The following is a 57,671-nucleotide window of genomic DNA, read 5'->3' as shown; positions in this document are numbered from 1 at the left end:
GGCGTCGTCACGTTCCCCGGAACGCTGGACGATCAGGACGCGCTGCGCGCCGCCCGCCTCGCGGGCGCCGAGCCCGTCTCGCTGTGGCACCGCGACAAGGACCTCAAGCAGGTCGACGCCGTGGTCCTCGCGGGCGGCTTCTCCTACGGCGACTACCTGCGGGCCGGAGCCATCTCCCGCTTCTCGCCGGTGATGGAGACGATCATCGAGCAGGCGAAGGCGGGCATGCCCGTCCTCGGCATCTGCAACGGCTTCCAGATCCTCACCGAAGCCCACCTGCTGCCGGGCGCCATGCTGCGCAACAACCACCTCCACTTCATCTGCCGCGACCAGAAGCTGCGGGTGGAGAACGCGGAGACCGCCTGGACCTCGGACTACACCGTGGGCCAGGAGATCGAGGTCCCGCTCAAGAACATGGACGGCCGGTACGTCGCCGACGAGCGCACGCTCGACGAGCTGGAGGCCGAGGGGCGGGTGGCCTTCCGCTACCTGGACATGAACCCCAACGGCTCGCTGCGCGACATCGCGGGCATCACCAACGCCGCGGGCAACGTCGTCGGCCTCATGCCGCACCCCGAGCACGCCGTGGAGCCGCTGGTCGGCACCGGCAAGACCGACGGGCTCGGATTCTTCACCTCGATCCTCAAGAAGCTGGTCAACGCCTGATGACTCTGGACACGGTCAAGCACGCGACCGAGACGCCCGACGTCGAGCAGCCCTGGAAGGAACTCGGCCTCAAGCAGGACGAGTACGAGCGCATCCGCGAGATCCTCGACCGCCGGCCCACCGGCGCCGAGCTCGCCATGTACTCCGTCATGTGGTCCGAGCACTGCTCCTACAAGAGCAGCAAGGTCCACCTGAAGCAGTTCGGCGAGAAGACCCCCGAGAACGACGCCATGCTCGTCGGCATCGGCGAGAACGCGGGTGTCGTCGACGTCGGCCAGGGCTACGCGGTCACCTTCAAGGTCGAGTCGCACAACCACCCCAGCTACATCGAGCCCTACCAGGGCGCGGCCACCGGCGTCGGCGGCATCGTCCGCGACATCCTCGCCATGGGTGCCCGCCCGGTCGCCGTGGTCGACCCGCTGCGCTTCGGCGCCGCCGACCACCCCGACACCAAGCGCGTGCTGCCCGGCGTCGTCGCCGGCATCGGCGGCTACGGCAACTGCCTCGGCCTGCCGAACATCGGCGGCGAGGTCGTCTTCGACTCCTGCTACCAGGGCAACCCGCTCGTCAACGCCGGCTGCATCGGCGTGATGAAGCACGAGGACATCCACCTCGCCAAGGCCTCCGGCCCCGGCAACAAGGTCATCCTCTACGGCGCCCGCACCGGTGGCGACGGCATCGGCGGCGTCTCGGTCCTCGCGTCCGAGACCTTCGACGACACCAAGCCCACCAAGCGCCCCGCCGTCCAGGTCGGCGACCCGTTCCAGGAGAAGCTTCTCATCGAGTGCACCCTGGAGATCTTCAAGGAGAAGCTGGTCGCGGGCATCCAGGACCTCGGTGGCGCCGGCCTGTCCTGCGCCACCTCGGAGCTGGCCTCCGCCGGCACCGGCGGCATGCGGGTCGACCTGGAGAAGGTGCACCTGCGCGACGCGACGCTCTCGCCCGAGGAGATCCTCATGAGCGAGTCGCAGGAGCGCATGTGCGCGATCGTCGAGCCCCAGCACGTCGACCGCTTCCTGGAGATCTGCGAGAAGTGGGACGTCATCGCGGTCGTCATCGGTGAGGTGACGGACGGCGAGCGCCTGGAGATCTTCTGGCACGGCGAGCAGATCGTCGACGTCCCGCCGCGCACGGTGGCGCACGAGGGTCCGGTCTACCACCGGCCGTACGCGCGCCCCGAGTGGCAGGACGCCCTGCAGGCCGACGACGCCGGCAAGCTGGCCCGCCCGCAGTCCGGCGCCGAGCTGAAGGACCAGGTCCTCAAGCTGGTCGGCTCGCCGAACCAGGCCTCGAAGTCCTGGATCACCGACCAGTACGACCGCTTCGTGCAGGGCAACACCGTGCTCGCCCAGCCCGAGGACGCCGGCATGGTCCGCATCGACGAGGAGACCAACCTCGGCGTGGCCATGGCGACCGACGGCAACGGCCGGTACGCCAAGCTCGACCCGTACACCGGTGCCCAGCTCGCGCTGGCGGAGGCGTACCGCAACGTCGCCGCCTCCGGCGCCAAGCCGCTGGCGATCTCGGACTGCCTGAACTTCGGTTCGCCCGAGGACCCGGCCGTGATGTGGCAGTTCGCCGAGGCCACCCGTGGTCTCGCGGACGGCTGCCTCGCGCTCGGCACCCCGGTCACCGGCGGCAACGTGTCGCTGTACAACCAGACCGGTGACGTGGCCATCCACCCGACGCCCGTCGTGGCCGTGCTCGGCGTGATCGACGACGTCAACCGCCGCACCCCGATCGCCTTCGCGGAAGAGGGCCAGCTCCTCTACCTGCTCGGCGACACCAAGGAGGAGTTCGGCGGCTCGGCCTGGTCCGAGGTGATCCACCAGCACCTCGGCGGCATGCCGCCGGCCGTGGACCTCGACCGGGAGAAGCTGCTCGGCGAGATCCTGATCTCGGCCTCCCGCGACGGCATGATCGACGCGGCCCACGACCTGTCCGACGGCGGTCTGGTCCAGGCGGTCGTCGAGTCCTGCCTGCGCGGCGGCAACGGCGCGCGCCTGGTCGTGCCCGAGGGCCTGGACGCCTTCACCTTCCTCTTCAGCGAGTCGGCCGGCCGTGCGGTCGTGTCCGTCCCGCGCAGCGAGGAGCTCCGCTTCACCGACATGTGCGGTGCGCGGGGTCTGCCGGCGACCCGGATCGGTGTCGTCGACGGTGACGCCGTGGACGTGCAGGGCGAGTTCAGCGCCTCCCTGGAGGAGCTGCGCGCCGCGCACGAGGCGACGATCCCGGGCCTGCTGGCCTGATCGGTCCCCGTATCCGTACGGAGTGGAGCCCCCGTCCCGGCAAGGGCGGGGGCTCCGCCGTGTCCGTCAGTCGTCCAGCGAGTAGAAGGCGTCGAGTTCGGTGATGTCCTCGACGCACTCGTCGACGTCGGAGACCTTGTCGCCGATGATCGTGAAGAACATGGCGCCACGCATCTCGATCCCGCGGTCGCCGTGCTCGGCGAACCACTTGTGGGTCGAGATCACATGGCCGCGCCCGTCGGGGTAGACGCCCTGCAGCTCGACCCGCATCGTGCCGCCGGTGTACTCGAACATCTCGCCGAACATGGCCAGGACGTTGTCCCGGCCCTTGAAGTGGCCGCCGAACCGGGTCGTGCCTGGTGCGTGGTGGGTGCAGTCGCTCGTCATGGTGGCCGCCAGCGCCTCCATGTCACCCTTGCTGAACGCTACGTAGCCCCGGCGGATCAGGGCGGCATCGGGGTGCTCGTGATGGGTCATGGTCCCGTCGCCTGCTTTCGCTGCGAATGGCTCCGTTCCTTCCAGTCTCGGGGCTAGCCTCGGGCCATGCCACCCGCCAAGAAGCGCACCCCGCGCACCCGCAGCTACGACCCCGCCAGGACCCGGGCCGCCGTGTCCGCCCAGTTCGGGCACGTACGGGACGCGGTGCTCGCGCTTCCGCCGCAGGAGCTGGACGCGCCGACCCGGCTCGGTGACTGGACGGTACGGGAGCTGGCCGGGCACATCGCGGCGGCGGTCGGCGCGGTGCCCGCGCTGCTCGCCCGGCCCGAGCCCCCGAAGCAGGAACTGGCGCTGCTCGACTGGCCGTTCGCGACCGCCGCGGCCGCCGAACGGATCGACGAGCAGACCCGTGCGCTCGACACGGCCGACCTGGCCGCGCTGTACGAGCGGACGCGGGAGGCGTACGAGACGGCGCTCGCCCAGGCCGCGGACACCCGGCTGGTCCCGGTGAGCTTCGGGGCCATGACACTCGCCGACGTCCTGGTGACCCGGATCGTCGAACTCGTCGTCCACACCGACGACCTGAGCGCCGCGACCGGTGTCACCATCCCGTACGACCGGCAGGCGCTCGCCGCCTGCACCCGGGTGCTGGCCGACGCGCTCGCCGTGAAGGCGCCCGGCGGCGCGGTGGAGGTGCGCGTCCCGCCGTACGCGGTGGTGCAGTGCGTCGAGGGCCCCCGGCACACCCGCGGCACCCCGCCCAACGTCGTCGAGACCGACCCGCTGACCTGGATCCGCCTCGCGACCGGCCGCGCCGACTGGGCGGCGGAGCTGGACGCGGCCCGGGTGAGCGCGAGCGGGGAGCGGGCGGACCTGTCGGGGCTGCTGCCGCTGATGGGCTGAGCGTGCGGGGCGCCGGCCCGGAACCGTACGGCCGCGGTGTCCGTCCCACCGCCATGAAGAAGCCGCGCGCACTCGCAGGAACGACCCTGATGCTCCTCCTCCCGGCCCTCGCGGCGTGCGGTACGGGGCCGGGCGCGGGCTCACCCGACGTGCCCGTCGCGGGCACCCACTGGACGATCGGCGCGGTCACGGTGGACGGCGTCCGGTCGGTGGCTCCGTCCGGTGCCCTGATGGACTTCACCAAGGACGGCCGGGTCCAGGGCGTCAGCGGCTGCAACGGCTTCGACGCCGCCGTCGCCGTGCACGGGGAGACGCTCACCGTCTCCGATCCGACTGTCACCGCGATGGGCTGCCCCGACGACCGGCTGCGCTTCGAGGACGCTCTGCTCAACGCCCTCAAGGGCGAGATCACCGCCAACCTGAAGGGCGGCGCGCTCACCCTCACCTCGGCCGACGGGCGGCACCGCGTCGAGCTGACCACCGAGCCCGCCACCCCGCTCCTCGGCACGGCCTGGACGGTGGACGCCCTGATCAGCGGTGACACCTCCACCTCCCTCCCGGCCGGTTCCGAGGGCAAGGCGCGGCTGGTCTTCGGCAAGGACGGCCGGCTCACCGGCAGCCTGGGCTGCAACCGGGTCTCCGCGCCCGCGAGGACCAGCGGCGCCACGATCACCCTGGGCGCGTTCGAGACGACCCGGATGATCTGCACCCCGGCGCAGATGGACCTGGAGACCAAGCTGTACGACGCCCTCGACAACCCGCTGACCTACCGGATCGAGCACCGCACCCTGACCGTCACCGACGCCGACGGCCAGGGCTTCACGGCGAAGGCCGGCTAGCTCACGGAGGGCGCGGACGGCCCGTACGGGAGGAGCCCGGCGTCCGTCCGCTCCCAGGCGGCCCTCAGCTCGGCGAGCCGCGCCTGCTCGTCCGGGGCGCGGTCCGCCTGCTCACGGGCGTCGGCGGCGAGGTGGAAGAGCTGGTCGCGCCCGTTCTTGCCCCGGTAGTACTTCCAGTCGCCGCGACGCAGCGCGCGCTCCCCGCGCACCCTCCAGAACAGGTCCCGTTCGCCGACCTCCGCGCCGCGCAGCAGGTACGGGGCGAGGCTGGTGCCGTCGAGCGGGTAGGCCGGGTGGGGGCGGGCGCCGCCGATGTCGAGGAGGGTGGCGGTCCAGTCGGGCGAGTAGACGGGGACGTCGCTGACCTGGCCGCCGTCGAGCCGGGCGGGCCAGCGCAGGATCGACGGCACGCGGATGCCGCCCTCCAGGAGGGAGCCCTTGTTGCCGGCGAGGGGCCAGTTGTACGAGAAGCGCTCGCCGCCGTTGTCGCTGCCGAAGAAGACGAGGGTGTCGCGCTCGCGGCCGGCCCGCCGGAGCGCGGCGAGGACCTGGCCGACGGAGCGGTCGAGGTCCTCGACCATCTCCTTGTACTTCTCGATCGAGCCGCCGTCCTGGTGCCAGAGCGCGGAGCGGTCGCCGGCCTTGATCCGGCGGACGATCTCGGCGCTCTCCGCCTCGTCGCCGTCGGCGATCCAGGGCCAGTGGGGGGTGGTGAAGTTGAGGTTGAGGAGGAAGGGCCGGTCGTGGTCGCGGCTCACGTACTCGCTCGCCCGCTCGGTGAGGATGCGGGTGTAGTAGCGCAGGTCCTGGTACTCGGCGTCGCCCTCGTACAGGTCGTACTCGCCGCCCAGGCCGAGCTTGGAGTAGTACTCCAGGGCGCCGCCGAAGTTGCCGAAGAACTCGTCCCAGCCGGAGCGGGTGGGGGAGTAGTCGGGCAGGTAGCCGCAGTGCCACTTGCCGATGAGCGCGGTGGTGTAGCCGGCGTCGCGGAGCAGGGAGGCGAGCGTGGGGTGGGTGGGCTCCAGGCCGGCGGACCTGTCCGCGATGGGTTCGGCGAGGCCGCCCTTCGTGCGGCCGGGGAAGCGGCCGGTGTAGAGGCTGAAGCGGGTCGGGGAGCAGGTCGCGGAGCCGGAGTAGGCGTCGGTGAAGCGGACGCCCTGGCGGGCGAGCCGGTCGAGGTGCGGGGTGCGGATGTGCGGGGAGCCGTAGGAGGAGAGGTCGGCCCAGCCGAGGTCGTCGCCCAGGATGAAAAGGATGTTCGGGCGGGCGGAGTGGCGGCCGGGTGCGGCGCGGAACGGGCGCTCCTCGGTGGAGACGGAGGCGGAAGCGGCGGCGGCCGCGGGCTGTGCGGCGGCGGTGCCGAGCGTGGCGGCGGCGGTGCCGACGGCGGCCCCGCCGAGGGCACGACGGGATATGGACCAGGACATACGGGTCTCCTGGAGGAATGCAGGACTGCCTGAGGAAGGGGAGAGGGAGGGAGCTCAGGCGCGGCGACAGATCGCGCTCGCGACACGGGCCAGGTCCACGTGCCGGCGCGCGACGAGGATGACCGAGGGGTCGGGGTCGCTGACGGGCTGCATGATCGGGAAGCCTGGCGGAGGGCACGAAGGGGTGTCAACGACCGTCCCGCACCGTGGACTCCGTCACATCCCGACCGTTCGGCCCGTCCCGTACGAGCGTCCGCTCTGGCCGGTTCCGATCATGGTGAACGGCCCTCAGCCCTTGTGCGCCTTGCTTTGTGGGCTCCGACAAGGATCGAACGATCAGTTCGTAGGAAACGACGACGAGATCAGGAGCAGTTCAGAGGGCGTTTCGGGCCCGTTCGCCAATTCGGACCAGTGGTCGATCTCGCCTACACTCGGTGGCGTGCCACGCGGAGACGGTCGACTCAATCACGACTTGCTCCCTGGAGAGAAAGGCCCCCAGGACGCTTGTGGCGTCTTCGGTGTCTGGGCTCCGGGTGAAGAGGTCGCAAAGCTCACGTACTTCGGGCTCTACGCCCTCCAGCATCGGGGCCAGGAATCCGCGGGAATCGCGGTAAGCAACGGCTCCCAGATCCTCGTCTTCAAGGACATGGGACTTGTCTCCCAGGTCTTCGACGAGACTTCTCTCGGTTCCCTCCAGGGTCATATCGCGGTCGGTCACGCCCGCTACTCGACCACTGGTGCCTCCGTGTGGGAGAACGCGCAGCCGACGTTCCGGGCGACCGCCCACGGCTCGCTCGCGCTCGGACACAACGGCAACCTGGTGAACACGGCGCAGCTGGCCGAGATGGTCGCCGACCTCCCCAAGAAGGAGGGCCGGGCCACCCAGGTCGCCGCCACCAACGACACCGACCTGGTCACCGCGCTGCTCGCGGGCCAGGTGGCCGAGGACGGCACGCCGCTCACCACCGAGCAGGCGGCCGCGAAGGTCCTCCCCGACGTCCGGGGCGCCTTCTCCCTCGTCTTCATGAACGAGCACACGCTCTACGCGGCCCGTGACCCGCAGGGCATCCGCCCGCTGGTGCTCGGCCGCCTGGAGCGCGGCTGGGTCGTGGCGTCCGAGACCGCCGCCCTCGACATCTGCGGTGCGACCTTCGTCCGCGAGGTCGAGCCGGGCGAGCTCATCGCGATCGACGAGAACGGCATGCGCACCTCGCGATTCGCGGAAGCGAAGCCCAAGGGCTGTGTCTTCGAGTACGTGTACCTGGCCCGCCCGGACACCGACATCGCCGGCCGGAACGTGTACCTCTCCCGTGTGGAGATGGGCCGCCGGCTCGCCGCGGAGGCCCCGGTCGAGGCCGACCTGGTCATCGCCACGCCGGAGTCCGGCACCCCCGCCGCCATCGGCTACGCGGAGGCGTCCGGCATCCCGTTCGGCGCCGGCCTGGTCAAGAACGCCTACGTCGGCCGGACCTTCATCCAGCCCTCGCAGACCATCCGCCAGCTGGGCATCCGGCTGAAGCTGAACCCCCTCAAGGAAGTCATCAAGGGCAAGCGCCTGGTGGTCGTCGACGACTCGATCGTCCGCGGCAACACCCAGCGCGCGCTCGTCCGGATGCTCCGCGAGGCCGGCGCCGCCGAGGTCCACATCCGGATCTCCTCGCCGCCGGTGAAGTGGCCCTGCTTCTTCGGCATCGACTTCGCCACCCGCGCGGAGCTGATCGCCAACGGCATGTCGGTCGAGGAGATCGGCAAGTCGCTCGGTGCGGACTCGCTCTCGTACATCTCGCTCGACGGGATGATCGAGGCGACCACCATCCAGAAGCCCAACCTGTGCCGCGCCTGCTTCGACGGCGAGTACCCGATGGAGCTTCCGGACCCCGAGCTGCTCGGCAAGCAGCTCCTGGAGACCGAGCTGGCCGCAGGCCCCGCCGCCACCGCGGCCGCCGACGCCCTGCGCCGCCCGTAAGACCCCCCACTGCCCGCGCCACCACCACGGCGCGGGCAGACCGGCTGTACGAGCAGCACGAGCTGTACGACGACACGAAAGTTCTCATCCATGTCTGAGACCACCGGTGCCTCCTACGCGAGCGCGGGCGTCGACATCGAAGCGGGCGACCGCGCCGTCGAGCTCATGAAGGAGTGGGTGAAGAAGACGCAGCGCCCCGAGGTCCTCGGCGGCCTCGGCGGCTTCGCCGGCTACTTCGACGCCTCCGCCCTCAAGCGCTACGAGCGTCCGCTGCTCGCCTCGGCCACCGACGGCGTCGGCACGAAGGTCGACATCGCCCGCCAGCTGGGCGTGTACGACACGATCGGCCGCGACCTGGTCGCCATGGTCATGGACGACATCGTCGTCTGCGGCGCCGAGCCGCTCTTCATGACCGACTACATCTGCGTCGGCAAGGTCCACCCCGAGCGGGTCGCCGCGATCGTCAAGGGCATCGCCGAGGGCTGCGTCCTGGCCGGCTGCGCGCTGGTCGGCGGCGAGACCGCCGAGCACCCGGGCCTGCTCGGCCCGGACGACTTCGACGTCGCCGGCGCGGGCACGGGCGTCGTGGAGTACGACCGGCTGCTCGGCTCGGATCGCATCCGTACGGGTGACGCCGTCATCGCGATGGCGTCCTCCGGTCTTCACTCCAACGGGTACTCGCTCGTCCGCCACGTGGTCTTCGACCGCGCGGGCATGAGCCTCGACCAGCAGGTCGAGGAGTTCGGCCGGACCCTCGGCGAGGAGCTCCTGGAGCCCACCAGGATCTACTCGCTCGACTGCCTGGCGCTCACCCGGACCACCGAGGTGCACGCCTTCAGCCACATCACCGGCGGCGGCCTGGCCGCCAACCTGGCCCGGGTGATCCCGGACGGCCTGCACGCCGTCGTGGACCGCGGCACGTGGACCCCGGGCGCCGTCTTCGACCTGGTCGGCAAGGCGGGTCAGGTCGAGCGCCTGGAGCTGGAGAAGACCCTGAACATGGGCGTCGGCATGATGGCCGTGGTCCCCGCCCAGTCGGTGGACGCGGCCCTGACGACCCTGGCCGACCGCGGCGTCGACGCCTGGGTCGCCGGTGAGATCACCGAGCGCGGCGAGAAGACGACCGGCGCGGAGCTGGTCGGCGACTACGCGAAGTAGGCGAAGAGACACGACTGAGGGGCACCCCCGCCGGGGGTGCCCCTCAGTCGTCGCCTGTGCGGTCGTGCGTGTCCTGCCGGGGACATGCGCGGGGCCGCGGGGACATGCGCGGGGCCGGCGGACAGCGCAGAAACCCGGTCCGGGTGCCCGGACCGGGTTTCAGTGTTCAGAAGGTCAAGCGCGACGCTGAGTGGACGCCGGACCGGACTCGTCGTCCTCGTCCTCGTCATCCGTGTTGTAGAGATCCGCGTACTGAGCGTACGGGTCGTCTTCCTCGTCGTCGTCCTCGAACGGCTCGCCATTCGGCGGCTGGCTCGAAGTCGATGCGCCCAGCTCGCTGGCCAGACGCGACAGGTCAGTCCCGCCGCTGCTGTACTTCAGCTGGCGGGCGACCTTGGTCTGCTTGGCCTTTGCCCGGCCGCGCCCCATGGCTCGACCCCCTCGGTGACGGGGCTCGTCGGCCCCAGAGTCTTGACACGCGTTCATGTTTCGGAACGGGCTCTCGACAGAGAGACCGGTCCGTAGGGTTTCAACGGTACCTGTTTCCGCGGGCCTACGGTACGCCGCGCGCATCACATTCCCCGGTACAGAACCGCTGAGGCGTCCCTTCCTTGCTGGTCAATCGCGATTTTAACCTCTTCTTGAGGTCCGACCCGCCGATCGGCGTGAGCGAAGTCTCGCGAATCCATCGCAAAGCCTGATCGATCAGCGGGCCGGACTGTCAAGACTCAGGCGCGGCGCGCCTCGGCCATGCGCTGCTCGGCGATCCGGTCGGCCGCGGCGGCCGGCGGGATGCCATCGGACTTCGCACGTGCGAAGATTTCGAGCGTGGTGTCGAAGATCTTCGTGGCCTTGGCCTTGCAGCGGTCGAAGTCGAAGCCGTGCAGCTCGTCGGCCACCTGGATCACGCCACCCGCGTTCACGACGTAGTCGGGGGCGTAGAGGATGCCGCGCGCCTCCAGGTCCTTCTCGACACCGGGGTGCGCGAGCTGGTTGTTGGCGGCGCCGCAGACGATCCGCGCGGTGAGCACCGGCACGGTGTCGTCGTTGAGCGCGCCCCCGAGCGCACAGGGGGCGTAGACGTCCAGGCCCTCGGTGCGGATCAGCGCGTCGGTGTCGGCGGCGACGGTGACCTGCGGGAACTTCTCGGTGATCCGGCGCACCGACTCCTCGCGGACGTCGGTGATGACGACCTCGGCCCCGTCGGCGATCAGGTGCTCGACCAGGTAGTGGCCGACCTTGCCGACGCCCGCGACGCCGACCTTGCGGCCGCGCAGCGTCGGGTCGCCCCACAGGGTCTGCGCGGAGGCGCGCATGCCCTGGAAGACGCCGAAGGCGGTGAGCACGGAGGAGTCGCCGGCGCCGCCGTTCTCGGGGGAGCGGCCGGTGGTCCACTGGTTGGCCCGGTGGACGACGTCCATGTCGGCGACGTAGGTGCCGACGTCGCAGGCCGTGACGTAGCGGCCGCCGAGGGAGGCCACGAAGCGGCCGTAGGCGAGGAGGAGCTCCTCGGTCTTGATCTGCTCCGGGTCGCCGATGATCACGGCCTTGCCGCCGCCGTGGTCGAGCCCGGCCATGGCGTTCTTGTACGACATGCCGCGGGAGAGGTTGAGCGCGTCGGCGATCGCCTCGGCCTCGGTGGCGTACGGGTAGAAGCGGGTGCCGCCGAGGGCCGGGCCCAGGGCGGTGTTGTGGAGGGCGATGACGGCCTTGAGGCCGGTGGCGCGGTCCTGGCACAGCACGACTTGCTCGTGGCCACCCTGTTCCGAGTGGAAGAGGGTGTGCAGTACGTCAGGAACGCCGGTCACATCGGTCACGGTGGTGACTCCCAAATACAAGCGGCGGAAGGTCCCCCCTGCGGGTGGGGGTGGGACCAGGTCGGGACGAGGGTAAGTCCTACCTGGCCGTAGCAGGGACGCAGTGCCGAGGATCACCCTCTCCAGGAGTACCCGCGTGGAAGGATTTGCGACATGTCGGTCCCCTCGTCGGTGCTCGTGCCCTATGCCTCGTACCTGAGGGTGTACGAGCCACTGGCCGCCTTCCCGGAGCCGGAGCGGGGCCACTGGGCCCGCTACGCCAGGCGTACGGACATCCCGGGCGTCCAGGACGAACTGCGGCGCTCGCTCGCCGACTTGGTGCCGGTGCCGCCGGTCCCGGTGCCGGTGCACGAGAGCGGGGACGCGTTCGTGGCGACGGTGGACGGGACGGTCCTGGTCTGCCCGTGGCGGACCCGGCTGCGCGGCTGGCTGGCACTGGAGGAGCTGACGGGCGGGACGCTGCCGGCGCAGGTCCTGGACGCGATGCTGCCGCCGGTCGTACGGGAGCAGCTGGCGGCGGATCACGAGCGCTGGCTGGCGCGGAACCCGGACGCGCGGCCGTGGATCCGCAGCGCGGTGTGGCGGGTGCCGCTGCGCTGGTTCGTGCTGTTCTCGGACGAGGAGCGGGAGTACGTGCCGAAGGAGCCCGTGCCGGGGGAGGCGGCATCGGGCGGGGAGCCCGTACTGCGCTACCGGACGCCGATGGTGCAGGCGCGGCGGCGGCTCGCGCGGGCGCTGAAGGCGCTGCGGGAGACGATCGACGAGGGCCCGATGACGGAGGGTCTGGTCGAGGTGGGGCGCTGGCTGGAGGAGTTCCATCCGCGGGCGCTCGTGGAGCTGGACTACGGCGGGCTGGTGCACGCGCTGGACGCGGAGGCGCTGGCGGGCGACCGGTCGGCGGCGGACGTGGCGGAGGGGATCGAGGCGCTGCGGGCGGGGGACGGCGAGCGGGCGAGTGAGGCTTATGGGCGTTTCGCCGACCGCTGGCGGGCGGTTCGCAACCTCCAGTTCGCCAACTGACCATCGACAGGTCATGTCCACCTGATGTAAATGATCTTCATCGCTGGACACCTGTTCGGGTCTTTGGTGTGCTCTTGTGGGGACGTTGGGGCGTACGTGGCAGGACGTAGGTCCCGATCCGGGCCTTTGACTCAAGCGTGACGGATTGCACTTAACGCACCCTTGCGCCCATCGCCCACCCTCGTGCCAAAATAGGACAAGGAGTCCGGGGAGGGTTCCTTCCGCCCAAGTACGGGCGGAATGCTCGACATTGCACTCTATGGGGGGTCTGAGGACTCCTGATCGCTCTGTGACTGATCGTCACAGTGGCGTGACTGTCCGTTATGGCATGGTCAGTCGACTTCCGCCGCTGATGAACACCTGCGAGGGCAATTCCATCGGTTTGGCCGACGCGGCTGGACGGATGGTGTAGTTGTAGTGCCGAGGACAAGCCGTTCGTCCTATAACCGACTCGACCCGCTTCTGCCATTTCGGGCATGGCGGGTCAAGGTGCAGAATTTAGAGGAAAGAACCGAGATGGTTCGGTTCTCCCGAGGAGGCCGCTCATGACCGCTCGCACCCCTGATGCCGAGCCGCTGCTGACCCCTGCCGAGGTTGCCACGATGTTCCGCGTGGACCCGAAGACGGTGACTCGCTGGGCCAAGGCCGGCAAGCTCACGTCCATCCGCACGCTGGGTGGGCACCGCCGGTACCGCGAGGCCGAGGTCCGCGCCCTGCTGGCGGGCATTCCGCAGCAGCGCAGCGAAGCCTGAGGCGCTTGCGACACACGCCACACCCCGTAACACCCCGCAGCACCGGGCGCATTCCGGGTCCCCCAACCCGGCAGCCCACCCCATAGCTCTGCCGACAGGTACCTGCCCCAACAGGCTCCATGTCATCGATCGCGCTGGACTCCGCCGGGTCCAGCGCGATCTTTTTATGCGCGCGTAGAACGTCCGTGGACCACTCGCGGGCCCCTCGCCAACCCGTGCAATTGCACATATTAAATTGGGGCGATGTAGGGAGGGGGTAAGTGTGGCACTTCCTGAAAGAGGTTCAGTGACTCCCGTCACATCGTCAAACTCTTGCCACGGAACAGCCTTCCACTCCCGGTGGGGACGGGGAACGCGCCGTTGGTCACTCGTTGGTGGGACCTTGGTCCCTCGCCGCGGAGAACGCAAGAAGGCCCGCACCAAACGGTGCGGGCCTTCTTCACTTGCGATCCTGACGGGACTTGAACCCGCGACCTCCACCTTGACAGGGTGGCGAGCTAACCAACTGCTCCACAGGACCTTCGCGGCCACTCAGTAGTGGCTGCGAGGAAAAGAGTACAGCAGGTCAGGGGGTGCGGTCGAACCGGAGGGCGAGGACTACGGAACAGCCGCGTCGATCGCCTTCACGATCCGCTTGTCCGACACCGGGTGGGCCGTCCCGAGGGCGTGCGCGAAGTAGCTCACCCGCAGCTCCTCGATCATCCAGCGGATGTCCGTGACGCTCGTCGGCACGGGCCGGCCCTTGGGGAGCTGTTCGAGCAGCCAGGCGTACTCGTCCAGCATCTCGTGGACCTTCTCCATCCGGGTGGTGTCCCGCTGCGCGCCCGTCGGCATCTGCTGCAGCCGCCGGTCCACCGCCACCAGGTAGCGCATGAGGTCCGGCAGCCGCTTCAGACCCGTACGGGTCACGAAGCCGGCCGGCATCAGCCAGGAGAGCTGCTCGCGCACGTCCTGGAGGTTGCGGAGCAGGGCGGGGCTGTTCGTGGCCTTCAGGCGCCGCTCGCAGGCCTGCCAGGCGGCGAGGACCTGCTGCACCTGGCTCACCGTCCGGACGGTCAGCTCGACGAGGTCGGCGCGGACCTTGTCGTACAGCTTCCGGAAGGACTCCTCGTCCCAGGCCGGCCCGCCGTGGTCGGCGATCAGCCGGTCGGCGGCGGCGGTGGCGCAGTCGTCGAAGAGGGCCTGGATCGAGCCGTGCGGGTTCGCGGACAGGGCCAGCTTCTGCTGGTTGGTGAGCCTGTCGGAGGCGAACTTCGCCGGGTTCACCGGGATGTTCAGCATGATCAGCTTCCGGGTGCCCCGCCACATCGCGAGCGCCTGCTCCTCCTCGGTGTCGAAGAGGCGCACGGCCACGCTGTCGCCCTCGTCCACGAGCGCCGGGTACGCCTTGACCGGCTGGCCGGCCCGCCGGGTCTCGAAGACCTTGGTGAGGGTCCCGATCGACCAGTCCTTGAGCCCCGTGCGCTCCAGGGACGGCCCGGAGCCGTCAGGGCCCGCCGTGGCCGCCTTGGCGGCCTGGGAGAGCGCCTGGCGGGCCTTGGGGCGCAGCCGGAGCTTCAGCGCCTCCAGGTCCTTGTCCTCGGCCAGCTTGCGGCGCCGCTCGTCGACGATCCGGAAGGTGATCTTCAGGTGCTCGGGGACCTTCGCCCAGTCGAAGTCGTCCGCGGTGACCGGCACGCCGACCATCCGCTGCAGCTCACGCGCGAGCGCCGTCGTCAGCGGCTCCTGCACGGGCACCACCACGTCCAGGAAGCGGGCGGCGAAGTTCGGCGCCGGCACGTAGTTGCGGCGGATCGGCTTCGGGAGCGAGCGGATCAGCTCCGTCACCACCTCCTCGCGCAGGCCCGGGATCTGCCACTCGAAGCCCTCGTCCGTGACCTGGTTGAGCACCTGGAGCGGGATGTGGACGGTGACGCCGTCCGCGTCCGCGCCCGGCTCGAACTGGTACGTCACGCGGAACTTCAGCGCGCCCTGCCGCCACGAGTCCGGGTAGTCGTCCTTGGTGACCGCCCCCGCCTTCTCGTTGATGAGCATCTCGCGCTCGAAGTCGAGGAACTCCGGCTCCTCGCGCCGCTTGTGCTTCCACCACGAGTCGAAGTGGGCGCCGGACACGACGTGTTCGGGGACCCGCTTGTCGTAGAAGTCGAAGAGCGTCTCGTCGTCGACCAGGATGTCCCGGCGCCGGGCCCGGTGCTCCAGCTCCTCGACCTCGGTGAGCAGCTTGCGGTTGTCGGCGAAGAACTTGTGGTGGGTGCGCCAGTCGCCCTCGACGAGCGCGTTGCGGATGAACAGGTCGCGGGAGACCTCGGGGTCGATCCGGCCGTAGTTCACCTTGCGGTCGGCGACGATCGGCACGCCGTACAGCGTCACCTTCTCGTACGCCATGACCGCCGCCAGGTCCTTCTCCCAGTGCGGCTCGCTGTACGTCCTCTTCACCAGGTGCTCGGCCAGCGGCTCGACCCACTCGGGCTCGATCCGGGCGTTCACCCGGGCCCACAGGCGCGAGGTCTCCACCAGCTCGGCGGACATCAGCATGCGCGGGGGCTTCTTGAAGAGGGCGGAGCCCGGGAAGATCGCGAACTTGGCGTTGCGGGCACCCAGGTACTCGTTCCGAGTGCCCTCCCGCCTGCCGTCCTTGGCGCCGTCCTTGGACTCCTTCACGTCCTTCAGGCCGATGTGGCTGAGGAGGCCGGAGAGCAGGGACACGTGGACGGACTGCTCGGGGGCGTCCTCCTCGTTGAGGTGGATGCCCATCTGCTTGGCGACCGTGCGCAGCTGCGAGTAGATGTCCTGCCACTCGCGGATGCGCAGGAAGTTCAGGTACTCCTGCTTGCACATCCGGCGGAAGGAGCTGGAGCCCCGTTCCTTCTGCTGTTCGCGGACGTAGCGCCAGAGGTTGAGGTAGGCGAGGAAGTCGCTCGTCTCGTCCTTGAAGCGGGCGTGCTGCTGGTCGGCCTGCGCCTGCTTCTCGGCCGGCCGCTCGCGCGGGTCCTGGATCGACAGCGCCGCCGCGATCACCATGACCTCGCGGACACAGCCGTTCTTGTCGGCCTCCAGGACCATCCGGGCCAGTCGCGGGTCGACCGGCAGCTGCGACAGCTTGCGGCCGGTCTCCGTGAGCCGCTTGCGCGGGTCCTTCTGCGCCGGGTCGAGCGCGTGCAGCTCCTGGAGGAGCTGCACGCCGTCCCGGATGTTGCGGTGGTCCGGCGCGTCGATGAACGGGAACTTCTCGATGTCGCCGAGGCCGGCCGCGGTCATCTGGAGGATGACGGAGGCCAGGTTCGTACGGAGGATCTCCGCGTCCGTGAACTCGGGCCGGGTGAGGAAGTCGTCCTCGGAGTAGAGCCGGATGCAGATGCCGTCCGAGGTACGGCCGCAGCGGCCCTTGCGCTGGTTGGCGCTGGCCTGGCTGATCGGCTCGATCGGCAGCCGCTGCACCTTGGTGCGGTGCGAGTAGCGCGAGATGCGGGCGGTTCCCGGGTCGATCACGTACTTGATGCCGGGGACGGTGAGGGAGGTCTCGGCGACGTTCGTGGCCAGGACGATCCGGCGGCCGGAGTGCGCCTGGAAGACGCGGTGCTGCTCGGCGTGCGACAACCGGGCGTACAGCGGCAGGATCTCGGTGTTGAAGAGCTTCTTCTTGATCAGCGCGTCCGCCGTGTCGCGGATCTCGCGCTCGCCGGAGAGGAAGACCAGGATGTCGCCCGGGCCCTCCTTCTGCAGCTCGTCGACGGCGTCGCAGATCGCGGTGATCTGGTCCCGGTCGGCCTCGTCGCTGTCCTCCTCCAGGAGGGGCCGGTAGCGGACCTCCACGGGGTAGGTGCGGCCGCTGACCTCGACGATCGGGGCGTCGCCGAAGTGGCGGGAGAAGCGCTCCGGGTCGATGGTCGCCGAGGTGATGACGACCTTGAGGTCGGGGCGCTTCGGCAGCAGCTGGGCCAGATAGCCGAGCAGGAAGTCGATGTTGAGGGACCGCTCGTGGGCCTCGTCGATGATGATCGTGTCGTACGCGCGCAGCTCGCGGTCCGTCTGGATCTCGGCGAGCAGGATGCCGTCCGTCATCAGCTTGACGAAGGTCGCGTCCTGGTTCACCTGGTCGGTGAAACGGACCTTCCAGCCGACCGCCTCGCCCAGCGGGGTCCTCAGCTCCTCCGCAACGCGCTCGGCGACCGTGCGGGCGGCGATCCGGCGGGGCTGGGTGTGCCCGATCATGCCCCGGACGCCGCGGCCGAGCTCCAGGCAGATCTTCGGGATCTGCGTCGTCTTTCCGGAACCCGTCTCACCGGCGACGATCACGACCTGGTGGTCGCGTATCGCCTCGGCGATCTCGGCCTTCTTCTGGGAGACGGGCAGCTGCTCGGGGTACGTGACGGGCGGCACGAGGGCCGCGCGGGCCTCGACGCGCTCCTTGGCCTTGCCGGCCTCGGCGGCGATCTCGTCCAGTACGGCCGCGCGGGCCTCGGGCTTGCGGATGCGGCGGGCGCCTTCGAGACGGCGGCCGAGCCGGTGGGAGTCCCGCAGCGAGACCTCGGCCAGGACGGACTGGAGGGCGGCGAAGGAAGTAGACATACGGGATCCAGGATCGCACCTGCGGCCGAGAAGCGGCGAACCGATTTACGAGGGCTGCGCCACGCCTCTGCGTAGTATTCCGGACACACCGCCCAGCACCGTCCCGAAAGGTTCCGCCGTGTCCCGCACCCCGGCCCTGCGCGCCCCGGCGGCGTTCGCGGCCCCGGCTCTGCGCGCCCTGGCGGCGTTCGCCGCGCTGGCGGGTCTGGTGCTCGGGCTCGTGGTCTGCGGTGCGGCGGCGGCCTCCGAGCCGGTACGGGAGACGAGCGCCGCCACGGCGGGCCCCGCCTCGCCCGGCTGCGGCCAGAGCCACGGCGGCGACGAGGGGGCCCGGGCCCCCGCCGTACCGCCGCGCGCACACGGCTTCGGCGAGCTGCTGCCCGTACTCGTGACGGAGCGGACGCCGTGCGGGGGCTGGGGCGCGGACCAGGACGCGGTGGACGTACGGGCGGGGCGGGCGCCTCCGGAGCTCGTGGCGCCGTCACCGGTGGAGCTGTCGATCCTGAGGGTCTAGACGGGCGCTCCTGCACGCCGTCCGTCCCATTCCTCCCTTTTCAGGAGCGCTTCGCCATGCCCAAGTCCACGTCCAATACGTCCACGTCCAAGTCGACGTCCAAGTCGACGTCCAAGTCCAAGCCCGTCGTGATCATCAGCGGTGTCGTGCTCGCCGCCACGCTGCTCGGCCTCGCCTCGTACGCCGCCACCTCGCCGTCTTCGCCGTCGGCGTCCTCCGGCCCGGGCGCCGTCGCCGAGGTCTCCGCCGACCCGTCCGCCGGCGTCTACCCCGAGCTGGAGGCGTACGCCCGCCGGGACGCCGCCGACGGACTCGCCCTCGGCCGGGCCGACGCGCCCGTCGTCCTCATCGAGTACGCCGACTTCAAGTGCGGCTACTGCGGCAAGTTCGCCCGGGACACCGAGCCCGAGCTGGTGAAGAAGTACGTGGACACCGGCGTCCTGCGCATCGAGTGGCGGAACTTCCCCATCTTCGGCGAGGAGTCGGAGGCCGCCGCCCGCGCCTCCTGGGCGGCCGGGCGACAGGGCCGCTTCTGGGAGTTCCACAAGGCGGCCTACGCCCACGGTTCCAAGGAGAAGGGCTTCGGCAGGGAGCGGCTGACCGCCCTCGCGAAGGAGGCCGGCGTCACCGACCTGGCCGCCTTCACGAAGGACGCGGACAGCGCGGCGGCCCGGGAGGCGGTGAGCAAGGACCAGGAGCAGGGCTACTCGCTCGGCGCCACCTCGACCCCGTCCTTCCTCGTCAACGGCCGCCCGATCGCGGGCGCCCAGCCGACGGAGACCTTCACGGAGGCGATCGAGGCAGCCGCGAAGACGGCGAAGACCGCTCAGAAGGGCAAGCGGTGACCTCCGGCATCGGCTACTTCGCGGCCTTCCTGGGCGGCCTGCTCGCCCTCCTCAGCCCGTGCAGCGCCCTGCTGCTCCCGGCCTTCTTCGCCTACTCGATCGACACCCGCGCCAGGCTGGTGGCCCGCACCGGGATCTTCTACGCGGGCCTCGCCACCACCCTGGTCCCGCTCGGCGCCGCCGGTTCCTTCGCCGGCCGGCTCTTCTACGGCCACCGGGACCTCCTGGTGACGGCCGGCGGCTGGCTGATCGTGGTCCTCGGCGTGCTGCAGCTCCTCGGCCTCGGCTTCGCGTCCCGCCGGATCGCCGAGGCGAGCGGCCGGATCCGGCCCACCACCGCGCTGTCCGTCTACGCACTCGGCCTCGTCTACGGCCTCGCCGGCTTCTGCGCCGGCCCGATCCTGGGCAGCGTCCTGACGGTCGCCGCCCTCAGCGGCAGCCCGGTCTACGGCGGCCTGCTCCTCGCCGTGTACGCGCTCGGCATGGCGGTCCCGCTGTTCCTGCTCGCGCTGCTCTGGGAGCGTTACGACCTGGGCCGGCGCCGCTGGCTGCGCGGCCGCCCGATCCGTGTCGGCCGCGCGTCCGGGCGGTCCGTCGAGGTCCATTCCACCTCGCTGCTCTCGGGCCTCTTCTTCATCGCCCTGGGCACGCTCTTCCTCGTCTTCGACGGCACCACGGCCCTGCCCGGCCTGCTCTCCGTCGACGACTCCTTCGCGGTGGAGGAGCGCGTCGACGCCCTCGGCCGCGCCGTCCCGGACTGGGCGCTGCTCGGCGCCGTCGTCGCGGTGGTGGCGGTCGCGCTGGCGTGGCGCGGCCGGCGCGGCAGCAGGCGGGAGGAAGGGTAGGGAACGACGAAGGCCCCGTTCTCTCGAACGGGGCCTTCGGCTTTGTGGCTGGGGCCGGGGTCGAACCGGCGACCTATCGCTTTTCAGGCGATCGCTCGTACCAACTGAGCTACCCAGCCACGAGACCGTTTCCGGCCTCAGCGATCCTGACGGGACTTGAACCCGCGACCTCCACCTTGACAGGGTGGCGAGCTAACCAACTGCTCCACAGGACCATCTGTTGTGCGAGAACCAGTCTCGCACAGGGTTGTGCGTGCCCCCAACGGGATTCGAACCCGTGCTACCGCCTTGAAAGGGCGGCGTCCTGGGCCACTAGACGATGAGGGCTAACGGCCCCACCTGGGCGCTTCTCAGCGCGTCGGGGACGTGAGAAGCATATGGGATGCGGGGCGGTATCGCCAAAACGGTTTCCGGGGAGGGGTGAACGGGAGGGGCCCGGAGGGGGCCGGGAGGGAGAATGGGCCCGTGCTGGAGATGACGCGCGAGGAGTTCGAGGAGCTCGTCGCCGAAGCCCTGGACCGCATCCCGCCGGAGCTGACGCGGCTGATGGACAACGTCGCCGTGTTCGTCGAGGACGAGCCGGCGCCCGAGACCGGTGACCCGGAACTGCTCGGGCTCTACGAGGGGACGCCGCTGACCGAGCGCGGCGAGTGGTACGCCGGGGTGCTGCCGGACCGGATCACCGTCTACCGGGGGCCGACGCTTCGGATGTGCGAGTCGCGCGAGGACGTGGTCGCGGAGACCGAGGTCACCGTCGTCCACGAGATCGCCCACCACTTCGGCATCGACGACGAGCGGCTGCACGCACTCGGCTACGGGTGACGGGCGCGGGGGACGGCTGGGGGGTGACGGCGGCGAGGGACGGCCGGGGGTGAGGCCGTGGGGTGACGGCCGAGGGGGACGGTCGGGGCCGAGGGTCGCGGGGGCGACCGAGGGTGGCTGCCACGGTGACGGTGACGGTCGCGGTCACGGTCGAGCCGGGCCGGGGCGTGTCCCCCGGTGCGCCAAGGGAGTTGGGCAGGGTGACGCAATCCTTCCCTGCCTGAAACGCCCCGAGTGTCCTGGAGGTGCCCTCCGTGCGCCATTTGCCCACCCCTGTGAGATGGGCCGCCACCGCGTTGGCGGTCGCCGCCTGCGCGGGTCTGAGCGGCTGTATGAGTGTCGGCGAGGACGGCGCGAAGCCGGCGCCCAGCACCTCCGCGGGGAAGCGGGGCGAGGCCGCGGCCGGTTCGGGGGCGGACAGCGGCTACGCCGGGGCCCACGGCGGTGGCGGCTTCGACCGTACGGGCCGGAGCGGGCCGGGCCCGGACGGCGAGGGCAAGGACAAGCCCGTACCGAGCGGGTCGCCGTCCGCCTCGGTCGAGCCGGACGCCAGTGGCGGCCCGGCCGGTCCCGGCGGGGTGCCGAAGCCGCAGCCCTCGGCCGAGCCCGGCGGCGCCGCGGGCGGCACCGGCGGTGCGCCGGGCGGGCAGACCACGCCGCCGCCGGTGGACCCGGAGCCGTCGCCGACGCAGGAGTCGCCGACCCCGACGCAGGATCCGACGCCGGAGCCGACGGTGACCGACACGCCGACGACATCGCCGGGCGCCGACACTCACATGGGTGCCATGCGGGCGGCCGACGGGCCCGGAGGGGCGCGGGAGCCGGAGGCGTCGCCGCAGGCCGGGCCGATGTGACGCAGCTCTCGCCGCTCGGTTTGCCTTGGGTGGGGGAGAGTGCGTATGGTGGTAGATCGTTTGATCCCATTTGCCCGGCGCCACGACCGAAGAGCGCCGTGACTGGCGCGTACTCTCCCTTGCCGTGGCTGACCGCATCGAGGCGGTCTTGTGCGAAACACGGAGTTGACGGGCGCGTGCCGAGACTCCGGAAGGTTTCGCATTTCGCATGTCCATTTTCAGTTCTGATCACGCCGTCCTGCCCGAGAACGACGAGACCGACGTGGTCGTCGAGACCGCCGAGGCCGTAGCGGCCATCGAGGCCGACGAAGCCGTCGAGACCGACGCCGTCGAGACCGACGAGTTCGAGGCCGACCTCGACGCCGACGACGCCGAGGTGGAGGACGAGACCCCGTCCATCACCTTCGGTGACCTGGGCCTCCCCGAGGGCGTCGTGCGCAAGCTCGCCCAGAACGGTGTGACCACCCCCTTCCCGATCCAGGCCGCGACCATCCCGGACGCCCTGGCCGGCAAGGACATCCTCGGCCGCGGCCGTACCGGCTCCGGCAAGACCCTCTCCTTCGGCCTCCCGCTTCTCGCCACCCTGGCCGGCGGCGAGACCGAGAAGAAGAAGCCGCGCGGTGTCATCCTCACCCCGACCCGCGAGCTCGCGATGCAGGTCGCGGACGCCCTCCAGCCGTACGGCGACGTGCTCGGCCTCCGTATGAAGGTGGTCTGCGGCGGTACGTCCATGGGCAACCAGATCTACGCCCTGGAGCGCGGCGTCGACATCCTCGTCGCCACCCCGGGCCGACTGCGCGACATCATCAACCGCGGCGCCTGCTCCCTGGAGCAGGTCCAGGTCGCCGTCCTCGACGAGGCCGACCAGATGGCCGACCTGGGCTTCCTGCCCGAGGTCACCGAGCTGCTCGACCAGGTCCCGGTCGGCGGCCAGCGGCTGCTCTTCTCCGCCACGCTGGAGAACGAGATCGACAGCCTGGTCAAGCGCTACCTGGTGAACCCGGTCACCCACGAGGTCGACCCGTCCGCCGGCGCCGTCACCACCATGACCCACCACGTCCTGGTCGTGAAGCCGAAGGACAAGGCGCCGGTCACCGCCGCCATCGCCGCCCGCAAGGGCCGCACCATCATCTTCGTCCGCACCCAGCTGGGCGCCGACCGTGTCGCCGAGCAGCTGCGCGAGTCCGGCGTGAAGGCCGACGCGCTGCACGGCGGCATGACCCAGGGCGCGCGCACCCGCACCCTGGCCGACTTCAAGGACGGTTACGTCAACGTCCTCGTCGCCACCGACGTCGCCGCGCGCGGTATCCACGTGGACGGCATCGACCTGGTCCTGAACGTGGACCCGGCCGGCGACCACAAGGACTACCTGCACCGCTCGGGCCGCACCGCGCGTGCCGGCCGCTCCGGTGTCGTGGTCTCCCTGGCCCTGCCGCACCAGCGCCGTCAGATCTTCCGCCTGATGGAGGACGCGGGCGTGGACGCCTCGCGCCACATCGTCGGCGGTGCCGGTGCCTTCGACCCCGAGGTCGCCGAGATCACCGGCGCCCGGTCGCTCACCGAGGTCCAGGCCGACTCCGCGAACAACTCGGCCAAGCAGGCCGAGCGCGAGGTCGCCGACCTCACCCGCCAGCTGGAGCGCCTGCAGCGCCGCGCCGTCGAGCTCCGCGAGGAGGCCGACCGCCTCGTCGCCCGCGCCGCCCGCGAGCGCGGCGAGGACCCGGACGCTGCCGTCGCCGAGGCCGCCCAGGCCGCCGAGGCCGAGCTGGCCGCCGCCGCTGCCGCCGCGGAGGCCCAGGCCCGCCGCGACGCCGAGCGCCGCGAGGCCCGCCGCGAGCGCGACGACCGCGGTGACAACGACCGTGGTGGCTTCCGCCGCGACGACCGTCGTGACAACGACCGCGGTGGCTTCCGCCGTGACAACGACCGTCCGTCGTTCAACCGCGACCGCCGTGACAACGACCGCCCGTCGTTCAACCGCGACCGTGACAACGACCGTGGCGGCTTCCGTCGCGACAACGACCGTCCGTCGTTCAACCGCGACCGCCGTGACAACGACCGCCCGTCGTTCAACCGCGACCGTGACAACGACCGTGGCGGCTTCCGCCGTGACGACCGTCGTGACAACGACCGTGGCGGCTTCCGTCGTGACAACGACCGTCCGTCGTTCAACCGCGACCGTGACAACGACCGTCCGTCGTTCAACCGCGACCGTGACAACGACCGTGGCGGCTTCCGCCGTGACGACCGTCGTGACAACGACCGTGGCGGCTTCCGTCGCGACGACCGCCCCTCCGGCGGCCACCGCGGCAGCGACCGCCCCTTCAACCGCGACCGCCGCGACGACCGCCCGTTCAACCGCGACCGCCGCGACGACCGCCCGGGCTTCCGCCGCGACAACGACCGCCCGTCGTTCAACCGCGACGACCACCGCCGCGACGACCGTGGCGGCTTCCGCCGCGACGACAAGCCGCGCTGGAAGCGCAACGGCTGACGCGCCGTGAGGCCGTAGACCGGTAGGTCTTCCACAGGGCCCCTGCCCGCACGACAGTGCAGGCAGGGGCCCTGTGGCATGCGGTAGCCGGACGGATTCACCGCACGACCGGGTTGCCACGGCCAATACCCGATCGGTTCCGAGGAGGTCTCGGGCTATGCTGCTCGGGTGTGCTTGTCCACGGGCCGTTAGCTCAATTGGCAGAGCAGTGGACTTTTAATCCATTGGTTGTGGGTTCGAGTCCCACACGGCCTACCAGGAAGCGCCCCGTCCGGTTTCGACCGGGCGGGGCGTTTTTCGTGGAGCTGGTGGCAGGCCGGGGGGCCGGGCGCATAGCGTCCTGGTCATGACGACGCGAGTCCGTGCCGTGCAGGATCAGGTCACCGTCGTTCCGCGGCAGCGGAGGAGAGGCGGGAGGGCAAGCACCGCACGGGGGCGGGGTGTCGCGTCGGCGGTGCTGTGCTTCGTCGTGTGCAGTGGGCTCGGGCTGCAGTCGTGGGCGGCGCTGCGGGTGACCGGATTCGATCTGGGGATTTTCGACCAGGCGGTGCGGGCGTACGCGCAGTTCGCGCCGCCGCGGTCGGCGATAAAGAGCGTCCACCATGAATTCCCCCCGGATTTCACGCTCCTGGGCGACCACTTCACGCCACTCCTGGCGCTGCTCGCGCCCCTCTACTGGCTGTGGGACGACCCGCGCACGCTGATCCTCGCGCAGGCCGCGCTGTTCGCCGCCGGTGTGCCGGTGATGCGCCGGATCGCCCGCCACTGCTTCCCCGGCCGCTCGGCCGTGGCCGACGTCGCCGGGCTCGTGTACGCGGTCGGGTGGCCGCTGCTCGACTCCGCGTACACCGGCTTCCACGAGGTCGCCTTCGCGGTCCCGGTCACCCTCCTGATGCTGGAGCGCGGCATGGCCCGCCGCTACGGCACGGCGGCGCTGTGGGCGGCCCTGCTGTGCCTGGTGAAGGAGGACATGGGGCTGGTGGCCGGGGCGTTCGGGCTGCTGCTCCTCGTCCGCGCCCGCCGCGAGCCGTCGGCGCGGGACCGGCGGGCCGGGCGGGCCGCGGGGCTCGGGCTGCTGCTCGGCGGGCCGCTGGTCGTCGCGCTCGTCGTCGGCTGGTTCCTGCCCGCGATGGGCAGCCCGCCCGGCTACTACTGGAGTTACGGAAGGCTCGGCGCCGACGGCGGCGCGGCCCTGGTCCGCGTGCTCACCGAGCCGTGGGTGGTGCCCTGGGTCGCCGTCACGCCGCCGGTCAAACTCGTCCTGCTGCTGTGGGTGCTCGGCACCCTCGCGTTCCTGCCGCTCGGTTCGGCGACCACCCTGCTCGCGCTGCCCCTGCTCGCCGAACGGCTGCTCTCCGACAACGGCAACCACTGGACGGTCGTCAACCACTACGACGCCTTCCTGTGGCCGATCCTGCTCACGGCCGCCCTGGAGACCCTCTCCCGCCTCCGCGGGCCGTACCGCAAGCGACTGGGCGTCGCCGCGCTCGCGCTCAGCACCGGCGCCGCCGTCTTCCTCGGCCTCGGACTGCTCGTCAACCCGGGCTCCTGGCAGCCCCGCCCCGACAAGCGCGCCCTCGCCGACGCCGCCGAACTCATTCCGGACCACGCCACCGTGGAGGCCGACAACGCCGTGGCCCCGCGCCTGACCCGCCGTACCTCCGTCGTCCTCGCCGACGCGACCCCGCGCGGCGCGGACTGGGTGCTGCTCGGCGTGCACGGCCGGACCTTCCCCTTCCACTCGGTGGAGGAGCAGCAGGCGCGGGTCCGGATGCTCCTCGACCACGGGTACGTGGAGGTGTGGCACCGGGACGGGGTGGTGCTGCTGCGCCGTGCCGAGACCCGGCCGATCCCCGGCATGCGGGTGCCGGGCCCGGGCAGCACGCCGGTCCGCGAGCGGGTGCCGGCCGACGTCGGACACAACCCCTTCGGGCGGTGAGGGACCGGCGCGGGACCAGCGACGTAGGTGCTCACTCAGTGGACGCCCAGCGCCGCCAGCCGCTCCCCGTCCGCCACGATGTCGATCTCGGTGATCCTGCCCCCGACGACCGTGAACGCCATGAGGCCCAGCGGCGCGCCGTTCACGAGCGACACCACACCCGCCGAGCCGTTGACCCTGACCCGCCGCCCGTCGTGGCGGAACTTCGCGAAGGTGAGCGCCTGCGCCGCGACCGCCTCGGCGCCCCGCACCAGCTTGGACGCGGCCGCCGTGAGCACCCCGCCGTCCACGCGCAGCAGCACGTCCGGGTCGAGGACCGCGAGCAGCCCCTCGAAGTCGCCGCCCTGGGACGCCGCCAGGAACGCGTCGACGACCTCCCGCTGGCGCGCCGGGTCCGGCTCCGGGGCCGGACCGGCGCCCTGGACCCGGCGCCGGGCCCGGCTGGCGAGCTGGCGGGTGGCGGCCGGGGTCCGGTCGACGACGGTCGCGATCTCGTCGAAGGAGACGGCGAACATGTCGTGCAGCACGAACGCCAGCCGCTCCGCCGGCGCCAGCGTCTCCAGGACGACGAGCAGCGCGAGCCCGACCTCGTCCGCGAGCAGCGCCTCCTGCTCGGGGTCGGCGGCGCCCTCCTCCCGTACGACCGGATCGGGGACGTACGTGTCGAGCGGGTCCTCGCGGCGGGAGGCGCGGGACCGCAGCAGGTCCAGGCAGACCCGGCCGACGACCGTGGTGAGCCAGCCGCTCAGGTTCCGCACGTCGCCGACGTCGGACCGGCTCAGCTTGAGCCACGTCTCCTGGACGGCGTCCTCCGCCTCGCTCAGCGAGCCGAGCATCCGGTAGGCCACCGCCCGCAGGTGCCCGCGGTCGGCCTCGAAGCGTTCGGCGAGCGCGTCCTTGTCGACGGGGCCCATCGGTCCCATCGGTCCCATCCGTCCCATCGGTTCCATCGGTACGTCTTCCCCTTCGCGTCCGGTCGCACTGACATGACGGACGGGGGCCCGGGAATGTGACGCGTTCCGGTGCGTGAGATTCGCGGCGATCGAGGACGGACGCGCGGGAATCCCCGGCAGAACCCCGCGACCGCCGTGGATCACCCCTTCAGTGCGGTGATCATCATCTCTAGATTGATCACCATGACGACGACAACGAACCAGGTCAACGCCGTTCTCCGCACCCCGCCGGCCTCCCCGGCCGCCGCTGCCGCCTACTTCTCGGCCAGCCTCGCCTTCCACGCCGACGTCTCCGACGTCGCCACCGCGCTCGCAGCCGCCGCCGAGGGCGACGGCGACGCCGGCTTCGTCGTGCTCGACTCCCGCAGCACCGCCTCCTGGGACCAGGGTCACGTCCCCGGCGCCGTGCACCTGCCGACCGCGCTCATCCCCGAGCAGGCCGAGCAGCTCCTCGACAAGAGCGTCCCGGTCGTCACCTACTGCTGGGGCCCCGGCTGCAACGGCGCCACGCGCGCCGCGCTCGCCCTCGCCGAGCTGGGCTTCCAGGTGAAGGAGATGCTGGGCGGCTTCGAGTACTGGGTGCGCGAGGGCTTCGCCTACGAGACCTGGGAGGGGCCTGCGCAGAAGGCCGCCGACCCGCTGACGGCCCCGGTCGACGCGGACGACTGCGGCTGCTGAGCGGGCCCGCACGGAAATGGATTTCCGAGCATGGGCATCCATGCCGTAAGGTGGTGTTCACCGACGCGGGGTGGAGCAGCTCGGTAGCTCGCTGGGCTCATAACCCAGAGGTCGCAGGTTCAAATCCTGTCCCCGCTACTCAGTAGCACGAAGGCCCGGATCCGATGAGGATCCGGGCCTTCGTCGTCTCTCCGCGCAGCCTCTCCGCGCACCCCCGCGTCTCGCTTGACCTTTACGTAACGTCAAGATCTAGCGTTCCCGTCATGGAGTGGTCGATCCAGGAGATCGCCAGAAAGGCCGGCACCACCAGCCGCACCCTTCGCCACTACGGCGAGCTGGGGCTGCTGGAGCCGAGCCGGATCGGCGCGAACGGTTACCGGTACTACGACCAGGCGGCACTCGTACGGCTGCAGCGGATCCTGCTGCTGCGCGAGCTCGGGCTCTCCCTGCCCGCCATCGCCGAGGTCCTCGAAGGCCAGCGGGACACCTCGGCCGCCCTGCGCACGCATCTGGCCCTCCTGGAACAGGAGCGCGAGCGCATCGGGCGGCAGATCGAGGCCGTGCGCACCACTCTTCACAAGACGGAGACGGGAGAGGAACTGATGGCGGAGGAGATGTTCGACGGCTTCGACCACACGCGGTACGAGGCCGAGGTCACCGAGCGCTGGGGCCGCGAGGCGTACCAGAAGGGCGACCGCTGGTGGCGCTCGCTCGGCGAGGCCGAGAAGAAGGCGTTCCAGGACGAGCAGGCCGGTATCGCCCGCGACTTCGGCGCCGCGGCCGGGCGGGGTCTCGCGCCCGACTGCGACGAGGTGCAGGCGATCGCGCGGCGGCAGTACGACTGGCTGTCGGCCGCGCCGACCGGGCCCGCGCCGGCGAAGGAGTACGTGATCGAGCTCGGCCGGATGTACGTGGACGACCCGCGCTTCACGAAGAACTACGACAAGCACGGGGAGGGCACGGCGGTGCTCGTACGCGACGCGATGGCCGTGTTCGCGGAGCGGAACCTGTAGGGCCGAGCCCCTGGATCCAAGATCCAAGCTCCAAGCTCCAAGACCCTGGACCCGGGATCCAAGATCCAAGATCCAAGATCCAAGATCCGGGACCCGGGATCCGGTAAACGGTGGCCAAAACCGCGTCCGCCCTTTTGCATGGTCCCCTTGCGCCCCGTAACGTCACGCGCACCATGAGTGACCGCAGTGTGACCCGATGGCGCAGGACAGGACGGCGGGCGCCCGCCGTCCTGCTCCTGTTCGCGCTGTTCGCGCTCATCGCGGGGGTCTGCCACGGCGCCCACGGCCACACACCGCCCCTCGCCACCGGAGCGGCCGGAACCACGGGAATCAGCGGAACCACGGGAATCACCGGAACCAGCCTCACCGCGCCGCTTCCCTCGCACGGCTGCGAGCGGTCGGGCGAGGGCTGGTCGTTCGACGCGCATCTGCCCGCGCAGGCCACGGGGACGCAGTTCTCCGCGCCCCGCGCCGGCGGCGCCGTCCTCGTCCCGCACGACGAGGTCTTCCCCGAGCACCCGCACGCGCGCTGTGTCCGCAGCAGGGCGGGACCCGGCCCCGATCCGGGCGGTCTGCTCGTCGCCCTCGGAGTGGACCGGAACTGAGCCGGGTGCCGTACGCCGTCGCGTACACGCACACGACCTCCGGCTCCTTCCGCATGCCCGCGCGCCGCCCAGGCCGCGCACCCCGCGCAGGCCGCGCACGCGGGCGCACTCACTCCAAGGGACGCGACCCCCCATGACACACCCCGCCAACCTCCTCACCGTCGCCGGGCAGACCGTCGGCAACACCCCCGTGCTGTGGATGGACGACGGCTACTGGGCCAAGCTCGAAGGCTTCAACTTCGGCGGCATCAAGGACCGCGCCGCGCTCTACATGGTCGAGCAGGCCCGACGCCGCGGTGAGCTGCGGCCCGGCGCCCCGATCGTCGAGTCGACGTCCGGCACGCTCGGGCTCGGTCTCGCGCTCGCCGGGATCCTGCACGGGCACCCGGTGCACGTCGTCACCGACCCCGGTCTGGAGCCGATCGTCGAGCGGATGCTCATCGCGCACGGCGCCCGGGTCCACGTCGTGCCCGAGCCGTCCCCGGCCGGCGGCTGGCAGCAGGCCCGGATGGACCGGGTCGCCGAGCTGCTGCTCGCCCTCCCCGGGGCGTGGTGGCCGAACCAGTACGGGAACCCCGACAACCAGCAGGCGTACGGCGGGCTCGCCGCCGAGCTGTCCGAGCAGCTGGACCGGATCGACGTGCTGGTCTGCGCGGTCGGCACCGGTGGCCACTCGGCCGGCATCTCCCGCGCGCTGCGCGCCACCAGCAGCCCCGCGCTCGAACTCGTCGGCGTCGACTCGGTCAACTCCACCGTCTTCGGCCTGCCGGCCGGCCCGCGCCTGATGCGCGGCCTCGGCTCCTCCATCCACCCGGCCAACGTCGACCACGCCGCCTTCGACGAGGTCCACTGGGTGGCGCCGGCGGATTCGGTGCGGGCCGCGCGCCGGCTCGCCGCCCGGCAGTTCGCGACCGGCGGCTGGAGCGTGGGCGCGGTCGCGCTGGTCGCGGGCTGGCTGGCCCGGACCCGGCCGCGCGGCACCCGGATCGCGGCCGTCTTCCCCGACGGGCCGCAGCGCTACTTCGACACCGTCTTCAACGACGAGTACTGCGCGGCGCACGGGCTGCTCGACGGTCCCGTACGGGAGGAGCCGGAGGCGTACGCGGAGGGGGAGCCGGTCACCGGCTGGACCCGCCGGGTGCTGACGCGCGAGGAGCCGGTCCGTTGAGCACGACCACCCTGGGGCGCCGGGCCGGGATCTGGAAGCAGAGCCGCGGCTTCGAACCGGCCGTGCGGCTGCTCTTCCTCAACCAGCTCACCATCAACCTCGGCTTCTACATGCTGATGCCGTACCTGGCGGCGCATCTGGCCGACGGCCTCGGCATGGCGGCCTGGGCGGTCGGGCTCGTGCTCGGCGCGCGGAACCTGTCGCAGCAGGGCATGTTCCTGGTCGGCGGCGCGCTCGCCGACCGGCTCGGCTTCAAACCGCTGATCGTCGCCGGGTGCGCGCTGCGGACGGTCGGCTTCGGCGCGCTCGCGTTCGCGCAGTCGCTGCCGTGGCTGATCGCCGCCTCGCTCGCGACGGGGCTGGCGGGCGCGCTGTTCAACCCGGCGGTGCGGGCCTTTCTGGCGGCGGAGGCGGGCGAGGAGCGGCGCGTGCAGGCGTTCGCGCTGTTCAACGCGTACTACCAGGCGGGCATCCTGCTCGGGCCGCTCGTCGGGGTGGCGCTGACCGGGGTGTCGTTCCGGCTGACGTGCGTGGTGGCGGCGGTGCTGTTCGCCGGCCTCACCCTCGTACAGCTCCGCCATCTGCCCGTACGGCACAAGGCGGCGGAGCCGGCCCTGGAGGGGCAGGCGCGGGGCCAGTTCCGGTCGGTGCTCGGCAACCGCACCTTCTGGCTGTTCTCGCTGGCCATGACCGGCTCGTACGTGCTGTCGTTCCAGGTCTATCTGGCGCTGCCGCTCGCGGCGGACGGCACGGCGGCGACCACGGCCCTGTTCGTGGTGTCGGCGCTGGTCGCGCTGGCCGGGCAGCTGCGGATCACCGCCTGGTGCAAGGCGCGGCTGTCGCGCGAGCGGTGCCTGGTGCTCGGGCTCGCGCTGATGGGCGCGGCGTTCCTGGTGCCGGCGGCGCTCGGCCGCTCGGTGTGGGCGCTGCTGGCGTGCGCGGCGGTCCTGGCGGTGGCGAACGCGGTGCTCTACCCGTACGAGATGGACACGGTCGTGGCCCTGTCCCGGGGGCGCTGGGTCGCCACCCACTACGGGCTCTACAACACCGTCTGCGGGATCGGCATCACGCTCGGGAACCTGGGCACGGGCGCCCTGCTCGATGTGACGGGCTGGTCGGCGGCGCCCTGGCTGGTGCTGTGCGCGGTCGGGCTCGGGTGCGCGGCGGCCATGGCGGCGCTCGCGCGGAGCGGGCGGCTCGCCGTAAGCCAACCGGCCGAGGAGGAGTCGCCGAGCCGCGGGGGGTGACCGCACCCTGGGGAGGGCGCGGATACCGTCCGCCGCCCGCAACCGGGACCAGGGAGCACAGGGTGGCGCGAGCGGCGGCGCGGCGCGGGCGGGGCGACACCCCCAGGGGTGACCCCGGCGCGTACCGGGGCAGCCGGCGGTTCCTCCGTGCGCTGCCGCCGCTGCTGATCGTGGGCGGGGTGCTCTACGACCTGGCGACCCCGTCCACCTTCACGGCGGCGCCGCTGTACTCGGCGGCGCCGCTGATCGCCGCGCCCTTCTTCTCGACCCTGACGACGCTGCTCACCGGCGTCGCCGCCGTGCTCGCGAGCATCGGCCTGCACCTCTACAACCGGACCGCCGACACCATCCCCTCGTTCACGGAGACGCTGACCGTCGTGACGGTCGCGGCGCTCGGCCTGCTGATCAACCGGGTGGTGCGGCGCAGCGGCGAACGGCTCGCCTCGGCGCGGGAGATCGCGGAGACCGCGCAGAAGGCGGTGCTTCCGGCGCCCGCCGAGCGGATCGGCGGCCTGCGGGTCGCGGCCCGGTACGAGGCGGCGCGGGCGGACGCGTTCATCGGCGGCGATCTCTTCGCGGTGCAGGACACCCCGCACGGGGTGCGGCTCGTGGTCGGTGACGTGCGCGGCAAGGGGCTCGACGCGGTGGAGGCGGTCGCGGTCGTCATCGGCGCCTTCCGGGAGGCGGCCGAGCAGGAGGCGAGCCTGGAGGGGGTCGCGTCGCGGCTCGAACGGGCGCTGGCCCGGGAGGGCGTTCGGCGAGAGGGCCTCGACGCCTTCGAGGGGTTCACGACGGCGGTCCTCGCCGAGATCCCGCGTGCGTCGCGGGGCGGGGAGCGGCTCGTACGGGTGGTGAACCGCGGCCATCCCGAGCCGCTGCTGCTGTACGAGGACGGGGGCGTGACGCCGCTGCGGCCGGGCGAGGCGGCGCTGCCGCTGGGGATGGGGGACCTCGGGGTGTGGCCGGACCGGGCCGACGAGTCGCCTTTTCCGCCGGGCGCGACGCTGCTGTTCTACACGGACGGCCTGTCGGAGGCGCGGGACGCGGCCGGGGTCTTCTACGACCCGGGGGCGCGGCTGGCGGGGCGGATCTTCCCGGGGCCGGAGGAGCTGCTCGACGCGCTCGTGGCGGACGTGCGCCGGCACACGGGCGGGGGCTCGACGGACGACATGGCGCTGCTCGCGGTGAGCCGGCCGGCGGTGGGGCAGCCGGAGCGGCGGCGGACGATGCCGGTGGTGCCGCCGGTGGGCCCGCCGGCCGTCCCGCCCGGGCTGCCGACGACGGACGCGGAGGGTTCATGACGGGGTGTAGTCGACAGGTCTCCCTCCGATAACAATTGACGTAACGTCAGATAGTTGCTGTGATTCCGGCCGCTTCTGAAGGGGGCTCAACTCGGGCGATTCCCTCCCAATTCAGCGAATGATCAAGGGGGACGGCTTGGAATCGGGTGCCCGTGTCTATTAACGTTCGATAACGCAGCGCGGTCGTCCCAGCCGTCGCAAGAGGCGGCACCGTGCGCACGCGCCGAATCCCGCAAGGGAACCGGGGAACCACCACTTGGGGTGAATCGGGCCCCGCCGCACCCGTGCGGCACGTCCGTAGGAGACCTTCCTGCTCCGAACCCGTCAGCTAACCCGGTAGGCGAGAAGGAAGGAAAGGAGAGCGCCTCCGTGGCCTCCAACACCCCCGCTCCGCATACCCCCTTCGCCTCCTACGACGCCCCTGGCGCGGGCGGCACGGACGGGGCGGCCGAGGAGTGGAACCCCACCGAGGACTCCCTGCGGGCCCAGAGCCGTTCCGGCGGGCGCCACCGCGTGGTCAAGCAGCGCTCCAACTTCGCCCGCTCCTCCACCGTCCTCGGCGTCGGCGTCATCGCCGCCGTCGGCGCCGGCGGTCTCGCCACCGCCCAGCAGAAGCCGCCGGTCGCGATCTCCCTGCCGGACCTGCCGGACGTCGACCTGCCCGACGCGAGCGAACTCCCCGGCGTCGGCGAGCTGATCGGCCACGACGCCCACACCGACTCCGCCGGAAACGGCAACACCCAGCCGCTCACCGCCCTCACCTACACCACCGCCGAGGACGAGGGCGCCGGCGCCACGACGCAGACGTCGGCCGACGCCGGCGAGGCCCTGCGCGCCCGCATCCTCCAGCAGGCCGAGCAGCAGCAGGCCGCCGCCGACGCCGCCGAGAAGGCGACGGCGGAGAAGGCCGCCGCCGAGAAGGCGGCCGCCGAGGCCGCGGCCAAGGCCGACGCGGCGGAGCAGGCGGCCGCCGAGGCGAAGAAGAAGGCGGAGGAGGAGGCCGCGGCGAAGGCCGAGGCCGAGCGCCTGGCCAAGCTCGCCGCCAGCTACTCCCTGCCCACCTCCTCGTACACGATCACCTCCACCTACGGCGAGGCCGGCTCGATGTGGTCCTCCGGCTACCACACCGGCCTGGACTTCGCCGCCCCCACCGGCACCCCGGTCAAGGCCGTCCACAGCGGCACCGTGAAGTCGGCCGGCTGGTCCGGCTCCTACGGCTACCGGATCGTCCTGGAGCTCGAGGACGGCACCGAGGTCTGGTACTGCCACCTCTCCTCCATGACGGTCGCCGTCGGCCAGTCCGTCTCCACCGCCGACACCATCGGCCGCGTCGGCGCCACCGGCAATGTCACGGGCCCCCACCTCCACCTGGAGATCCACACCGCCTCCGGCGACCGCATGGACCCGGGCGCCTGGCTGCGCTCCAAGGGCCTCGACTACTGAGCCGGGCCCTTCAGGACCGGCCGACCGGCAGCCGACCGGCAGCCGACCGGAATAGGCCCGGCGGTGCGGAGGGTTGATCACCCCATGACCTCTCTTCGCCAGCTGGGCTCTTCCGATCTGCACGTCTTCCCGCTCGCCCTTGGCGGCAACGTCTTCGGCTGGAGCGCCGACGAGGCGCAGTCCTTCGCCGTCCTCGACGCCTACGCGGCCGCCGGCGGCAACTTCGTCGACACCGCCGACGTCTACTCGGAGTGGGTCGAGGGCCACGAGGGCGGCGAGTCCGAGACGGTCATCGGCCGCTGGCTCGCCTCCCGCGGCAACCGCTCCGACGTCCTCGTCGCCACCAAGGTCGGTGCCCACTCCCGCTACAAGGGCTTGAGCGCGCCCACCATCAAGGCCGGCGCCGAGGAGTCGCTGCGCCGCCTCGGCACCGATTACATCGACCTCTACTACACGCACTTCGACGACGAGTCCGTGCCCGTGGAGGAGATCGTCACCGCCCTCGACCAGCTGGTGAAGGACGGCAAGGTGCGGGCCGTCGCCGCCTCCAACATCTCCCCGGAGCGGCTGCGCGCCTCCCTCGACTTCGCCGAGGCCGAGGGTCTCGCCCGCTATGTCGCCCTCCAGCCGCACTACAACCTGGTCTCCCGCGACACCTACGAGGGCCCGCTCCTGGAGACCGCCGAGCAGGCCGGGCTCGCGGCCGTCCCGTACTTCGGTCTCGCCGCCGGCTTCCTCACCGGCAAGTACCGCCCCGGCGTCGCCGTCTCCAGCGTCCGGGCCGCCGGCGCTGCCAAGCACCTGGACACCGAGCGCGGCCGGAAGGTGCTCGCGGCCCTGGACGCCGTCGCCGAGGCGCATGACGCCGAGGTCGCCTCGGTCGCCCTCGCCTGGCTGGCCGCTCGTCCTACCGTCGTCGCCCCGATCGCCTCGGCCCGCACGGTCGAGCAGCTCCCGGCGCTCCTCGCCGCCACCGAGCTGAAGCTGACGGACGCCGAGCTGGCCGTCCTCACCGAGGCCTCGGCCCGGTAGGAACCTGGACCTAGCTGCGGTACGGGTTGTAGCCGCCGTAGTCCAGGTACTGCGGCGGCGCCCATACCCGGCCGGTCGCCCGGGCCGCGTACGACAGCGCGGGCGAGGCGACCGCCCGGCGCTGCCACAGGTGGTGCAGCAGCTCCTGCTCGCGGGCCGCGAAGTCCGGCACGGCCTGGCCGCGCCGGGCCCGGTACCGCAGGAACGCCAGGGTCGTCGCGAACGCCTCGTACTCGCCGACGGCCTGCCCGGCCTGCTTGCCCTGGCTGCGGGTGGCGAAGCCGCGGGCCATCGAGCGGGCCCGCATGGAGGAGAGCGCGAGCGGTTCGTCGGGGGCGAGCCAGCCGGCCGAGGCATAGGCCGGCAGCTCGCCGGATATCGTGCGCAGCTCCTTCTGCCGGCTCCATATCGCCAGCCAGGTCAGCAGGGCGAAGACCGGGACCATGAACATCCCGTAGACCAGCACGAACGCCAGCGGGTGGAAGGTCGCCGAGCCGTTCCACAGCGCGTGCATGCCCATGGCCAGGAGCAGTCCGGCCAGCGGCAGCAGCACCAGGCGGGTGCGGCGGGCCCGGGCGGTGGCCGGGACCAGGGCGGCGAAGCCGAGGCCGAGCCCGGTGAGCGAGGTGAACAGCGGGTGCGCGAACGGGGACATGATCACCCGGACGAAGAACGTGCCTATGGTGACCGAGCCGACGCCGGCGGAGCCGAACTGCTGGTCCTCGCCGAACGCGTTGCCGAGATAGAGGATGTTCTCGGTGAAGGCGAAGCCGGTGGCGGTGAACCCGGCGTAGACGAGGCCGTCGACGGGGCCAGTGAAGTCCCTGCGGCGGAAGAGGAAGAGCAGCAGCACGGCGGCGCCCTTCGCGGTCTCCTCCACGACGGGGGCGACGGCGGTCGCGCCGAGCTTGTCGGCCGAGCCGGGGTCGGCGGTGGCGCTGCTGATCCACTCCACGGCGAAGGAGTTGGCGAAGATCGCCACCAGGGTGGAGGCGAACGCGCCCCACGCGAGCGCGAACAGCAGGTTCTTCCAGGGCGCCGGTTCGACCCGGTCGAGCCAGCGGAACGCGGACATGAGCAGCGGCACCGGCAGCACGGCGAGGCCGAGGCCGACGAGGAAGCCGGTGGTGCCGGTCTCCTCCCGCACCAGCGCGAGGATCACCAGGGCGCACAGCGCGAGCGCGGTGATCAGCGCGATGGCCCGGACCAGCCGGCTGCGCCAGAACGCCTTGCGCGGCTTGTAGCGCCACTTGGCGCGCTCCGGCACGGCGGCGAAGTCCGGCTGCCCGCCACTCTCCAGTTCGGGCACGGGAGCGGGGGCCGGCACGACCGCGGTGGCGGGGCCGGTGGCGGGGCCGGTGGCGGGTCCGATGATCGGGTTCGATGACACGGAACGACACTAACCAGCGCCACCGACAGTGGGCGAGAGAGTTCTCGAAGCCTGTGGAAAACCAGACTTGAGTGGGCCTGGACCCGTCAGATCCTGTGAAAAAGCAGGTCGTGGACGACGTGGCCCTTGTCCAGGCCCTGCCCTTCGAAGCGGGTCAGCGGCCGGAAGCCGGGCCGGGGCGCGTAACCGCCGTCGGCCTGGGTGTTCGCGAAGTCGGGGTGCGCACTGAGCACCTCCAGCATCTGCTCCGCGTACGGCTCCCAGTCCGTGGCGCAGTGCAGCAGCCCGCCCTTCTTCAGCCGGGGGGCGAGCAGGGTGAGGAAGTCGGGCTGGATCAGCCGGCGCTTGTGGTGGCGCTTCTTCGGCCACGGGTCCGGGAAGTAGACCCGGCAGCCGGTGAGGGACTCCAGCGGCAGCATCTCGCGCAGCAGGATGATCGCGTCGCCGTTGGCGACCCGCACGTTGGTGAGCCCGCCGCGGTCGGCGAGCCCGAGCAGATTGCCCTGGCCGGGGGTGTGCACGTCCACGGCGAGGATGCCGGTGCCGGGGTCGGCGGCGGCCATCTGCGCGGTGGCCTCGCCCATGCCGAAGCCGATCTCCAGGACGACCGGAAGCCCGCCGAACATCTCGTCCAGGTCGAGCTTGCGCGAGCCGTCGATGTCGAGCCCCCAGTCCGGCCAGCGCTTCAGCATGGCCTCGGCCTGTCCGGCCGTGACCCGGCTGCGGCGCGGCTGGAAGCTGCGGATCCGCCGCTCGAAGTGCGAGCCCGCCGGATCGGGCGCGGGCCCCTCACCCGGCGCGAACATCCGGCTGCCCCGGCGCGCGACGGGCTGCTCGACGGAGATGGTGGGGGAGTTCTCAGGCTGCTCAGACACAATGCCCCGATTCTACGGGGCGGTGCGCCGAACGCGTCGGGCCGCTACAGCTGGGCCAGGGCCCGGCTCGCCACCTCGCGGCCGATCGGCAGCGAGGCCGTCGCCGCCGGCGAGGGCGCGTTGAGGATGTGCACCGTCCGCTCGGCCTCGCGGATCAGGAAGTCGTCCACCAGCGTCCCGTCCTTCAGCACCGCCTGCGCCCGCACGCCCGGCTTCGCCCGCCGCAGGTCGCGCTCCTCGACGAGCGGCAGCATCCGCCGTACCGCCTCGGTGAAGGCGCGCTTGGACAGCGAGCGGTGCAGCTCGCCCGCCCCGTACCGCCAGTGCTGCCGCGCTATCGCCCAGCTGCCGGGCCAGGCGAGGGTGCCCGCCAGGTCGCGCGGGCGGACGACCGACCAGCCGTATCCCTCGCGGGCGAGCGCCGGGACCGCGTTCGGCCCGACGTGCACGCCGCCGTCGATGCCCCGGGTGAGGTGGACGCCGAGGAACGGGAAGGCCGGGTCCGGCACCGGATAGACCAGGCCGCGGACCAGGGACGGGTCGGCCAGCTCGTAGTACTCCCCCCGGAAGGGGACGATCCGCATCTCCGGGTCGTCGCCCGCGAGCCGGGCCACCCGGTCGCAGTGCAGCCCCGCGCAGTTCACCAGGACCCGCCCGCGCACCACGCGCCCGGCCGCCGTGCGCACCGCCACGCCCCAGGGGCGCCGGTCGATCGCGGTGACCGCCGAGCCGTACAGGATGGTCGCCCCGGACGCCTCGGCGAGCTTGGCCGCCACCTGCCCGTAGTCGACGATCCCGGTCGTGCCCACGTGGATCGCGGCCACGCCGCGCACCCGCGGCTCGTACTCGCTGATCTGCGCCGGGCCCAGCTCGCGCACCGGGATCCCGTTCTCCCTGCCGCGCTGCACGAGGGCGTGCAGCCGGGGCAGCTCCTCGCGCCCGGTGGCGACGATCAGCTTTCCCGTGACCTCGTGGGCGATGCCGTACTCCGCGCAGAACTTGACCATCTCGGCCGCGCCCTCGACCGCGAAGCGGGCCTTGAGGGAGCCCGGCTTGTAGTAGATCCCGCTGTGGATCACTCCGCTGTTCCGCCCGGTCTGGTGGCGCGCCGGGGCGTGCTCCTTCTCCAGGACCGTGACGCGGGTGCCCGGCGCGGCACGCGTGATCGCGTACGCCGTCGACAGGCCGACGATTCCGCCGCCGATCACGAGCACGTCACAGTCAAAGCGGTCCGACACGGACACCAGCGCCACCTCCCACCCCTGATAGTGCACTGGCCCACTGACAACCGGGCTAAACCGCTCACCGTGTGGGACGCGCGTCACGCCCCGTCATGGCGCGCGTCATGCCCGTCACCGCCCCGTCACGCCGGGGCCACGAGGAGCGGCCGGGCCCGTTCCCGCAGCTCCATGACGCGCGGCTCGTCGCCGTACGGTTCGAGCCGGTGCAGCAGGTCCCGTACGTACTCGGTGGTCCGGGCCGAGGAGATCCGCCCGGCCACCTCGACCGCACGGGTGCCGGCGGCGCACGCCGCGTCCAGGTTGCCCGACTCCAGCTCGGCGACCGCCGACACCACGAGCCGCAGCCCGTGCGAGCGCACGTACTCCTCGGTCGGCCGGGACAGTGCCTGCTCGGTGAAGCGGCGCACCTGCCGGGGCAGCTTCAGGTCGCGGTAGCACTCGGCGGCGTCGGCGCAGAAGCGGTCGTACGAGTAGAAGCCCAGCCAGCTCGGGTCGGCGTCGCCGGCCCGGGACCGCTCCAGCCAGCCCTCGGCGGCCTTGAGCGAGGCGGCGGCGGCCGCCTGGTCGCCGGCCTTGGCGTGCGCCCGGGCCTCGACGAGCCGGAAGAAGGACATGGTGCGGGCGGTGGCCAGGCCCCGGTTGCGCTCCAGGGCGGCCTGCGCGAGGTCGACGCCCTCGTCGGCGAAGCCCCGGTAGGTCGCCTGGAGCGACATGGAGGCGAGGACGTAGCCGCCCAGCGGCACGTCGGCGGCGGCGCGGGCGAGCCGCAGCGCCTGGATGTAGTAGCGCTGGGCGGCCTCCTGCTGGCCGGTGTCGAAGGCCATCCAGCCGGCCAGCCGGGTCAGCTCGGCGGTCGCGCCGAACAGGGCGCGGCCGACCTCGTCCGAGTAGGAGCCGAGCAGCAGCGGCGCGGCGTCGACCCGTAAGCACTCGGGGACCATCGAGGAGCGCCAGTCGCCGCCGCCGTACTTGGAGTCCCAGCGGCGGGCGTCCTCGGCGGCCTCGCGCAGCTTGGCGACGTCGCTGTGCCCCACGCGCGCGTGGTCGGCGATCTCCCCGCCTGCGATGCCCGCCGTCCCCGGCGCCGCGGGGCGCGGGGCGAGCCGCTCCACCGACGGGTCGGCGGGGGTGATCAGCCAGCGCGAGGCGGGCGTCGCGTAGGCGCTGACCGCGAAGGAGCCGGCGAGCGACTGCCAGATGCCGCCGCCGCCCCGCCGACCGGCGAGATCCAGCCGGTACAGCTCGGTGGCCGAGCGGACCGCCTCGCCGACGTCACGCGGGAAGGCGAGCCCCACCTCGGGCGCCGGGTCGGCGTCGGCGAGCCCGATCTCGTGCAGCGGCACGGGCCGGCCGAGCTTCTGGCCGATGGCGGCGGCGATCAGATGCGGGGCGGCGCCCTGCGGCACCATGCCCTTGGACACCCAGCGGGCCACCGACGTCTTGTCGTAGCGAAGTGTCAGTCCCCGCTGTGCGCCGAGGTCGTTGACGCGCCGGGCGAGCCCGGCATTGCTGATTCCCGCGAGGGCGAGAACCGTGCCGAGCTTTTCGTTCGGCCCGCGTTGCTCCCTGGACATGACGCCACCCCTCGACACGACACCCGGAACCCGGACGGCCGCCGCGACGCCGGGCACAACGCCGGGCATAGGCGTGCGGCATTCGTGAGCACAGCGTAGTTCGCCGGATCCCGACCGTTAAGGGGCGGTGTTCCGTATGGCGAGATTGTTGTGGGATGGGATGACCGGGGGGCGGGCCGGCGCCGCTCGTGCACCCGCCGTGTGGCCGTGCGCCCGCCCGTGCGCTCTCGCCGGGGCGGTGGGGGAGCGCTTCCATGAGTGCTGCGTGGGTCGGCCCACTTGGCCGAGGACCGATGTCCGGGTCCGGTGGGCTGGGGGACACCGTCGCCCCATTCCCCGCGGGCGGCGGGCGGCTCCGGGAGGCGACCGCCTCCCGGACTGCCGGAGAACCACGGGCAAACCCGCTGCCCCGCCGCGGGGTTGAGAATGGCCGAAAGGCGACCCCGTAGGGGCCGGCTCCAACTGGCCCATGCCAGGGGCGCATTCGCGTGTGGCGCGATGCCCCCGGTGACACCCCCCGTGCGCCGTTGTCATGGCAGCATGTCCTCCACTCGACCTTTGTGGAGGCGGCGATGCGGTGGCTGGTGGGCTGGAGCAGTGTCGCCGCGCGCTTCGGCACGAGGGACGCAAGCAGCTCCTATACGGCGATGCCGGGCTCGGCCGGGGCCGTCGGCGACCCCGCCGAGGGGCGCACGGTGCACCCGGTGGGCGCGCAACTCCTGTGGGGCGACCCGGATCCGCTGTGGGCGGTCGGCGACTGGCGCCCCGACGAGGTACGGCTGCTCGACGTCGACACGCACACCCGGCTCGCCGTGCTCGGCTGCTGCGCCGCGAGCGACGACGAGCTGCGGCGCGGCCTGCTGACCGCGCGCGGGGGCGCACTGCGGCATATGACCGCGTGGCCCGGCAGCTACACCGCCGTCGTCAAGGTCGGCCGCCGCATCACCGTCACCGGTGATCTCGCGGGCGCCCGCCCGGTGTTCCACACCCCCTGGGCCGGCGGCACGGCCTATGCCACGGCAGCGCTGCCGCTCGCCGACCTCGCCGAGGCCCAGCTCGACATCGGCCACCTCGCCGCCCTGCTCGCCTGCCCCGAGACCCCCGAGGCGCTGCGCGACTCCACCCCCTACGAGGGCGTGCGCCGGGTGCCGCCCGGCCATGCGCTCATCCTGCGCGAGGGCTCGCGCGAGATCACCGGCTACGAGACGGTCTCCTCGCTCGCCGTCGCCGCGCCCGAGGCCGACCCGAAGCAGGCCGTCGAGGCCGTACGGGACGCGCTCGTCGAGGCCGTACGGGCCCGGCTCACCGCGCCCCGGCACGCCCCCGAGGTCCCGCTGCCCGACCCCGGCCCGGTGCCCGGCATGGGGCCCGCCGACCGGCGCGCGGCCCGCGGCGGCGCCCCCGCGCCCGGCATCGGCGCCGACCTGTCCGGCGGCAGCGCCTCCGGCACCCTCGCCCTGCTCGCGGCCGGGCTGCCCGGCGTGCCCGGCACGATCCTCGGCCACGGCACGGGCGCGGGGGAGCGGCTGCTCGCCGTCACCTTCAACGACCTGGCCGGACCCGGCAGCCCGGAGAGCCAGGACGAACTGGTCCGCGCCCGCGAGATCGCCGCCAACCCGCGGCTGCACCACGTGGTCGTCGCGGCCGGCGATGAGGCGCTGCCGTACGCGGACCTCGACGGACCGCTGACCGACGAGCCGGGCCCGTCCCTGGTGTCGGCCGAACGGCACCGGCGGCGGCTCGCGGCCGGCAGCGCCGACCACTTCACCGGCTTCGGCGCCCGCCAGGTCCTGGACGCCCACCCGGCGCGCCTCGCCGACCTCCTGATGGACCGCCGGCGCCGCTCCCTGGTGCGCCCGGTGACCGCGCTCGCCAAGGCCAGCGGCCCGTCGGCGGGGGCTCTTCTGGTCCCCCTCCAGGTGTACCGGGCGGCGCGGCGGCTGGCCCGTACGCCGTACCGCACCGGCCTGGAGGCCGCCGCCACCCGCGTCCTTGAGGCCAACCGGGTGCCCGCCGGGGCCCACGGCCCCCTGGAGGCCTCACTGTCCGCGCTCACCTGGTCCCGGCCGGGTCCCGCGGCGCGCTGGCTGACCGGGGAGGCGCTCGCCGAAGTATCGGTTCGCCTCAACCGGGCCGCGACGTTGCCCGCCTCCGTACAGCGCCCGGGCGACGCCCGCGCGCGTGCCGCCCTCGCGCGGGCCGCCGCCGACCACCGGGTCCTCGAACAGGCCGCCGAGATCCGCGGCCAGCGGCTGCACGCCCCGTTCCTCGACAACCAGGTGGTACGGGCCTGCCGCGATCTCCCCGAATCGCTCCGGGTCCAGCCCGACGCCCGCGCCGGAGTCCTGCGCACCGTCCTCGCGGGCGCCGGCATCCACGACCTCCCGCCCGGCTGGGGCGCCCCCCACCCCGCCGTCCCGGCCGCCGCCACCCGCGCCGGCCTGCGCGCCGCGCTCCCGCACCTCCTCGCCCTCTTCGACGCGCCCCTCCTCGCCGACGCCGGCCTCATCGAGGCCCGCGTCGTCCGCGACGCCCTCCTCGCCGCCGCCGACGGCGCCCCGCTCCCCCTCGACGGCCTCGCCGACCTCGTCTCCACCGAACTCTGGCTCCGCCGCCTCCTCACCCGCCGCGGCTCCTGCTGGACGGGCACGGCCGCACCACGGCACCGGGCGGTGCCGGGACCGCTGATCCCGGCGGGGCGGTCGCTGATGGCGTGAGGGGGGCGGGTGCCCGGTTCGTTCGGCTCCGGGAAAACCCCGACGGAAACCCCGAGGCGCTGGCCACCCCGGCCCGCGACAATGGCCGGGTGCGTTACCTCATCCTCGGCACCACGGCCGCCCTCGACTCCACCGGCGCCTCCCTGCCCCTCGGCGGGGCCCGGCTGCGGGCGCTGCTCGCCGCGCTCGCGGTGCGCGGCGGACGGACCGTGTCGGTCGGGGAGCTGGTCGACGACGTCTACGAGGACGAGCCGCCGCTGGAGGCGCAGGCGGCGCTGCAGGCGCTGGTCGGGCGGCTGCGGCGGGTGCTCGGGAAGGACGCGGTGGCGTCGGTGCCGGGCGGGTACCGGCTGGTGGCGGGGCCCGCGGACATCGATCTGTACGTGTTCGAGGCGCGGGTACGGGACGCGGGCGCCCGGCTCGCGGCCGGCGACCCGGAGACCGCGGCCGGACTCCTCCGCACCGCCCTCGCGCTGTTCCGGGGACCCGCGCTCGCCGATCTGCCCGAGCACGCGGGCGTCCGCCCCGAGGCGCAGCGGCTCGCCGCGCTCCGGCAGCGCATCGAGGCGGACCTGCGGCGCGGCGCCACCGCGGGGCTCGTGCCGGAGCTGACCGAGCTCACCGGCGCGTATCCGTACGACGAGACCTTCCACGCCCAGCTGATCCGCGCCCTGCGTGCCGAGGGCCGCCCGGCCGACGCCCTCGCCGCGTACGAGGAGACCCGCCGCACCCTCGCCGACGGACTCGGCACCGATCCGGGGCCCGAACTCGCGGCTCTGCACGCGGAACTCCTCGCGGGCCACGGCCAGACCCGTCCCTCGGCCCGCCCGGCTCCCGCCGGCCCGGCCGGTCGACCTGGCCCGGCCGCCCCTGTCGACTGGGCAACCACCGTCGGCCCGGCCGCCCAGGCAGGCTGGTCCGATCCCGCGGTCCCCGGCCATCCGGTCGGCTCGGCAGGCTGGTCCGATCCGGCTGTCCCCGGCCATCCGGTCGGCTCGGCAGGCTGGTCCGATCCCGCCGTCCCCGGCCATCCCGCCGGCTCGGCACGCTGGTCCGATCCGGCGGCACCCGCCGGCTCCGCCGAGCAGGTGGCCCATGCCGACCCGGCCAGGCCCGCCGCAGCCCCGGCCGTCAGGCCGGCGCCTGCGGAGGCCTCAGGCCCGGCCGCCCCGGCCGGTTGGTCCGGCATGGCCGGCCCAGCCGCCCGGGATGCCTCCACGGGTGCGGCCACGTCAGCCGGCCCGGCCGGCCCTCCCGCCCCCGGTGGTTGGTCTGTTCCGACCACCTCGGCCGCCCCGGCCGGCGGGTCCGGCACGGCTGCGCCGGCCCACCGGGGTGCCTTCGCGGACGCCTCCTCGTCAGCCGCCCCGACCACCCCTGCCGACCTCGCCACCCCCGCCCCCGAGGTCGGCAACATCCGTCCCCGGCTCACGTCCTTCGTCGGGCGCGAGCCCGATCTCGTCGCGCTTCGGGCCGATCTGGAGCGCTCCCGGCTCGTCACGCTCACCGGGCCCGGTGGGTCGGGGAAGACGCGGCTCGCAGAGGAGGCCGCGCGGCAGGCCGTCGGCGCGGCCGCCTGGATCGCCGAGCTCGCTCCGCTCGACGACCCCGAGGCCGTACCCGGCGCCGTGCTCTCCGCGCTCCGGCTGCGCGAGACGAACCTGATCACCCGCGACGGCGTGCCCCTCCAGGACGACCCGACCGCGCATCTCGTCGAGCACCTGGCCCGCCGCCCGCTGCTCCTCGTCCTCGACAACTGCGAGCACGTCATCGGGACCGCCGCCGCGCTCGCCGAGACCCTCCTCACCCGCTGCCCCGGCCTGCGGATCCTCGCCACCAGCCGGGAACCCCTCGGCGTCCCGGGCGAATCCGTCCGCCCCGTCGAGCCCCTCCCGCCGCCCCCCGCCCACCGGCTCTTCACCGAGCGCGCCCGCGCCGTCCGCCCCGACTTCCGCGCGGAGGCCACCGACGAGGACACGCGCGCCGTCGAGGAGATCTGCCGCCGGCTCGACGGCCTGCCGCTCGCCATCGAGCTCGCCGCCGCCCGGCTGCGGCTGCTCACCCCGCGCCAGATCGCCGACCGCCTCGACGACCGCTTTCTCCTCCTCACCTCCGGCTCCCGCACCGTGCTGCCCCGCCAGCAGACCCTCCGCGCGGTCGTCGACTGGTCCTGGGAGCTGCTCGAAGCGGAGGAGCGCGATCTGCTGCGCCAGGCGTCCGTCTTCGCCGGCGGCTGGGACCTCGCCGCCGCCGAGGCCCTCAGCCCGGCCCCGTACGGCACCGCCGACGTCCTCGGCGCCCTCGTCGACAAGTCCCTCGTCGTCGCCACCCCCACCGACGACGGCGAGATGCGCTACCGCCTCCTGGAGACCATCCACGAGTACGCCGTGGAGCGCGCCGCCGAGACCCCGGAGCTGCGCGCCGCCGCCGAGGCCGCCCACACCGCGCACTTCACCGCCTTCGCCGAGCGCGCCGAACCGCTGCTGCGCTCCGGCGCCCAGCTCCCCTGGATCGCCCGCGTCGAGCGCGACCTCGACAACATCCGCGCGGCCCTGCACCGCACCACGCTCACCGACCCGGACGAGGCCGTCGCCCTGCGGCTCGTCTTCGCCATGGGCTGGTTCTGGTGGCTGCGCAACTACCGCCCCGAGGGCATGTCCTGGGTGGAGCGCGTCCTGCCGCTCGGCGAGGACCCCGAGGACCCGGCCGATCCCCGCTTCTGGCCCCGCATGCACCTGCGCATGCTCCACTTCTTCCTCGCCGCGGAGAACCAGAACGGCAGGGCCTTCCGCGACGACCCGGAGGCCACGGCCGTCCGCGCCCGGGTCCTCACCGCGTTCTCCACCGACCCCGGCCCCGAGTCCGCCCGCTTCCCCGGCCTGCTCTGGCCGTTCATCGCGGTCTTCGACCAGCACCCCGTCGACATACGCACCCTGCTCGACAACGCCGTCGCCGGCTGCCGCCGCCACGGCAGCGACTGGGAGACCGGCGTGGTGCTGATGTTCCGCGCCCACATGGCCGTCGACATGCCCGGGGGCATGCCCGACGTCGACGAGGACCTCGCCGAGCTGCTCGTGCTCTCCCGCCGGGTCGGCGACCGCTGGATGCGTGCCCAGGTCGCCAGCGCCGCGGGCGAGGCCAACATCATGCGCGGCCGGCACGAGGCGGCCCGCGAGGCGTACGTGGAGGCGCTCGCCCTCGCCCGCGAGGTCGGCGCGCACGCCGAGGCGCCGTTCCTCCTCGCCCGGCTCGCCGAGCTCGACTGGCGAGACGGCCGCACGGCGGACGCCAGGGCCGGCCTGGACGAGGCGGAAGCGGAGGGCCGGCGCCACCACGTCGCCGACGCGCAGACGTACATCGACTTCCTGCGGGCCTGGGTCGCGCTGCACGAAGGGGACGTGGCCGCCGCCCGCCGGCATGCCGAGGCCGGCGGCGCGCTGATGGAGGGCGGCACTCCGCCGCCGCACTTCGTCGCCGCCGCGCAGGGCCTCACCGCCCGGATCGAGGCCCACGAGGGCGCCGGTGCGGCGGCCGTCGGCCGGGCCGTCGAGGCACTTCGCACAGCCAGGGACGGGCAGTGCGCCGAGTTCGTCACCGTCGCCCTCGCCGAGGGGCTGGCCGTCGCGCTGGCCCTGGGCGGCGAACTCGCCCCCGCCGTCAGCGCGCTGGCCGCCGCCGACACCTGGCGGGCCGGCATACCCCGCGCCGAGCCGGAGCGCCGGGAGGCCGAGACCGTCACGGCCCTGACCCGCGCCGGTCTGGACGCGGCGGCCTGTGAGGCGGCGCGGACGGCCGGCCGCGACCTCACCCTCGACGAGCTCCTGGCGCTCGCGGAGCCGTACGGGACGCCGGAGCACATACGGGACGGCGGCTGAGGCCGCGGCCCGGTCCCGTCACGAGCAGCTGATCCGGGAGTTCGCCCAGTCCGCGAGCACCGCGTGGCCGAACGGTGTGTGCTGCTCGACCACGAGGCGCAGCGTGTGCCGGCCGGAGAGGCCGACGTGCACCGGGAGCGGCGCGTCACCGGGACGGACCACGGCCGAGCGCCACAGCCGTTCCCCGTCCGCGTACACCGAGAAGCGCACCCCGGCCGGGCCGGGCAGCGGGACGGTGATGTCGTCGACGCCGACGAGCGCGTCGTAGCTGTTGCACTGCCGGTTGAGGTCGACGAACAGCGAGGACGGGGCGTGCACGCTCACCCCGTGTGCGTAGCGGGTGCCGTTCATCGACAGGCCGGAGCGCTGCCACATCCAGCTGCTGTGCGCCAGGTCGACCTCCGGCTTGGTGCCGTCGCCGGCGATCCCGTACTGCAGCTCGCTGAGCTGGTACGAGGCCGGTGCCGGCACCGGCTGGGGCGTGGTCCTGGACGGGGTGGGCCGGGGCGTCGCCTTGGGCTTGGGCGCCGGTGTCGGTGACGGCGTCGGCCGGGGGCTGGGCTTCGCGCTCGGCGTCGGAGTCGGCTTCGGCGCGGGCGGTGTCGGCGCGGCCTGGACCGGCGGCGGCGCCGGCTTGCTGGGCCTGGGCACCGGCTTCGGCGCGGGCGGCTGCGCCTGGACGGGCGCGACGACCGTGGGCGAAGGCGTCGGCTTGGCGACCGGTTCCGGGTCGGAGCCGGTCAGCGCCCACACCAGACCGGCGGTCGCGGCGACCGCGGCGACGGCGGCGAGGCCCGCCTTCGCCGGGATGCCCAGGCCCTCGGCGGCGGCCGACGAGGCCCCGGCGGTGCCGGTCGTGGCGCCCGCGCCGGTGGCCGCGGCGGCGGCGCCGGCCGCGCCCGCACCGGCGACCCCGCCCGCGACGACTCCGGCCGCCTTGAGCGAGTAACCGGCGGCGAACCAGCCGATGACGGCGACCGGCAGCAGCGCGGGGATCCCGGCGTTCACATGCGCCAGTTCACCGGCGGCGAGCCGGCACTTCGCGCACTCGTCCAGGTGTTTGCGCAGTCCCCGTTCGGCCCGCATCCGCAGCCCGCCGCGCGCGAACGCGCCGAGCCGGTCGGCATAGCGGGCGCAGTCGCCGCCCGAGGTGAGCGACTGGCTGACATGGGCCTGGAGATACGCCTGCTTGAGTCCCTCGCGGGCCCGGCTGGCGAGCACGGCGGTGGCGTTGGCGGTGAGGCCGAACAGCGGGGCGACCTCGCTCGGCGACTCCTCCTCGACGGTGGTGTGCCACAGGACGGCCTGCCAGCGCTCCGGCAGTGACCGGAACGCCTGCATGGCGAGGGACTGTTCGGCGTCGTGCATGGCGAGCACGTCGGCGCCCAGATCGAGTCCCGCGAACGTCGCGGTTCCGTCGGACACCTCGGACGCGCGGGCGGCGTCCTCGGCGAACACCGCGAAGTCCTCGACCAGCTGCTCGCGCTTCTGGGTGCGGGTCCAGCTGGCGGCGACGCGCCGGACCGAGGTCAGCAGATAGGCGCGCACGGCCTGTTCGGGCCCGGCCCCGCGCCGTACCGCCTGCAGGGTGCTCGCGAAGACCTCCGCCGTCAGGTCGTCGGCGGTGTCGGCGTCCCGGCAGCAGGAACGGGCGTAGCGGCGGACGGCCTCGGAGTGCCGGCGGAACAGCTCCTCGTAGGAGCTGTCGTCGCCCTCCCGCATGCGCTGCACGAGCTCGGCGTCGGACGGCGGCAGATCGAACGGCGGCGGCAGTACGGAACCGGACTCGGCCTCGTCGCCCGCGAGATGCGCCGCGGAGCCGCCCTCGCGCTGCTGCGGCACGCTCGGTTCGGCGACCCCGGCGCCAGCGGCCCCGGCGCCAGCGGATCCGGCCCCGGCCACGGTCCCGGACGCGCCCGACGGTCCGCCCTGGCTCGGCACCTGCCCAGCGGGCAGCCCGCCGGGTTCCGTGGTGCCGGCGGCGGCCGACGTCTCGTCCCGACTGTCACCGCTCATCGCGGAAGCCCCCGTATGCACGCTCGGACCCGAACAACGGCCAAGCCTGCCACAGAGCGCGGGCACGCCGAGCCCTCGCGTCCACTTACCACTCGTCCGGGGCGACTTGGCGCGTCCGGGCGTAACCGCTCATCCGTTCGTGTCATGCTCGACGGCCCGCCCGGGCCGTCGAGAACCGTGCCCGCCCAGGGGCCGCTACCGCGAACGCAGCCCCTCGAGCAGGATGTCGAGCAGCCGGGCCGAAGCCGCCGCCTGCTGCGCGGCGTCCGGCAGCGCCGGCGCCGCCGTGGCTATCACGAGCAGGACGTCGGACACCGTCACGTCCGTCCGCAGCTCACCGGCCTCGCGCGCCCGGTCCACCAGCCGGCCCACGACCTCGAGGAGCTCCGCGGCCCCCGCGTCGTCCTGCTCGGCCGCCGGCACCGCACGCGGCGCGACGACCCGCGCGTCGCCTTTCTCACCGAAGCCGGCCGCGACGGCCAGGCCCACGGTGCCCGCGACGCCCACGGCCTCGCGCTGCTGCGGAACCCGCGCCGCGTCCTCGGCCGACGGACCGGTCGGCAGCAGCACCTCGTCCACGCCCACCCGCAGCACCTGCGGCGGCAGCAGCCGGCCGGCGCCCGAGGCGACGGAGGTGCGCAGGAACCGGGACAGCGCCGACCACGGCTCGTCCTCCTGGCCGAGCGCCGTGCGCGCCTGCTCCGTGAGCCGCGCCGTCTCCTCCTCGGCTATCCGCCGGACCAGCACGTCCTTGCTGGGGAAACGGCGGTACACGGTGCCGACACCGACCCGGGCGCGGCGCGCCACGTCCTCCATCGGAGCCCCGTAACCGAGCTCGCCGAACACCTCGCGCGCGGCGCGCAGCACGTGCTCCAGATTGCGCTGCGCGTCCACGCGCAGCGGCGCGGACCGGCCGTTCGGCGCCGACTGCGCCGTACGGACCTGCCCGTACGAATCCTGAATCTGCATAAGCGTTCCCCCGCTCATGATGTCTCCCCCCGGAGACTCCCCGCCCTGACACGGGGGTCCGACCGTGCCGCGCGTGCGGTCCGCGCGCGGCGATCCGACACCCCGACGAAGTACGAACATAGTTGAGTCGGGGTCAATTCAGAAGGGGCAGTTCCGTACGGTGCGCCCCCCGATCGGAGCAAGGACCGGAACCCTCCCGATTCCGGTCCCAGGTCACACGAGCCACCCCCACCCTGACCTGCGCGTTCTACCGTACGACCGGTGGATTCGCCACCCCGCGCCTCCGTACCCCTCCGGTCACACAATTTGCCGGGCCTGTGGACAAACCCCGGACGACGTTGCCTCATGGGACAGTGACCGAACCTGTGCGCATTCTCGTTGTCGGCGGTGGCTACGTCGGGATGTACACCGCGCTGCGCCTCCAGCGGCAGCTCAAGGCCGAGCTCCGCGACCGCACGGCCGAGATCACGGTGGTCACGCCCGACCCGTACATGACGTACCAGCCGTTCCTGCCCGAGGCCGCGGCCGGCTCCATCTCCCCGCGCCATGTCGTCGTCCCGCTCCGCCGGGTCCTCGACCGCTGCCGCATCGTCATCGGCGAGGTCCACGCCGTCGACCACGCCAAGCGCACCGCGACCCTCTCCACCCTCGCCACCGAGGAGGAGGGCGCCGGGCACGTGCAGCTGCGCTACGACGAGCTGGTCATCGCCCCCGGCTCGGTCTCCCGTGCCCTCCCGGTCCCCGGCCTCGCCGACCACGGCATCGGCTTCAAGACCGTCGAGGAGGCCATCGGCCTGCGCAACCACGTCATCGAGCAGATGGACATCGCGTCCTCCACCCGCGACCCGGCCATCCGCGACGCCGCCCTCACCTTCGTCTTCGTCGGCGGCGGCTACGCCGGCGTCGAAGCGCTCGCCGAACTCGAGGACATGGCCCGTTACGCCGCCCGCTACTACCACAACATCAAGCCCGAGGACCTGCGCTGGGTCCTCGTCGAGGCGTCCGACCGGATCCTGCCCGAGGTCGGCGAGGAGATGGGCCGCTACGCCATCCGCGAGCTGCGCGGCCGGAACATCGACGTCCGCCTCGGCACCCGCCTCGACTCCTGCGAGAACCGGGTCGCCGTCCTCAGCGACGGCACCCGCCTGCCCACCCGTACCGTCGTCTGGACCGCCGGCGTCAGACCCGCGCCGCTCGTCGCCGCCACCGACCTGCCCCGCACCGAACAGGGCCGCATCCGCTGCACCGCGCAGCTCGCCGTCGCCGGGGTCGAACACGCCTGGGCCGCCGGCGACGCCGCCGCCGTCCCCGACGTCACCGTCGACCCGCCCGGCACCGACTGCGCCCCCAACGCCCAGCACGCCCTCCGCCAGACCAAGGTGCTCGCCGAGAACGTCGCCGCCGCCCTGCGCGGACAGCCGCTCAAGGAATACCGGCACGCCTATGTCGGCTCCGTCGCCTCCCTCGGCCTGCACAAGGGCGTCGCCCACGTCTACGGGCGCAAACTCAAGGGGTACCCCGCCTGGTTCATGCACCGCACCTACCACCTCAGCCGGGTCCCCACCTTCAACCGCAAGGCCCGCGTCCTCGCCGAATGGACCCTGTCCGGTCTCTTCAAGCGCGAGATCGTCTCCCTCGGCTCCCTGGAGCACCCGCGCGCCGAATTCGAACAGGCCGCCGCGCCCCCACCCCCGGCCAAGCCCGCCCAGGAGGGCGAGTCCTCCGCCTGACATCACTGTCAGTGCACTCGTCCACACTGGACGTGTGACCATAGGTGGGCTCACACCTGCACAGAGTGACTCTGCACGGCAACGACACCACGAGGCATACAGATCCGTGAACTTCACCCGTTGGAGCGCCCGGCTCCCCGGTACGCAGCGTCGCGCGGCGGCCCGCGGAACCGAAGGCTCCGTGCCCGCGGCCCGCGGTGAGTACGGGCCCCGGCCGGAGCACCTCGCCGGAGACCCCGACGTCGCCGACATCGCCGACGTCGCCGCCGACGTACCCGCCCTGGAGGACTTCACCGTCCGGGAGATCGTCGGCCGCCTCCCCGGCCTGGTCGCGCTCGTGTACGGCAGGGAGCACCGCATCGCGTACGTCAACGAGGCGTACGTCGCCGCCTTCGGCGCCCGCACCGCCGGCACCAGAGTCGCCGACAGCTGCCCCGAGGCCGAGGAGCTCGGCCTGCTGCCGCTCCTCGACCAGGTCCTGCGCAGCGGCAAGCCCCGCACCGTGAAGTCCCGCCGCACCCAGGACGGCGGCTCCTTCACCGTCACCTGCCTGCCCGTGGAGAGCCCGCACCTCGCCGACGGCGGCGTCCTCGTGCACGCCGCCGACGTCACCGACCACGCCGAGGCGGCCGAGCGGCTCCGGGCCAGCGAGCGCCGGCACCGCGAGGCCGCCGTCACCCTCCAGCGCTCCCTGCTCCCGCAGGAGCTGGAACAGCCCGACGACCTCCGCGTCGCCGCCACCTACCAGCCCGGCGGCACCGACGCCGCCGTCGGCGGCGACTGGTACGACGTCATCACCCTCGGCGCCGGCCGCACCGCCCTCGTCATCGGCGACGTCATGGGCCGCGGCGTCCGCGCCGCCGCCGTCATGGGCCAGCTCCGCACCGCCGTCCGCGCCTACGCCCGCCTCGACCTGCCGCCGCACGAGGTGCTCCAGCTCCTCGACGGCCTCGCCGCCGAGATCGACGCCAGCCAGATCGCCACCTGCGTCTACGCCGTCCACGACCCCAACGAGGGCAAGCTCGTCTACGCCTCCGCCGGCCACCTCCCGATCCTCGTCCGCGACGAGGACGGCACCGTCCGCCGCGCCGAGGACCCCACGGGCCCGCCGCTCGGCACCGGCGGCTGGCTGCACACCTCCGGTTCCATCGCCCTGCCGCCCGGCTCCACCGCCGTCCTCTACACCGACGGCCTGGTCGAGCGCCGCCGCGAGGACATCGACGAAGGCGTCTCCGCCCTGGAGCGCGCCCTCTCCGGCGCCACCGGCAGCCCCCAGGTCGTCTGCGACCGGCTGCTCCGCTCCCTCGGCGTCACCGCCGAACACGACGACGACGTCGCCGTCCTCGTCCTCCAGCACCCGGCCCGCAAGGGCGCCGACGCCGAGCTCTTCCACAACGCGGCCCTGGAACTCATCGGCGGCGTCGAGGCCGCCCCCCGCGCGCGGGCCTTCGCCTCCGGCGTCCTCGCCAGCTGGCGCTTCCCGGTCGAGCTGCGCGACCTCGGCGTCCTCGCCACCAGCGAGCTGGTGGCGAACTCACTCCAGCACGGCACCCCGCCCATGCGGCTGCGGCTCCGGCGCACCGACCGCCGCCTGATCATCGAGGTGACGGACGGCGACGACCATCTGCCGCGCCGCCGCAGGGCGGAAACGGAGGACGAGGCGGGTCGCGGAATCTCGATCATCGCGACGATCGCCTCGTCCTGGGGAAGCCGCCGCACTCCGGGCGGCGGCAAAGCGGTGTGGTGCGAGTTCGCCCTGCCGGACACGCGCTAGGGCGGTACGGGCAGGCGGTACGGGTCAGGCGGCCGCGGTCTCCTTCGCGGCCGGCTGGTGCTGGGCCACCACGCGCGACGGCCTGACGGCGAGCGACGGCTGGTTCTGCACCGGCGTGAGCTGCCTGCCCAGCCGGACCGCCAGGAAGGTGATCCCGAGCGAGAACAGCACGAAGGTCAGGATGTACGGCCCGTGCAGCGACGCCCCCATGGGCCCGCCGACCGCCGGACCGACGGCCAGCGCGAGCTGCTTCACCAGGGCGAAGGCCGAGTTGTACGTGCCGACCATCGACTCCGGCGCCAGGTCCGCCACCAGCGGCGCGACCGTCGGCGACAGCATCGCCTCACCGAGCCCGAACAGCGCGTACGTGGAGACGAACGCCGCCGTCGCCATCGCCTGGCTGCCGTGCCCCAGGCCCGCGTACCCGGCGAACAGCCACGCCACGGTCCAGATCAGACCGACGGCCGCGATCACCCGGGTGCGCCTGCGGCGCTCGACGAACTTCAGCACCAGGAACTGGGCGACCACGATGACCGCGGTGTTGGCGGCCAGGGCGACACCGAGCGTCGACGGGGCGATCCCGGCGGCCTCCGTGCCGTACGCGGCGAGACCCGACTCGAACTGCCCGTAGCAGGCGAAGAACAGCACGAAGCCGAGGACGCACAGCTGCACCATCGCCTTGTGTCCGAGCAGCGCCCGCACCCCACCGCCCTGGCGGCCGGCCGGCCGCGCGCCCTGAAGGGCCGGGGACTCCGGCGTCTTCACCGTCAGCACGATCGCCGCCAGGACCAGGAACATCGCCGACTCGATCGAGAAGAGCAGCAGGAAGCTGTCCGGACGGCTGGTGTCGACCAGCTGGCCGCCGATGAGACCACCGATGCCGAGACCGAGGTTCTGCAGGAAGAACTGCATCGCGAAGGAACGGGTCCGGGTGGCCTGCGTCGAGCACCACACGATCATCGTGGCGAGCGCCGGCTGCATCACCGCCGTACCGGCACCGAGCAGCGCCGCCGAGCCGACGGCCGCGGGCACGGACGACGCGAGGCCCATCCCGAGCGCGCCGGCCGCGGCCAGCAGCGAGGCCACGAGCAGTACGGGCACCGGCCCGCGCCGGTCGATGGCCCGCCCGCTGAAGGGCAGGACGACGAGCGCTGCCATGGCGAAGACGGCCAGGACGACACCCGCTGTGCTCGCACCCAGATCGCGCACCTGAGCGACGTACACATAGAGGTACGGCACGGTGAAGCCGAGTCCGAACGCGCTCAGCGCGCTGCCTGCCTGAATCCGGCGCATCGCGGCGCCCGTCCCCTTGGTCACACTCACCCACTTCGGTCGCGGGTTCAGTGCTGTAGCCCTGAACCCTGAAGACTTCAATCCTAAAGTTCGATCCTTAACGATACACATAGAAGGACTTCAACGCCAACGAGCACCGTGGGATACTCGCCGCATGTCCGACACCCCCGCGCCGCCCGGCCCCCAGGCCCCGCAGGAGCCGAGCCTCGACGAGCAGATCGCCGCCTACCAGCGCGAGTTCCGCGACCTCGACCCCCAGGTCGAGAAGGTGGTCTCCGCCCTGGGCCGGCTGAACCGCCGGATGAACGTGGCGTACGGCCGCCAGGTCGCCGACCTCGGCATCAGCAACGCCGAGTGGGAGGTCCTCAAGACCCTCGTCCTCTCCGGCGCCCCCTACCGCCTGGGCCCCGGCGAGCTCGCCAAGCGCCTCGGCCTGACCCCGGCCGCCATGACCCACCGCATCGACCGCATGGCGGGGGAGGGCCTGGTCACCCGCGACCGCGACGAGAACAACCGCGTGCGCGTGATCGTCGAGCTGACGGACGAGGGCCGCCAGAAGTGGCTGGAGGCCATGCGTATGGCGACCGACTTCGAGGAAGAGCTCCTCCAGGACCTGACGTCGGAGGAGCGCGGGGCTCTCGGCGAGATGCTCATCCGCCTGCTGCGGCGCGTGGAGCTCACCCAGCCGGACGCGGGCGGCCGGCTGACGGACCTGGACTGACGTTCGGGCTGCCGAGGCACCCTTGACACGCCCCTTGTGGGTGCGTAGTGTTCTCCGAGTTGTCACGGAGCCGGAACGGTTCTTCGACAGCCATCCCGCCGCAGATGCGGCACCTCAACTCCGCACGATCTCCCCACCGGGACGAATTTCGGCATGCCGAAATTCATTTCGAAGACTCGATTATGAGCCGCCGGGGAAATCCGCTAGAGTTTGAGACGTCGGAACGGCCCAACAGCCGGAAAGACAAACCCCGCTGACCGGGGATCAGACGCCGAAAGGATCTGATAGAGTCGGAAACGCCGGAAGGGCCCGGAACGACGAAAGTCGAAAGGGACCGGAAAGCACCGAGGAAATCGGATCGGAAAGATCTGATAGAGTCGGAAACGAAGGAAGCGCCCGGAGGAAAGCCCGCGAGGGTGAGTACAAAGGAAGCGTCCGCACCTTGAGAACTCAACAGCGTGCCAAAAATCAACGCCAGATTAGTTGATACCCCGTCCATCTTCGGATGGTCGAGGTTCCTTTGAAAAAGTCCTTCCGCGAGGAAGGCGCACAGCGAGGACGCTGTGAACAGTCGGCCACATTCCGGTCTGACTGTTCCGCTCTCGTGTGTGTTGCACCGGATTACCGGTAAACATTCACGGAGAGTTTGATCCTGGCTCAGGACGAACGCTGGCGGCGTGCTTAACACATGCAAGTCGAACGATGAAGCCCTTCGGGGTGGATTAGTGGCGAACGGGTGAGTAACACGTGGGCAATCTGCCCTTCACTCTGGGACAAGCCCTGGAAACGGGGTCTAATACCGGATACGACTGCGGGAGGCATCTCCTGCGGTGGAAAGCTCCGGCGGTGAAGGATGAGCCCGCGGCCTATCAGCTTGTTGGTGAGGTAACGGCTCACCAAGGCGACGACGGGTAGCCGGCCTGAGAGGGCGACCGGCCACACTGGGACTGAGACACGGCCCAGACTCCTACGGGAGGCAGCAGTGGGGAATATTGCACAATGGGCGAAAGCCTGATGCAGCGACGCCGCGTGAGGGATGACGGCCTTCGGGTTGTAAACCTCTTTCAGCAGGGAAGAAGCGAAAGTGACGGTACCTGCAGAAGAAGCGCCGGCTAACTACGTGCCAGCAGCCGCGGTAATACGTAGGGCGCAAGCGTTGTCCGGAATTATTGGGCGTAAAGAGCTCGTAGGCGGCTTGTCACGTCGGGTGTGAAAGCCCGGGGCTTAACCCCGGGTCTGCATCCGATACGGGCAGGCTAGAGTGTGGTAGGGGAGATCGGAATTCCTGGTGTAGCGGTGAAATGCGCAGATATCAGGAGGAACACCGGTGGCGAAGGCGGATCTCTGGGCCATTACTGACGCTGAGGAGCGAAAGCGTGGGGAGCGAACAGGATTAGATACCCTGGTAGTCCACGCCGTAAACGTTGGGAACTAGGTGTTGGCGACATTCCACGTCGTCGGTGCCGCAGCTAACGCATTAAGTTCCCCGCCTGGGGAGTACGGCCGCAAGGCTAAAACTCAAAGGAATTGACGGGGGCCCGCACAAGCAGCGGAGCATGTGGCTTAATTCGACGCAACGCGAAGAACCTTACCAAGGCTTGACATATACCGGAAACACCCAGAGATGGGTGCCCCCTTGTGGTCGGTATACAGGTGGTGCATGGCTGTCGTCAGCTCGTGTCGTGAGATGTTGGGTTAAGTCCCGCAACGAGCGCAACCCTTGTCCTGTGTTGCCAGCATGCCCTTCGGGGTGATGGGGACTCACAGGAGACCGCCGGGGTCAACTCGGAGGAAGGTGGGGACGACGTCAAGTCATCATGCCCCTTATGTCTTGGGCTGCACACGTGCTACAATGGCCGGTACAAAGAGCTGCGATGCCGTGAGGCGGAGCGAATCTCAAAAAGCCGGTCTCAGTTCGGATTGGGGTCTGCAACTCGAC

At 72.2% G+C, this 57,671-nt stretch carries 42 protein-coding genes, 6 tRNA genes, 1 rRNA gene and 1 riboswitch (1 of these 50 running past the window's edge); of the genes, 31 read left to right on the top strand and 18 right to left on the bottom strand.

What is annotated here, in order from left to right:
• Nucleotides 1-666, top strand: partial view of a phosphoribosylformylglycinamidine synthase subunit PurQ gene (purQ, locus tag ACWEV0_RS07665; RefSeq protein ID WP_365344105.1) — the 3' portion only. It extends 15 nt beyond the left edge of the window; 666 of the gene's 681 nt are visible here — the last part of the coding sequence; its start codon lies off the left edge, out of view; its stop codon occupies nucleotides 664-666.
• On the top strand, nucleotides 666-2,915 hold the full coding sequence (gene purL, locus ACWEV0_RS07660) for a phosphoribosylformylglycinamidine synthase subunit PurL (protein ID WP_453147385.1): 2,250 nt from the start codon (nucleotides 666-668) through the stop codon (nucleotides 2,913-2,915). The genes purQ and purL overlap by 1 nt, the downstream gene beginning before the upstream one ends.
• Nucleotides 2,916-2,981: 66 nt before the next feature.
• Here purL and ACWEV0_RS07655 read toward each other — a convergent pair whose 3' ends face one another.
• Entirely contained in the window at nucleotides 2,982-3,392 is a 411-nt protein-coding gene (locus tag ACWEV0_RS07655; protein ID WP_453147383.1) for a nuclear transport factor 2 family protein, read from the bottom strand.
• A gap of 66 nt (nucleotides 3,393-3,458) precedes the next feature.
• On the opposite strand from ACWEV0_RS07655, the gene ACWEV0_RS07650 reads away from it, so the two are divergent.
• Together ACWEV0_RS07650 and ACWEV0_RS07645 are read left to right on the top strand one after the other, a co-directional pair.
• A complete protein-coding gene (locus ACWEV0_RS07650; protein ID WP_453147381.1) occupies nucleotides 3,459-4,256 on the top strand; it encodes a sterol carrier family protein in 798 nt (265 codons plus the stop codon).
• Between the two features lie 89 nt (nucleotides 4,257-4,345).
• On the top strand, nucleotides 4,346-5,095 hold the full coding sequence (locus ACWEV0_RS07645; RefSeq protein WP_453147380.1) for an META domain-containing protein: 750 nt from the start codon (nucleotides 4,346-4,348) through the stop codon (nucleotides 5,093-5,095).
• On the opposite strand, the gene ACWEV0_RS07640 is transcribed toward ACWEV0_RS07645, so the two are convergent.
• Complete coding sequence (locus ACWEV0_RS07640; protein ID WP_453147378.1) at nucleotides 5,092-6,522, bottom strand: sulfatase family protein; 1,431 nt, start codon at nucleotides 6,520-6,522, stop codon at nucleotides 5,092-5,094. The genes ACWEV0_RS07645 and ACWEV0_RS07640 overlap by 4 nt on opposite strands.
• Before the next feature lie 54 nt (nucleotides 6,523-6,576).
• Entirely contained in the window at nucleotides 6,577-6,675 is a 99-nt protein-coding gene (locus ACWEV0_RS07635; protein ID WP_453147376.1) for a putative leader peptide, read from the bottom strand.
• A gap of 286 nt (nucleotides 6,676-6,961) precedes the next feature.
• On the opposite strand from ACWEV0_RS07635, the gene purF reads away from it, so the two are divergent.
• Together purF and purM are read left to right on the top strand one after the other, a co-directional pair.
• Nucleotides 6,962-8,488, top strand: coding sequence for an amidophosphoribosyltransferase (gene purF / locus ACWEV0_RS07630; RefSeq protein ID WP_453147374.1), 1,527 nt, complete (start codon nucleotides 6,962-6,964; stop codon nucleotides 8,486-8,488).
• Between the two features lie 90 nt (nucleotides 8,489-8,578).
• Nucleotides 8,579-9,646 (top strand): phosphoribosylformylglycinamidine cyclo-ligase, encoded by a 1,068-nt coding sequence (purM, locus tag ACWEV0_RS07625; protein WP_453147372.1) that lies wholly within the window; start codon nucleotides 8,579-8,581, stop codon nucleotides 9,644-9,646.
• A gap of 174 nt (nucleotides 9,647-9,820) precedes the next feature.
• On the opposite strand, the gene ACWEV0_RS07620 is transcribed toward purM, so the two are convergent.
• Nucleotides 9,821-10,075 (bottom strand): DUF3073 domain-containing protein, encoded by a 255-nt coding sequence (locus ACWEV0_RS07620; protein WP_356068407.1) that lies wholly within the window; start codon nucleotides 10,073-10,075, stop codon nucleotides 9,821-9,823.
• 299 nt (nucleotides 10,076-10,374) lie between these two features.
• Nucleotides 10,375-11,463 carry a Leu/Phe/Val dehydrogenase gene (locus tag ACWEV0_RS07615; RefSeq protein ID WP_453147370.1) on the bottom strand — a complete coding sequence of 363 codons (1,089 nt, stop codon included), beginning with the start codon at nucleotides 11,461-11,463 and terminating at the stop codon, nucleotides 10,375-10,377.
• A gap of 153 nt (nucleotides 11,464-11,616) precedes the next feature.
• On the opposite strand from ACWEV0_RS07615, the gene ACWEV0_RS07610 reads away from it, so the two are divergent.
• Both ACWEV0_RS07610 and bldC read left to right on the top strand, forming a co-directional pair.
• Nucleotides 11,617-12,483 (top strand): hypothetical protein, encoded by an 867-nt coding sequence (locus ACWEV0_RS07610; RefSeq protein ID WP_453147368.1) that lies wholly within the window; start codon nucleotides 11,617-11,619, stop codon nucleotides 12,481-12,483.
• 545 nt (nucleotides 12,484-13,028) lie between these two features.
• A complete protein-coding gene (gene bldC / locus ACWEV0_RS07605; protein WP_003949541.1) occupies nucleotides 13,029-13,235 on the top strand; it encodes a developmental transcriptional regulator BldC in 207 nt (68 codons plus the stop codon).
• 446 nt (nucleotides 13,236-13,681) lie between these two features.
• Here bldC and ACWEV0_RS07600 read toward each other — a convergent pair.
• Nucleotides 13,682-13,755: transfer RNA gene (locus ACWEV0_RS07600), tRNA-Asp, on the bottom strand.
• 77 nt (nucleotides 13,756-13,832) lie between these two features.
• Complete coding sequence (hrpA, locus tag ACWEV0_RS07595; RefSeq protein ID WP_453147366.1) at nucleotides 13,833-17,804, bottom strand: ATP-dependent RNA helicase HrpA; 3,972 nt, start codon at nucleotides 17,802-17,804, stop codon at nucleotides 13,833-13,835.
• 118 nt (nucleotides 17,805-17,922) lie between these two features.
• On the opposite strand from hrpA, the gene ACWEV0_RS07590 reads away from it, so the two are divergent.
• Genes ACWEV0_RS07590 through ACWEV0_RS07580 form a run of 3 tightly spaced genes read left to right on the top strand, consistent with a single transcriptional unit; the run spans nucleotide 17,923 to nucleotide 20,008 of the window.
• Entirely contained in the window at nucleotides 17,923-18,318 is a 396-nt protein-coding gene (locus tag ACWEV0_RS07590; RefSeq protein WP_453147364.1) for a hypothetical protein, read from the top strand.
• A 56-nt stretch (nucleotides 18,319-18,374) separates the two neighbouring features.
• Complete coding sequence (locus ACWEV0_RS07585) at nucleotides 18,375-19,163, top strand: DsbA family protein (protein ID WP_453147363.1); 789 nt, start codon at nucleotides 18,375-18,377, stop codon at nucleotides 19,161-19,163.
• Nucleotides 19,160-20,008: a cytochrome c biogenesis CcdA family protein gene (locus tag ACWEV0_RS07580; RefSeq protein WP_453147361.1), complete on the top strand. Its 849-nt coding sequence runs from the start codon at nucleotides 19,160-19,162 to the stop codon at nucleotides 20,006-20,008. The genes ACWEV0_RS07585 and ACWEV0_RS07580 overlap by 4 nt, the downstream gene beginning before the upstream one ends.
• Before the next feature lie 45 nt (nucleotides 20,009-20,053).
• Here ACWEV0_RS07580 and ACWEV0_RS07575 read toward each other — a convergent pair.
• The 3 genes from ACWEV0_RS07575 to ACWEV0_RS07565 all read right to left on the bottom strand — a co-directional run bounded on the left by ACWEV0_RS07575 (nucleotide 20,054) and on the right by ACWEV0_RS07565 (nucleotide 20,335).
• Nucleotides 20,054-20,127: transfer RNA gene (locus ACWEV0_RS07575), tRNA-Phe, on the bottom strand.
• A 22-nt stretch (nucleotides 20,128-20,149) separates the two neighbouring features.
• Nucleotides 20,150-20,223, bottom strand: a tRNA-Asp gene (locus ACWEV0_RS07570).
• Nucleotides 20,224-20,262: 39 nt separating this feature from the next.
• Nucleotides 20,263-20,335, bottom strand: a tRNA-Glu gene (locus ACWEV0_RS07565).
• Nucleotides 20,336-20,473: 138 nt separating this feature from the next.
• Between ACWEV0_RS07565 and ACWEV0_RS07560 the strand changes: the two genes are divergently transcribed.
• From ACWEV0_RS07560 to ACWEV0_RS07540, 5 genes are all read left to right on the top strand, one after another.
• A complete protein-coding gene (locus ACWEV0_RS07560) occupies nucleotides 20,474-20,830 on the top strand; it encodes a metallopeptidase family protein (protein WP_453147360.1) in 357 nt (118 codons plus the stop codon).
• 332 nt (nucleotides 20,831-21,162) lie between these two features.
• Nucleotides 21,163-21,684, top strand: a complete 522-nt coding sequence (locus ACWEV0_RS07555) for a hypothetical protein (RefSeq protein ID WP_453147358.1) — start codon at nucleotides 21,163-21,165, stop codon at nucleotides 21,682-21,684.
• A 208-nt stretch (nucleotides 21,685-21,892) separates the two neighbouring features.
• Nucleotides 21,893-24,178: a DEAD/DEAH box helicase gene (locus ACWEV0_RS07550; RefSeq protein ID WP_453147356.1), complete on the top strand. Its 2,286-nt coding sequence runs from the start codon at nucleotides 21,893-21,895 to the stop codon at nucleotides 24,176-24,178.
• 182 nt (nucleotides 24,179-24,360) lie between these two features.
• Nucleotides 24,361-24,436, top strand: a tRNA-Lys gene (locus ACWEV0_RS07545).
• A gap of 88 nt (nucleotides 24,437-24,524) precedes the next feature.
• Nucleotides 24,525-26,117, top strand: coding sequence for a DUF2079 domain-containing protein (locus ACWEV0_RS07540; RefSeq protein ID WP_453147355.1), 1,593 nt, complete (start codon nucleotides 24,525-24,527; stop codon nucleotides 26,115-26,117).
• A 35-nt stretch (nucleotides 26,118-26,152) separates the two neighbouring features.
• Here the strand turns inward: ACWEV0_RS07540 and sigJ are convergent, their stop codons facing one another.
• Complete coding sequence (gene sigJ, locus ACWEV0_RS07535; RefSeq protein WP_453147353.1) at nucleotides 26,153-27,040, bottom strand: RNA polymerase sigma factor SigJ; 888 nt, start codon at nucleotides 27,038-27,040, stop codon at nucleotides 26,153-26,155.
• Nucleotides 27,041-27,253: 213 nt separating this feature from the next.
• Between sigJ and ACWEV0_RS07530 the strand changes: the two genes are divergently transcribed.
• The 9 genes from ACWEV0_RS07530 (at nucleotide 27,254) to ACWEV0_RS07490 (ending at nucleotide 35,557) form a co-directional block, all read left to right on the top strand.
• Nucleotides 27,254-27,748, top strand: a complete 495-nt coding sequence (locus ACWEV0_RS07530; protein ID WP_453147352.1) for a rhodanese-like domain-containing protein — start codon at nucleotides 27,254-27,256, stop codon at nucleotides 27,746-27,748.
• Between the two features lie 64 nt (nucleotides 27,749-27,812).
• Nucleotides 27,813-27,886 (top strand) — tRNA-Met (locus ACWEV0_RS07525).
• A 125-nt stretch (nucleotides 27,887-28,011) separates the two neighbouring features.
• Nucleotides 28,012-28,761, top strand: coding sequence for a MerR family transcriptional regulator (locus ACWEV0_RS07520; protein ID WP_453147351.1), 750 nt, complete (start codon nucleotides 28,012-28,014; stop codon nucleotides 28,759-28,761).
• Between the two features lie 173 nt (nucleotides 28,762-28,934).
• Entirely contained in the window at nucleotides 28,935-29,366 is a 432-nt protein-coding gene (locus ACWEV0_RS07515) for a hypothetical protein (protein WP_453147350.1), read from the top strand.
• Nucleotides 29,367-29,499: 133 nt separating this feature from the next.
• Complete coding sequence (locus ACWEV0_RS07510; protein ID WP_453147348.1) at nucleotides 29,500-30,534, top strand: PLP-dependent cysteine synthase family protein; 1,035 nt, start codon at nucleotides 29,500-29,502, stop codon at nucleotides 30,532-30,534.
• Nucleotides 30,531-31,781 (top strand): MFS transporter, encoded by a 1,251-nt coding sequence (locus tag ACWEV0_RS07505; RefSeq protein ID WP_453147346.1) that lies wholly within the window; start codon nucleotides 30,531-30,533, stop codon nucleotides 31,779-31,781. Before ACWEV0_RS07510 ends, ACWEV0_RS07505 begins: the two co-directional genes overlap by 4 nt.
• A gap of 62 nt (nucleotides 31,782-31,843) precedes the next feature.
• Nucleotides 31,844-33,082 (top strand): PP2C family protein-serine/threonine phosphatase, encoded by a 1,239-nt coding sequence (locus ACWEV0_RS07500; protein WP_453147344.1) that lies wholly within the window; start codon nucleotides 31,844-31,846, stop codon nucleotides 33,080-33,082.
• Between the two features lie 211 nt (nucleotides 33,083-33,293).
• Nucleotides 33,294-33,439, top strand: a riboswitch (cyclic di-AMP (ydaO/yuaA leader).
• 12 nt (nucleotides 33,440-33,451) lie between these two features.
• Nucleotides 33,452-34,525, top strand: coding sequence for a peptidoglycan DD-metalloendopeptidase family protein (locus tag ACWEV0_RS07495; RefSeq protein WP_453147342.1), 1,074 nt, complete (start codon nucleotides 33,452-33,454; stop codon nucleotides 34,523-34,525).
• Nucleotides 34,526-34,609: 84 nt separating this feature from the next.
• Entirely contained in the window at nucleotides 34,610-35,557 is a 948-nt protein-coding gene (locus tag ACWEV0_RS07490) for an aldo/keto reductase (protein WP_453147340.1), read from the top strand.
• A gap of 10 nt (nucleotides 35,558-35,567) precedes the next feature.
• Here the strand turns inward: ACWEV0_RS07490 and ACWEV0_RS07485 are convergent, their stop codons facing one another.
• From ACWEV0_RS07485 to ACWEV0_RS07470, 4 genes are all read right to left on the bottom strand, one after another.
• Nucleotides 35,568-36,884, bottom strand: a complete 1,317-nt coding sequence (locus tag ACWEV0_RS07485) for a PrsW family intramembrane metalloprotease (RefSeq protein ID WP_453147480.1) — start codon at nucleotides 36,882-36,884, stop codon at nucleotides 35,568-35,570.
• Nucleotides 36,885-37,033: 149 nt separating this feature from the next.
• Entirely contained in the window at nucleotides 37,034-37,753 is a 720-nt protein-coding gene (gene trmB, locus ACWEV0_RS07480; RefSeq protein ID WP_453147478.1) for a tRNA (guanosine(46)-N7)-methyltransferase TrmB, read from the bottom strand.
• Between the two features lie 113 nt (nucleotides 37,754-37,866).
• Nucleotides 37,867-39,066, bottom strand: coding sequence for an L-2-hydroxyglutarate oxidase (lhgO, locus tag ACWEV0_RS07475; protein ID WP_453147338.1), 1,200 nt, complete (start codon nucleotides 39,064-39,066; stop codon nucleotides 37,867-37,869).
• 119 nt (nucleotides 39,067-39,185) lie between these two features.
• Nucleotides 39,186-40,637: an MFS transporter gene (locus ACWEV0_RS07470; protein WP_453147336.1), complete on the bottom strand. Its 1,452-nt coding sequence runs from the start codon at nucleotides 40,635-40,637 to the stop codon at nucleotides 39,186-39,188.
• Between the two features lie 572 nt (nucleotides 40,638-41,209).
• Here ACWEV0_RS07470 and ACWEV0_RS07465 point away from each other — a divergent pair.
• A complete protein-coding gene (locus tag ACWEV0_RS07465) occupies nucleotides 41,210-43,354 on the top strand; it encodes an asparagine synthase-related protein (RefSeq protein ID WP_453147334.1) in 2,145 nt (714 codons plus the stop codon).
• Nucleotides 43,355-43,443: 89 nt separating this feature from the next.
• Nucleotides 43,444-47,229, top strand: coding sequence for an AfsR/SARP family transcriptional regulator (locus tag ACWEV0_RS07460; protein WP_453147332.1), 3,786 nt, complete (start codon nucleotides 43,444-43,446; stop codon nucleotides 47,227-47,229).
• An 18-nt stretch (nucleotides 47,230-47,247) separates the two neighbouring features.
• On the opposite strand, the gene ACWEV0_RS07455 is transcribed toward ACWEV0_RS07460, so the two are convergent.
• Both ACWEV0_RS07455 and ACWEV0_RS07450 read right to left on the bottom strand, forming a co-directional pair.
• Nucleotides 47,248-49,245, bottom strand: a complete 1,998-nt coding sequence (locus ACWEV0_RS07455) for a sigma-70 family RNA polymerase sigma factor (protein WP_453147330.1) — start codon at nucleotides 49,243-49,245, stop codon at nucleotides 47,248-47,250.
• Nucleotides 49,246-49,440: 195 nt separating this feature from the next.
• Nucleotides 49,441-50,214, bottom strand: a complete 774-nt coding sequence (locus tag ACWEV0_RS07450; RefSeq protein WP_453147328.1) for a TetR/AcrR family transcriptional regulator — start codon at nucleotides 50,212-50,214, stop codon at nucleotides 49,441-49,443.
• A 353-nt stretch (nucleotides 50,215-50,567) separates the two neighbouring features.
• Between ACWEV0_RS07450 and ACWEV0_RS07445 the strand changes: the two genes are divergently transcribed.
• Nucleotides 50,568-51,944, top strand: coding sequence for an NAD(P)/FAD-dependent oxidoreductase (locus ACWEV0_RS07445; protein ID WP_453147327.1), 1,377 nt, complete (start codon nucleotides 50,568-50,570; stop codon nucleotides 51,942-51,944).
• A gap of 106 nt (nucleotides 51,945-52,050) precedes the next feature.
• A complete protein-coding gene (locus ACWEV0_RS07440) occupies nucleotides 52,051-53,718 on the top strand; it encodes an ATP-binding SpoIIE family protein phosphatase (protein WP_453147325.1) in 1,668 nt (555 codons plus the stop codon).
• A 24-nt stretch (nucleotides 53,719-53,742) separates the two neighbouring features.
• Here ACWEV0_RS07440 and ACWEV0_RS07435 read toward each other — a convergent pair whose 3' ends face one another.
• Nucleotides 53,743-55,011, bottom strand: a complete 1,269-nt coding sequence (locus tag ACWEV0_RS07435; RefSeq protein ID WP_453147476.1) for an MFS transporter — start codon at nucleotides 55,009-55,011, stop codon at nucleotides 53,743-53,745.
• Nucleotides 55,012-55,165: 154 nt separating this feature from the next.
• Here ACWEV0_RS07435 and ACWEV0_RS07430 point away from each other — a divergent pair, with 154 nt between their 5' ends.
• Nucleotides 55,166-55,732 (top strand): MarR family winged helix-turn-helix transcriptional regulator, encoded by a 567-nt coding sequence (locus tag ACWEV0_RS07430; RefSeq protein ID WP_453147324.1) that lies wholly within the window; start codon nucleotides 55,166-55,168, stop codon nucleotides 55,730-55,732.
• A 634-nt stretch (nucleotides 55,733-56,366) separates the two neighbouring features.
• Nucleotides 56,367-57,671 (top strand): 16S ribosomal RNA (locus ACWEV0_RS07425); the annotation flags it as partial.

This window comes from Streptomyces sp. NPDC003943, from assembly GCF_053605265.1.
Note: the sequence above shows the minus strand (reverse complement) of the source record. Positions and strands in the feature narration are given on the sequence as shown.

Bases quoted from the DNA above. Each gene is read 5' to 3' on its own strand.
- purL (WP_453147385.1), top strand. From the start codon at position 666: ATGACTCTGGACACGGTCAAGCACGCGACCGAGACGCCCGACGTCGAG.
- ACWEV0_RS07655 (WP_453147383.1), bottom strand. From the start codon at position 3,392: ATGACCCATCACGAGCACCCCGATGCCGCCCTGATCCGCCGGGGCTAC.
- ACWEV0_RS07650 (WP_453147381.1), top strand. From the start codon at position 3,459: ATGCCACCCGCCAAGAAGCGCACCCCGCGCACCCGCAGCTACGACCCC.
- ACWEV0_RS07645 (WP_453147380.1), top strand. From the start codon at position 4,346: ATGCTCCTCCTCCCGGCCCTCGCGGCGTGCGGTACGGGGCCGGGCGCG.
- ACWEV0_RS07640 (WP_453147378.1), bottom strand. From the start codon at position 6,522: ATGTCCTGGTCCATATCCCGTCGTGCCCTCGGCGGGGCCGCCGTCGGC.
- ACWEV0_RS07635 (WP_453147376.1), bottom strand. From the start codon at position 6,675: ATGCAGCCCGTCAGCGACCCCGACCCCTCGGTCATCCTCGTCGCGCGC.
- purM (WP_453147372.1), top strand. From the start codon at position 8,579: ATGTCTGAGACCACCGGTGCCTCCTACGCGAGCGCGGGCGTCGACATC.
- ACWEV0_RS07620 (WP_356068407.1), bottom strand. From the start codon at position 10,075: ATGGGGCGCGGCCGGGCAAAGGCCAAGCAGACCAAGGTCGCCCGCCAG.
- ACWEV0_RS07610 (WP_453147368.1), top strand. From the start codon at position 11,617: ATGTCGGTCCCCTCGTCGGTGCTCGTGCCCTATGCCTCGTACCTGAGG.
- bldC (WP_003949541.1), top strand. From the start codon at position 13,029: ATGACCGCTCGCACCCCTGATGCCGAGCCGCTGCTGACCCCTGCCGAG.
- hrpA (WP_453147366.1), bottom strand. From the start codon at position 17,804: ATGTCTACTTCCTTCGCCGCCCTCCAGTCCGTCCTGGCCGAGGTCTCG.
- ACWEV0_RS07585 (WP_453147363.1), top strand. From the start codon at position 18,375: ATGCCCAAGTCCACGTCCAATACGTCCACGTCCAAGTCGACGTCCAAG.
- ACWEV0_RS07555 (WP_453147358.1), top strand. From the start codon at position 21,163: ATGAGTGTCGGCGAGGACGGCGCGAAGCCGGCGCCCAGCACCTCCGCG.
- ACWEV0_RS07550 (WP_453147356.1), top strand. From the start codon at position 21,893: ATGTCCATTTTCAGTTCTGATCACGCCGTCCTGCCCGAGAACGACGAG.
- ACWEV0_RS07540 (WP_453147355.1), top strand. From the start codon at position 24,525: ATGACGACGCGAGTCCGTGCCGTGCAGGATCAGGTCACCGTCGTTCCG.
- sigJ (WP_453147353.1), bottom strand. From the start codon at position 27,040: ATGGGACCGATGGGCCCCGTCGACAAGGACGCGCTCGCCGAACGCTTC.
- ACWEV0_RS07530 (WP_453147352.1), top strand. From the start codon at position 27,254: ATGACGACGACAACGAACCAGGTCAACGCCGTTCTCCGCACCCCGCCG.
- ACWEV0_RS07520 (WP_453147351.1), top strand. From the start codon at position 28,012: ATGGAGTGGTCGATCCAGGAGATCGCCAGAAAGGCCGGCACCACCAGC.
- ACWEV0_RS07515 (WP_453147350.1), top strand. From the start codon at position 28,935: ATGAGTGACCGCAGTGTGACCCGATGGCGCAGGACAGGACGGCGGGCG.
- ACWEV0_RS07510 (WP_453147348.1), top strand. From the start codon at position 29,500: ATGACACACCCCGCCAACCTCCTCACCGTCGCCGGGCAGACCGTCGGC.
- ACWEV0_RS07490 (WP_453147340.1), top strand. From the start codon at position 34,610: ATGACCTCTCTTCGCCAGCTGGGCTCTTCCGATCTGCACGTCTTCCCG.
- trmB (WP_453147478.1), bottom strand. From the start codon at position 37,753: ATGTTCGCGCCGGGTGAGGGGCCCGCGCCCGATCCGGCGGGCTCGCAC.
- ACWEV0_RS07470 (WP_453147336.1), bottom strand. From the start codon at position 40,637: ATGTCCAGGGAGCAACGCGGGCCGAACGAAAAGCTCGGCACGGTTCTC.
- ACWEV0_RS07465 (WP_453147334.1), top strand. From the start codon at position 41,210: ATGCGGTGGCTGGTGGGCTGGAGCAGTGTCGCCGCGCGCTTCGGCACG.
- ACWEV0_RS07455 (WP_453147330.1), bottom strand. From the start codon at position 49,245: ATGAGCGGTGACAGTCGGGACGAGACGTCGGCCGCCGCCGGCACCACG.
- ACWEV0_RS07450 (WP_453147328.1), bottom strand. From the start codon at position 50,214: ATGCAGATTCAGGATTCGTACGGGCAGGTCCGTACGGCGCAGTCGGCG.
- ACWEV0_RS07435 (WP_453147476.1), bottom strand. From the start codon at position 55,011: ATGCGCCGGATTCAGGCAGGCAGCGCGCTGAGCGCGTTCGGACTCGGC.
- ACWEV0_RS07430 (WP_453147324.1), top strand. From the start codon at position 55,166: ATGTCCGACACCCCCGCGCCGCCCGGCCCCCAGGCCCCGCAGGAGCCG.